The organism is Enterococcus sp. DIV1206, assembly GCF_051712485.1.
Lineage (GTDB): Bacteria > Bacillota > Bacilli > Lactobacillales > Enterococcaceae > Enterococcus > Enterococcus faecalis.
The window spans coordinates 2,845,001-2,894,801 of the sequence record NZ_JBIOOZ010000001.1; the positions used below are offsets into that span (position 1 = coordinate 2,845,001).

Consider the following 49,801-nt stretch of genomic DNA (forward strand, 5'->3'; position numbering starts at 1 on the left):
GTTTCAGTTCTCTGCGTCTACCTCTAATCAGCTATGTATTCACTGAAAAGTAATATCCTATAAAAGATATTGGGTTCCCCCATTCGGAAATCTCTGGATCATAGCTTACTTACAGCTCCCCAAAGCATATCGGTGTTAGTCCCGTCCTTCATCGGCTCCTAGTGCCAAGGCATCCACCGTGCGCCCTTATTCACTTAACCTTATCAACCTTACGGTTGGGTCTTGATCACTTCTTCTAGCGATAGAAGGTTAATCAATAAATAAGCAATTGAACTTATTAAAAAACTCATTCAACGCGGTGTTCTCGGTTTGTTTTGATTCTTTTTACTTCAATATCCAGTTTTCAATGAACGAATGTTTTGAGAGTAGACCTCTCAAAACTGAACAAAGTAAAGACGAAATGTGTATTTCCGTAATATTCCTTAGAAAGGAGGTGATCCAGCCGCACCTTCCGATACGGCTACCTTGTTACGACTTCACCCCAATCATCTATCCCACCTTAGGCGGCTGGCTCCAAAAAGGTTACCTCACCGACTTCGGGTGTTACAAACTCTCGTGGTGTGACGGGCGGTGTGTACAAGGCCCGGGAACGTATTCACCGCGGCGTGCTGATCCGCGATTACTAGCGATTCCGGCTTCATGCAGGCGAGTTGCAGCCTGCAATCCGAACTGAGAGAAGCTTTAAGAGATTTGCATAACCTCGCGGTCTAGCGACTCGTTGTACTTCCCATTGTAGCACGTGTGTAGCCCAGGTCATAAGGGGCATGATGATTTGACGTCATCCCCACCTTCCTCCGGTTTGTCACCGGCAGTCTCGCTAGAGTGCCCAACTAAATGATGGCAACTAACAATAAGGGTTGCGCTCGTTGCGGGACTTAACCCAACATCTCACGACACGAGCTGACGACAACCATGCACCACCTGTCACTTTGTCCCCGAAGGGAAAGCTCTATCTCTAGAGTGGTCAAAGGATGTCAAGACCTGGTAAGGTTCTTCGCGTTGCTTCGAATTAAACCACATGCTCCACCGCTTGTGCGGGCCCCCGTCAATTCCTTTGAGTTTCAACCTTGCGGTCGTACTCCCCAGGCGGAGTGCTTAATGCGTTTGCTGCAGCACTGAAGGGCGGAAACCCTCCAACACTTAGCACTCATCGTTTACGGCGTGGACTACCAGGGTATCTAATCCTGTTTGCTCCCCACGCTTTCGAGCCTCAGCGTCAGTTACAGACCAGAGAGCCGCCTTCGCCACTGGTGTTCCTCCATATATCTACGCATTTCACCGCTACACATGGAATTCCACTCTCCTCTTCTGCACTCAAGTCTCCCAGTTTCCAATGACCCTCCCCGGTTGAGCCGGGGGCTTTCACATCAGACTTAAGAAACCGCCTGCGCTCGCTTTACGCCCAATAAATCCGGACAACGCTTGCCACCTACGTATTACCGCGGCTGCTGGCACGTAGTTAGCCGTGGCTTTCTGGTTAGATACCGTCAGGGGACGTTCAGTTACTAACGTCCTTGTTCTTCTCTAACAACAGAGTTTTACGATCCGAAAACCTTCTTCACTCACGCGGCGTTGCTCGGTCAGACTTTCGTCCATTGCCGAAGATTCCCTACTGCTGCCTCCCGTAGGAGTCTGGGCCGTGTCTCAGTCCCAGTGTGGCCGATCACCCTCTCAGGTCGGCTATGCATCGTGGCCTTGGTGAGCCGTTACCTCACCAACTAGCTAATGCACCGCGGGTCCATCCATCAGCGACACCCGAAAGCGCCTTTCACTCTTATGCCATGCGGCATAAACTGTTATGCGGTATTAGCACCTGTTTCCAAGTGTTATCCCCCTCTGATGGGTAGGTTACCCACGTGTTACTCACCCGTCCGCCACTCCTCTTTCCAATTGAGTGCAAGCACTCGGGAGGAAAGAAGCGTTCGACTTGCATGTATTAGGCACGCCGCCAGCGTTCGTCCTGAGCCAGGATCAAACTCTCATAATAAAAGTTAGAACAATCTTGCGATTGTTAAGCTCAATTTGTTTGCTAGCATATTGCTTGCTTGTTAAAAATGTTTGTTGTCTTGAATTGAATCAAGACGCCCTACACATTTGGTTCGTCTATTCTTTGTTCAGTTTTCAAAGGTCTACGTCACCTCGCAGCAACTTTTATATCATAACAAACTTTCGTTTGAATGTCAAGAACTTTTTTAAAAAAGTTTTTTCAAGTTGTTTTGCTCGGTTGTTGTTGTCTGTTGTGACAACTTCTATATCTTATCATCTCGCTTGTTATTTGTCAACAACTTTTTTGTTGTTTTTTCAAACTTTTTTCGAGAGATTTGAAATCAAGAATTGTTATTTAATTATTGATTTCTGAATCGCTCAGCTGTGTGACTCGCCTTGCGACATGTAATAATATACCAAGATTTCAAGCATTGGTCAATCATTATTTTCACTTTTTTTAAACTTTTTTTCAATACCGATTATTATGATTGGTATAGGTATTTTCGTTCGTTTTTTACCCCCTTTCATCCTTTTTTGGCTATAGTTTATTAACTTTTAGCAAAATCTTCTAAATTTATCGTAATATATCAAGGATTTTGTCCTTTTTAGCAATTATTTGTTAAAATATGGAAAAGAGATTTTTTATATATGGAGGAAATGAACGCTTATGAAAATTTTAGTTGCAGATGATGATAAAGAAATTGTAGAACTATTGAGTATTTATATTCATAATGAAGGATACGAAGTCGTGAAAGCTTATGATGGAAAAGAAGCATTATCCAAATTGCACACAACACCAGATATCGATTTATTAATCTTGGACATTATGATGCCAATTATGGATGGAATGGAAGTAGTGAAAGAACTTCGAAAAGAATCGCAAATTCCAATTATTATGTTAACAGCAAAAACAACCGATATGGATAAAATCAAAGGCTTAGTTGCTGGTGCAGACGATTATGTCACCAAGCCTTTTAATCCTTTAGAAGTAATGGCTCGGGTGAAGTCTATTTTACGTAGAAGCCAAATGCAATTAACCAAAGAAGAACCCGATGAATTAGAAGTCGGCCCATTAATGATTAATAAGGACTCTCACGAAGTCAAAACAATAGAAGGAAAAGAAATTCAATTAACCGCTCTTGAGTTTGGTATCCTCTATCTATTAGCTAGTCATCCAAATCGTGTGTTTAGTGCGGATGAAATTTTTGAGCGTGTGTGGCAACAAGAAAGTATTGTTTCTGCTAAAACCGTGATGGTTCACGTCAGTCATTTAAGAGATAAGATTGAAGAAGCAACTGGTGGAGAAAAAGTCATTCAAACAGTGTGGGGAGTTGGATATAAGATCGATGCTCGTTAAACCTAAAAAGATTGAAAAACAAAAACGAATTACCTTAACTTCTAAAGAAATCAGCGAGTTATTAGCAGAAGCAATTGTGACAATTGTTTTATTACTACTATTAAATGTCTCAATTATGTTCCTTTTAGGACAACTACTTAGTGAAAACTCGCCCTTAGCTGGTGTCATCTGGGCCACTAAGGATGCGGTCGCTAAAGAATTAAATACTGATTTGTTTTGGAGCTGGAATAAATTTGTCTTACCCATTTTCTTTTTAGTAGATGCAGCTGTTCTCTATTGGCGCTTAATTCGTCGCTACCATCAAATGCAATTGCGTCATATTATCAGTGAGTTACATTACATCGCTGATGGTAATTACAATCACCGCATTCCGTTTGAATTAAGTGGTGATTTAGCAAAAGTCGTGACGAGTATTAACGGTCTAGTGGATAGTACTGTCGCAGCCATTGAAGATGAACGGCGAATTGAAAAATCAAAAGATGAATTAATTACGAATGTCAGTCATGATATTCGAACACCGTTAACTTCTATTATTGGTTATCTGGGATTGATTGAAGATCGTCAATTTCATAGCCAAGAAGATTTACTGAAATATACGCATACCGCTTACGTCAAAGCGAAACAAATGAAATTATTAGTTGATGATCTTTTTGAATATACAAAAGTCCGTCAACCAAGTGTACCGATTCATACGACGACTTTTGATATGGCACAATTAATTGAACAGCTTGCTGCCGATTTTGAATTGGAAGCGAAAAAGATTAATATGCAAATCCAAGTAAAAGCCAATCCAGCTTCTTTAATGATGGAAGGCGATACGGAAAAACTAGTCCGAGTCTTTAACAACCTTCTTTCAAACGCTTTGAAATATGGCAAAGGTGGCCATCATATTGTGATGGAAGTAGACAAAGTCGGCACCGAAGCAATTATCGCTGTTCGCAATGATGGACCAGCTATTCCTAAACATTCTTTAGATCAGTTATTTGATCGCTTCTATCGTGTCGAAGAATCCCGATCACAAGAAACGGGTGGAACTGGTTTAGGTCTGGCTATTGCACAAAGTATTGTCGCTTTACATGGTGGATATATTTATGCGAAGTCTGATCAAAAGTGGACCTCCTTTATTATTCATCTACCCTTACAGCGTACCAACAAGAAATCAGAGAGTTAATTGACATCCCTGAACTTTTTCGGTATTCTATAGAAAAGAGAAAACTAAGAGAAAAAGTATTTATGGCACTGAATTCCAGAGAGTTTGCGGGGGTGCGAGCAAACATTCATCTATAAAGAAGTCCGTCTCTTCCTGGTGTCCAGCGAAATAAGTTGGAACGGTTTGCAGCCGTTATCTGCAAATCAAGGGCAGTAACATTACTGAACTTGGGTGGTACCGCGAGATTTCCAGTCATTTCGTCCCAAGAATATTTATTTTTGGGGTGAGATGGCTTTTTTGTTGTTTTCTACAACAGTTATTATTGATTATGTACTAATTTTGAGGAGGAAAAAATATGTTAGATGTAAAAATGATGCGTCAAAATTTTGACGAAGTAAAAGCAAAGCTACAAACCCGTGGTGTGAAAGAAGAAATCTTAGTGGAATTTCTGCGTTTAGATGAAAGTCGCCGTGATTTATTAGTCAAAGTCGAAGAAATGAAAAAATATCGGAACGATGTGTCTGCTGAAATTGCTCAATTAAAACGGAACAAAGAAGATGCAACGGCTAAAATCGCGGAAATGAAAGAAGTCGGCGGCAATATTAAAGCATTAGATGCAGAAATTAACGCTATTGACGAAGAGCTACGTGGGATCACAACTACTTTACCGAACTTGCCAGATGATTCTGTGCCTGTTGGTGCTGGTGAAGAAGAAAATGTAGAAGTACGTCGTTGGAGTGAACCAAGAACTTTTGCTTTTGAACCAAAACCACACTGGGAAGTCGCTGAAAACTTAGGCATTCTAGATTTTGAACGTGGTGCCAAAGTAGCTGGTAGCCGTTTTGTTTATTACAAAGGCCTAGGTGCTCGCTTAGAACGTGCGTTATACAACTTCATGTTAGATTTACATGTTTATGAACATGGCTATACAGAAATGATTACGCCTTATATCGTTAATGACACCGCCATGTTCGGGACTGGCCAATTTCCTAAGTTTAAAGAAGATGTCTTCCAATTACAAGATACGGATTTAACGTTAATTCCAACTGCGGAAGTCCCTTTAACCAATTACTACAACAATGAAATTTTAGATGGCAAGGATTTACCGATTTACTTTACGGCCTTGAGCCCTTCTTTCCGTTCTGAAGCTGGTAGCGCTGGTCGTGACACACGTGGGTTAATTCGTTTACACCAATTTAATAAAGTCGAAATGGTTAAATTTAGTGATGCAGAGCATTCTTATGAGGAATTAGAAAAAATGACGAATAATGCCGAAGAAATTCTGCAAAAACTGGGATTACCTTACCGTGTCATGGCTCTTTCAACAGGTGACATGGGCTTCTCAGCTGCGAAAACTTATGACTTGGAAGTTTGGATTCCTGCTCAAGAAACGTACCGTGAAATCAGTTCATGCTCAAACTGTGAAGATTTCCAAGCGCGCCGTGCGATGATTCGTTACCGTGATGAAAATGATAAAGTCCAATATGCGCATACACTCAACGGTTCTGGTTTAGCCGTAGGACGGACAGTCGCTGCTATTTTAGAAAACTACCAAAACGAAGATGGCTCTGTGACTGTACCAGAAGTCCTAGTTCCTTACATGGGTAACCTAACAGTTATTAAATAAAGGGAAGATGAAGGTCGTTGTCTGATATCAGATAACGGCTTTTATTCTACAGGCTTAAAAATTGATAAACGGCGGAAACAGAAGCAACTCCTTCATTCTACAGAAAAAGAGGCAGACGTCGAAATGACGTCTGCCTCTTTTAAATTTCAAAAAAATCAGCTTTTATTTTATTGAACAGAATAGTTTGGTGCTTCTTTTGTGATTTGAACGTCATGTGGATGTGATTCTTTCAATCCGTTACCGCTCATTTGAACAAATTGTGCTTCTTCACGCAACGCTTTCAGGTCTGCTGCACCGACGTAACCCATCCCTGATTTCAAGCCACCGATTAATTGGAAGACAATATCAGAAACGCTTCCTTTGTAGGCGACACGTCCTTCGATTCCTTCTGGCACTAATTTGTTTGCTTCATTGACACTTCCTTGGAAGTAACGATCACTTGATCCTTTTTCCATTGCACCCAATGAGCCCATGCCACGGTAAGTTTTGAAACGACGGCCTTGATAAATTTCAAATTCGCCTGGAGATTCATCTGTACCTGCTAACATACTTCCTAGCATTACAGCATGTCCACCAGCAGCTAAGGCTTTCACGATATCACCAGAATATTTAATACCGCCATCAGCGATAATTGCTTTACCATATTCTCTAGCTACAGAAGCAGCATCATAAATCGCTGTTAATTGAGGAACACCAACACCAGCAACGACACGTGTTGTACAAATTGAACCAGGTCCAATACCAACTTTGACAACGTCAACGCCGACATCATACAATGCTTTGGTTGCTTCAGCAGTGGCAACATTACCAGCAATTAATGTTGCTTCAGGGAACGTTTCACGAATTTCTTTAATTTTGCGAATAACGCCGGCACTATGGCCATGTGCAGTATCGATAACAATCGCATCGGCACCTGCTTCTAATAATGCTTCCGCACGTTCGAACGTATCACTAGTGACACCGACTGCTGCCGCCACAAGTAAACGACCGTGTTCGTCTTTGGCAGCATTTGGGAATTCAATCACTTTTTCAATGTCTTTAATTGTAATTAAGCCACTTAAGCGACCTGCTTCATCAACGATTGGTAATTTTTCGATTTTATGTTTTTGTAAGATTTTTTCTGCATCTTTTAAAGATGTGCCAACTGGCGCAGTGACTAAATGATCTTTTGTCATGACTTCTTCGATTTTGATTTGGTAGTCCGTTACAAAACGCATATCACGGTTTGTAATAATTCCGACTAATTTACGGTTTTCCATTGTTTCTACAATTGGCACACCGCTAATACGGTAACGACTCATTAATTCTTCTGCATCCGCTACTAAGTTTGTTGGTGTTAGAAAGAATGGATCAATGATAACGCCGCTTTCAGAACGTTTGACTTTACGTACTTCGTCTGCTTGTTGGGCGACAGTCATATTTTTATGTACGACACCTAGTCCACCTTGACGAGCCATCGCAATTGCCATATTACTATCTGTAACAGTATCCATACTGGCACTCATCAATGGAATATTTAACTTGATATTTTTAGCTAATTGTACACTCATGTCTACATCATTTGGTAAGACATGGCTTTCTGCAGGGATTAATAGCACATCATCAAATGTAAGACCTTTTTTCGCAAATTTTGTTTCCCAATTTGACATTTTTTTGTCCACTCCTCAACTTAATTTTATATATGAAAATAACAGATAATACTAAGGAAGTCAACTAGATTTGTTTAAATAATCAATGAGGAATAAAGGACAAAACGCCAAAATCGGTTTGTCCTTTATTCAACTCTTCCTAATTAAAGTCCTATTTTCATCGTTGTTCTTTTATCTTGTGTTTCTTTTTTTGTTGTAAAAATCGGCTAAATCCAAAACCACCAACAGAAAGCAAGGTAATCATTGTCCCTATTTTTTGCACTTTTGTTCTTTGGTAACGGATGTCGACATGTCCTGTACCAGATAAAGAAAGAGCGGCTAAGCCTCCTTGATTGGTTAGGCTCATTTTTTTAGCGCCCGTTTGGTTTTTCATTTGAATCGTGGCTTGATAGCCTAAGTAATAAATAAAAGGAACGGTCACCTTCGCTGATTGATTCACCACTTGGTAGTCAAATGAAATTTTCCCATAAGGCATTCTAACGTTTGTAATGGTTACTTGTTCTTCCGAATAATCAAGTTGTCGTTTTTTCTGTTTCAATAATTCCTGATAATTGATTTCATCTGGCAAATATTCATGGCCCGCACCGATATAAAAAGGCGCTGGCTGCTCATACTCAGCTTTTGTTAACAGGCGGCCTTGTTGTGACTGAATACTTTGATATTGATAAATGCCTAAATTGCTGATGGCAAGGAAAACCAACAAAGCCACTGTCCAAGATTTACGGAAAACGCCCCATTCGTCTTGTGCAATGAAAAAAGCGAGCATTACGGAAAGAATCCCTAAAAACCGCCAAGGAAACTGAATCGTATTTAAAGGCGTGTGGTTCAGCCAGTGCCAAGGAAAAAGCGTAGTAACCATCAATAAGAGTACTAGCGTCAAACCAATAAACCGTTTGTTCTGAATTTTTTTGCTGGCAAGCGAAACCACTGCTACAACAAGCCCTACAAACAAAAGGGTTCCTAGATTCGCTGTTTTCGCGTGAAAAACACTGCTCTTTAAACTATTAAAGAAAAGAGAATCAATGGGATAACTTCTTTCGGAAATATAAGTGAGTGGATTGGACGTAACTTTAAACACTTGATTTTTCATTTGTTCAGCAACTGGTAAAAGATAAAAGGCCAGCCAAAGCAATGTCAGACCTGCAGCCTTCGCTAATGCCCACAGGACCTCCTTTTTAAAAAACTGCTGCCAATAAAACAGAATGTATAACCCAATCCAAATAGAAACCATTTCAATAGAAATAAAGTGAGCCAACCCAATCCCAGTCATCGCCAGCGTTAACAATGGCCAATATTTCGTGGTTCCCTTTCGTAATAAAAACAGGCTCGCTAAGACCAACGGAAAAAAACTTAGCGCCAAAAATTCTCCTAACGCTTGGCGATTAAACAAGTCTTGCATGCGGTAAATAGATAAGCCATACAAAATGGCAAAGAGATAGCTTCTTTTTTTAGAGAGCGCCATTAATCGGCCTGCATAATAAGTAAGGCTAAATGTTGCCAAGTTTACCGCAAACACAAAAATCGCCATACTAGCGACAAAGGAAAGCCCCAGAACACGCAAAAGCGCAGGTAAATAAAGATACGCATCTGGATAAAACAAACTAGAGGCATAGCCATAGCCTCCCAAGAAAAAATAATTGATTTTAGGAAACCAGTCGTTGTTTTTAATTGCTAATGCGAGACCTTCCACCCGATTTTGATGAAAGCGGAAATCACTTGCTCGTAAAAAATTCTCTTGAAAATAGACAAAATAGAGAGAAAGTCCACTTAATAAGAGAAAACTAATAAAAATGAGTAGCCGCTCGTGTTGACGGCACCAAGACTTCACTTGTTGTCCCATAAGAGGCTCCTTTCTTTAGCAAACTTCTGAAAACAGAAGCCTGGGACACTAGTTTTTTCGACTAATCCCCCAGGCTTTAACTGTTAAAACGCTCTATTGAGAGAGCGACTTTGCTTGTTGCAGTTTCTGCGTCAGCCGAGCGCATTCACAATTGAGCGCGCGCCGTTTATTGACGTGTCATGAAACTACCTTGAATATTGTATTTTTTCTTGAAGAAATAGCGTGCTACAAAGGCTAACGCACCGATTACTAAAGCAATCATCGGATCTAAAATGGGATTGATTACTGGTGGCAGCATCGCTGAACCAGCGAAAACTGCAATCCACAAGAACATTCCGCCAAATAGAATGGCGGTCGTTTTTAACCAACCAGGACGTTTGCTTTTGTCGCCACCTTGACGATCAAAACGGTAAACATATTTGTGCATTAGATAGAAAACATAACCCCCAGCCATCGCACCTAAGATATATGTGGTTAATCCGAGAGGCTGTGCGGTTCCTTTTGAAAATAGAGACATCGCCGCTAACATGATTGTTAATAAACCAAGTAATAGTAAGGTATTGTCGAGCCAAATCATCCAGCCCGCTGGTTCTTTGACTTCTGCTGGTTTATTTAAAATCGCTTCCGTCCGTTCTGAAACAGTGCCAAATAACTGACGGGCTGTTTTGCCTGTTTTTTGACCGGCTACTAATTCTGGTAAAATACCGTGTAGAGCCAATGCTAGTTCTTCTTCAGATAAATTAGCCGCTTTTAATGATTTTTTTAAGTCAAAAATGTATTGTTCATTTCTTTTAGTCAAATTCTGTTCTAATTGACGATTCTCAGCCACGATTGCTCGTAATGCTTCTGCTTCCATAGTTGTATCCTCCTCACCCTCATGTAGAGGGAACCTCTTTCTAAACGGCTGAATGGCCTTAAATATGTGGGCTTAGCCCAAAACAAATTGCTTGTTGGCACATTTTTTTAAACGTTAAAACGGAACAACATAACATCGCCATCTTGAACGACGTAGTCTTTTCCTTCTAAACGAACACGGCCCGCTTCTTTGGCAGCTTGCATATTGCCATATTTATCTAGGTCTTCATAAGAAACTGTTTCCGCACGAATGAAGCCTCGTTCAAAGTCACTGTGGATAATCCCAGCTGCTTGAGGTGCCTTGATTCCCTTACGGAACGTCCACGCACGAACTTCTTGTTCACCAGCTGTAAAGTAGGTAGCTAAGCCTAACAAATCGTACGCCGCACGAATCAATTGATCTAAGCCAGATTGTTCAATGCCCATTGCTTCTAAAAATTCAGCCTTGTCTTCTTCAGAATCTAATTCAGTAATTTCTTCTTCTGCTCGCGCACTAACCACGATTACTTCCGCATTTTCGCTGGTTGCAAAATTACGAACTTGTTGTACATACTCATTGTTGTCTGGGTCTGCCACTTCATCTTCTGAAACATTTGCTACATAAAGGACCGGCTTTGTGGTTAATAAGAAAAGAGATTTAACAATTTTCTCTTCTTCTGGCGTAAATTCAATCGTACGAGCAGATAAACCTTCTTCTAAAACTGGTTTAATTTTGTCTAAAACAGCTAATTCTTCCACCGCTTCTTTATCTTTTGCTTTCGCCATTTTAGCCACGCGAGTATAGCGCTTATTGATTGAATCTAAATCTGCTAAAATTAGCTCTAAATTAATTGTATCAATGTCTGCTAAAGGATCAACGAAATCCGCATCTCGATTTTGTTCACGCATGATATTTTCGTCATCAAAACAACGAACCACGTGACAGATTGCATCTACTTGACGAATGTGACTTAAAAACTGATTTCCCAGCCCTTCTCCTTTGCTGGCACCTTTAACAATTCCAGCGATGTCTGTAAATTCAAACGTTGTGGGAACTGTTTTTTTCGGTTTTACTAGTTCTGTCAAGCGTTGTAAACGGGCATCTGGTACTTCAACCATGCCGACGTTCGGATCAATCGTTGCAAAGGGATAATTTGCAGCTTCTGCTCCTGCTTTTGTAATTGCGTTAAATAGGGTCGATTTACCAACGTTTGGTAAGCCGACAATTCCAGCTGTTAGTGCCATTTGTTTTCCACTCTTTCTCTCAGTCTATTCTCTTTTCTATTAGAGGCATTAAAGCATTAGTCTGCTTTTTTCTCGATTACTTTTTTTAATTTTTTAGTAAAATCACGACGCGGCATCATGACAATATGCCCGCAATTCGTGCACTTGATTTTGATATCAGCGCCCATGCGAATGATTTGCCAACGATTTGCTTGGCAAGCATGCGGCTTTTTCATTTCGACAATATCGCCTAAATCATACATGTTCCAAGCCTTCTTTCTTCTCTTACTTATATAAAAATACCATGATTACAATACCATTTTTTAACGAAACTAGCAAAAGGATTTGTGACTTTCTGTCTTACTTTCTCACTTTGCTTTTTATTCCTCGTCAAAATGAATATCTAAAATATCTAAAATTCTAGCCAAATCCGAAGAGGACAAGTACTCAATTTCAATTTTTCCTTTGCCTTCTTTTTCTTGAATTGCTACGGTTGTCCCAAATTTATCCATTAAGCGGTCTTCACTTTCACGAATATAAATGGGTTTTTCTTTGATGGCTTTTTTCGCTTTTTTGCCCTTTTTGCCTTGTGTTTCGTTTAATTCAGCGACAAGTTGTTCTAATTGTCGAACCGTTAAATTGTCTTTAATACAACGATTAGCTAATGGTAATAGCTGTTCTTTGTTCTTCAAGCCTAATAACGTCCGTGCTTGACCCATTGACATGCTTTGTTTTTGAACCATTGCTTTGACCGCATCTGGTAAGGTTAGCAACCGTAAATAATTGGCAATATACGGACGACTTTTGCCCAAACGTTCTGCGACTTCCGCTTGTGTTAATTTCAAATTTTTCATTAGCATTTCATAGGCTTCTGCTTCTTCTAGCGGATTTAAATCTTCCCTTTGTAAGTTTTCCAAAACAGCAACTTGCATCATGGATTCTTCATCAAATTCGCGAATAATTGCGGGAATTTTTTCTTTGCCGGCTAATTTAGAAGCCCGGAACCGACGCTCACCTGCAATAATTTCATAGCCTTTAACTGCCGATTTACGAACAATAATCGGTTGAAACACACCGGAATGTAGAATCGAGTTTGCAAGTTCTTGTAAAGAGGTTTCATCAAATGTTTTCCGCGGTTGGTAAGGATTGGGACGAAGTTCGTTTAATAGAATTTCTGTCACTTGTTCGTTCTTAACGTCGACATCTTCTAGCTTTGCGATATCTTGAAACAAGGCATCGATGCCTCTGCCTAAACCTTTGCCTTTATTCATTCTCCAACACTTCCTTTGCTAGTGCTTGATACACTTCGGCACCTTTTGAGCGAATATCATAGTCAATGATTGGTAAACCATGACTTGGTGCTTCGGATAAACGGACATTTCTTGGAATAATCGTATCATAGACTTTTTCACGGAAATATTTACGGACTTCTTCCACGACTTCGGCACCTAAATTGGTCCGAGCATCGTACATGGTTAACAAGACCCCTTCAATTTTCAATTCAGGGTTAAAATGTTTTTGAACCAAGCGAATCGTATTTAGCAATTGACTCAAGCCTTCTAATGCGTAATATTCACATTGAACAGGAATTAGAATCGAATCACTTGCTGTAAAAGCATTGATTGTTAAATGCCCTAGAGAAGGCGGGCAATCAATTAAAACGAAATCATACATGTCTCTTACTTCATCAATTGCTAATTTCAAGCGCGATTCTCGAGCCATCATTGAAGTTAATTCAATTTCAGCGCCTGCTAATTGAATAGTTGCAGGGACAATATCTAAATTTTCACGGCTGGTATGTTGAACCACGCTAGTGATTGGTTCTTCATTTACAAGGACATCATACACATCGTGTGCGACATCTGGTTTAGGGACACCCATGCCACTGGTAGCATTTCCTTGTGCATCAATGTCGATCAGTAAGACTTTTTTGCCTAAGTTTGCTAAACATGCGCCTAAATTTACAGTGGTCGTTGTTTTACCAACGCCGCCTTTTTGGTTCGCTACAGAAATAATTCGTGTCATGTGTGTGCCTCCATCTTATTTAATCGGTTGTTTATTTGGTAATCCAGGTTTTCTGGGATATTTTTTAGGGGTTTCTTTTTTCTTTTGAATCACGACAATGTGGCGTTCGTCTGCAGTAATCGGCAAAGTAAAACCAATTTCTTTTTGAAATTGACCGCCTAATGTAGCGATTGCAGGTTTTGCTTCATTAATTTCTTCTTCACTTTTCGATGCTTTTAAGGCTAAAAAATAGCCTTCTTTTTTAACTAAGGGTAAACACAGTTCACTTAAAACATTTAATCGTGCAACTGCTCGCGCTGTAACGTAATCAAACGCGCCACGAAATTCTGCTTTTTGACCAAATGTTTCTGCACGATCATGATACAAAGAAACATTAGCCAAACCTAGTTGATTCACCAACTCTGTTAGGAAAGTAATTCGTTTATTTAAAGAGTCAACAATTGTGACATTTAATGAAGGAAAAACAATTTTCAAAGGAATACTTGGAAATCCTGCGCCTGCGCCAACATCACAAATGGCTTTATCGCTGGCAAAGTCTTCAAAGAATGCCAACGAAACAGAATCATAGAAATGTTTCAAATAAACTTCTTTTTCTTCTGTAATGGCTGTTAAATTCATTTTTTCATTCCATTCTACTAGTAAATGGAAATATTGGTCAAATTGTGTCATCTGTTGGTCTGTCAATTCAATGCCTTTTGCGGCTAATAGTTGTCTAAATTCTTCGGGTAGCATAAAGACTCCTTCCTTTTTTGTGAAACAGAAAAATGTTTCACAATCATCTTTTCCTACTTTAACGCAAATAGCAATTTCTTGCAATGCTTTTCGGAAGATTTTTGCCTGAATGATAAAAGAAAAAACCGCCTTTTTATGTGGTAAAAAGTCTCTAGCCATGGGCCAAAATGTTCAATTGGCGGCAACGAAAACCGCCTTTCTCTAAGAGTAAAACAAGCCAATGTTTCATGTGAAACATTGGCTTGTTTTACTTACTATAATCATCGCACTTTATTTGTCGTTCTCTGCGGTAGTCGTATTCTTGGATACGGGGACTTAACCAACCTTTTTTGGCTATTTTTCGTAATTGATGATCAAATCTCCCTGGTGGTGAACTATCTAGTAATTCATGGGTACGATTATTCCGATTTGCATAATTAAACGATTCACCATTCAAGACTTTTTCCTGGTATTCATTGTTTTTGGCCGCTTGATAATAAGCTGGATTACTAATTAATCTGCCTCGCCAGTCTTCAACTAACACATCCCACTGGGTCACAAAGGTCCCTTCTTCATTCAAAATAAACTCACTGTGAAAATTAGGCGTCAATCGTTTCTTATTAATTAAAGAATAAGATGCCCCCTCAGGGTATTTGTTGTGCAAACGAGCAGAGCTTTTTTTCAGCTTCCGCCCACCCATCCCTTGCGGCTTGGCCGCAAAAACATAACGTTTTAATGCCTGTTCATCGGTGTCCCCTTCTTGTTTAAAAAAATCGCGGATATACGTGATATTTTGACGATCAATATACATTCTTAATTGATGTATCTTTTTCGCTTTCTCTTGGTTAAAGCTCCCAAGAAGACCTAACGGATAGGCTTTTTGAACTGTTTTTGCCAACAAATGCCAAAACGTCGCATGCGGTGCAATCGTCTTCGAGAAACGATAAGGCCCTACTAATTGCAACATGCCATGCTGATCCAACACTGCACCTAATTGCCATAACAGTAACGAGAGCTTTTCTTGCGGACGATAAGCCGAAAAGCGAAATAATCGCTCATACGCTGAAGAGCCCACTTCTTCCACTTCAGAAAACAGTTCCGCGACTGCTGTTTTCGCTTGCTCAAGTGGCAAGAAACGCGTGTCTTTTATGGCGCTTTCCACTAATCCATAAACAGCTTGGCGGTCCCAGCCAGCGTCAATCGCCGCCTCTACACCAGCACTCATTGCTTGTTGTAATTCTTGCCAACGTCCCATCTTCTCGCCGCCTTTTTCTATATACTTCTTCTATAATGATAATCCTTTCCCCGCAAAATGCCAACTGCTTTAACGCAAAAAAACAACCCGCCCTTTGGGGAAGGGCGGGCGGAGGAGTTAAAAAATGAAAAAGTGTTTTGTTAGGGTTTTGTTTATCGGGTATGTTTAAATAATAGCCGTTAAATGTGAAGAAACTATGGTAAAAATGCGCCTTCTTTTCAACAAAATTTTGAAAAAGTCTCTTCAGAAATTAAGATTTTTTTGCGAAGTTGCCCACTGGCTACTCCTATTCAATATATTATATATTTAATATTCATAAAATCATAAAAGAAATATGCATAATAATGAATATTTATTCAACGGTTAATAAAACAACCAAAAAAGCGAGTGATTTACACTCGCTTTTTCAACTAAATTAAATGATTTTCTCTTAAAATATCACCAATATACGTATCCTCAAATTTCTTCACAAAGTGTTCAACCATTTTGCGTTCCACGAACGGCATATCCATTTCTGTTAATTTTTTCTTGTCAGATAAATAATAAACAGAGTTTGCTAAGACGCGCAAGTCGTATGCAGAAGCAAACACTTCTGGTACTCCGCGTTCAACCTCTAGCAATTGATAAACAGCTTCCATCGCTGTCCGTACAGAATACTCTGTTGTAAACACCGTATCTCGTTCAGTATCTGCGAAGTTCCCAATGAAAGCAAGATTTTTAGAGCCGTTTGGTACAACTAATGGCCGATCGCCTGGTTCTCTTAACATAAAGTAAGAAGTGATAAACGGCATATACACCGGAATAGTGGTAGCCGATTCTTCTGAAATACGTTCAATTTCCCCTTCTGGGACCCCTAAATGATAAAGTAACTCTTGCGTAATTTCTTGGCCGGTACATTGTTCGATTGGTTTTTTGATATAATTTCCTGGTTTATTAGAAAGTAATCCATATACCCAAGTTATAGATTGTTGATCATTTTGTTCTTTAAAATGCGGTTGTCTATGCATAGCGAAACTCATCATCCAATTAGAGTCTTTGATAGTAATAATACCACCTGTGACAATTTTTCCTGTGCGTAATTTACGATGTGTTAACCGAGAAAGATACGGTTCAATATCGAAATTTTCCCACGTAATCGTTGCTGAGACAAACCAACTTTCATCTGGTAAATTTTCACAGAAAACTTCTGGGTGCCCAAATTCTGGGGATTGTTTTGCTAAGTTTTTCCAGAGATTCCAACTTCCCCCTAGTTCATGAGTAATTGGTGCTGGTGTATGATGATCTCCTTGCGTCGAACTTTCAGTAATTGAGCCATTCGTTACGAAGACTAAATCATTTTCAGTTAAAGGAAGTTCTTTGGTTTTGCCCGCTTGTGTCAACAATAATCGCCGAGCAACTTTAGTAGCTCCTTTGATGTCGACTTGGATATCATTGATCGTTGTTTCATATTGAAAGTCTACCCCTTGATTGGTTAAAAAGCTTAATAATGGTTTCACTAACGATTCGTATTGATTGTATTTGGTAAACTTCAAGGCTGTAAAGTCAGGCAAACCTTTGATGTGGTGGATAAAGCGCATGATGTAACGGCGCATTTCAATGGCAGAGTGCCATTTTTCAAAAGCAAACATTGAACACCAATAGATCCAAAAGTTGGATTCAAAAAATTCTTCGCCGAAAACATCTTCAATTTTTTTGCCAATTAATTGATCTTCAGAAGTCATAAATAAATCAACGATTTCTTTTTGTGCTTTTTTGGATAAAGTAAATTGTCCATCATCTGGGACACGTTCGCCACGGTTATGAATAATGCGGCAATTTGAAGAATTCGGATCATCTAAATCTAAACGGTAAAACTCATCTAGGACAGAGGCATCTTCTACTTCTAATGATGGTACCGAACGAAATAGATCCCACAAACACTCGAAATGATTTTCCATTTCGCGTCCGCCGCGAGTGACAAAGCCATCATGGGGAATAAATTTACCATCTAAAGAACCGCCAGACAGCGTGAGTTCTTCAAAAATGTGAATATTTTCGCCCTTCATTTGACCGTCACGAATTAAGAAAACAGCCGTTGCTAAACCTGCTAGGCCACCACCAACGATATAGGCACTCTTGTCATCTACACCTTTTGGTTTTCTTGGTCGAGCAAATGCTTCATAATTTCCATTTGTGTATCTCATTCTCGTTTCCTCCTATCATTTGATACCCTCATCATACTGCTACCAAAAAAAATACCCAAAAGATAACCCTTTTTTTTAAGAAATTCTTTGACAAATAAAGAAAATTGTCTAATTTTTAAGCAAGTGAATAATCGTAGATGTTTCATGTGAAACAAAAAAAGAACGAGAAGAAAAATGGCCGCTTTTTCTTCTCATTCTTTTTATGCTAATTCGTTTACCGTTTCTACTCCAAAAACAGTAACCCAATCTTCCTGAAAATCAGTTACTGCTTTTTGAATGGCGGGCATTGCCAAGCCTTGTGTCACGAGTTCTGGTGCGATAGTGACCGCTTGCGCCCCCATTTGACAGGCTTGATTAATTTGTGCCACGTTTTTAAAACTAGCAGCTAAGATCTTACTCTTTGCGTTCGTCCGTTTAATTTCTGCAGCTAAATGCTCAATAACCTTTTGAGAATCAATTGTTAAATTCTCCATCCTATTATAATACGGCGCTAAATAATCTGCACCTGCCGCAATCGCTAGATAACCTTGAAATTCTGTATAAATAGCGGTTGCTGTTATCCGATAATTTGCCTGCTTTAGTTGTTTGATGGCTGCCAAGCCTGCTTCATTGACTGGGATTTTAATGAATGTTTCTTGGCCTAATTGTTGTACAATGGTTTGGGCATCTTCTAGCATCTCTTCTGTCGTTTGACCGACCACTTGGACGTGCAAACTCGCTTGTCCAATCGTTTTTTTGATTTCTTTCATCTGCGCAAAGAAGTCAATTTTTCCTGCTTGTTTAACAATACTGGGATTAGACGTCACGCCTGCCAGTGGTAAAATTTTCTGATACTTTCGAATAGCCTCAAGATTAATTGTATCTAGCATAAATTCCATCTTTTACGTTCCTCCCTTAAACGATAATTATAGAATAGTGATTGTTGTACCAACAGTTATTTCAGGAATAGCTTTTTCTTCAACATATAATGTACCTGGTAATTCAGGTGTTGTTGCGCCATCAAATTTAATAGTAATGTGACCCAATGTGTCTAAATTAGTTAATACTACCTCGCCTACAGCGGTAATCTGGTAAGTTTGTTCATCAATCACTAACGTTTGCTTGTCCGTAATCGCTTCTGTGACTGGCTGAACCTCAATGTTATAACAATAATCTGCTAAAGCATCTGGTGCATCTTTTCCAAATAAGATGACCATTTTTTCTTCTTTAAATAATTCGGCTTCTGGTCCAATAGACTGAACCTTTGTTGTAAATACTGACATTTCCCATCCTCCAAAAAAAATTTTTAACTATACAATCCAAAACTTGCTAACCAAGCAACTAGTACTCGAGGGGCACCATTTAAGAAACGAGAATATAAAACAGAAGGGACCCCGACTTCAACGGTTTCGGCTTCAGCTTCTTCCAAGCCTAAGCCCACGGGAATAAAGTCGCACGCGTTTTGTGTATTAATAGCAAACAATGCTGGTAGAGCTAGTTGTGGCGGAATGTTGCCTTTCCCAATTTCCACACCAATTAACGTACCAATTACTTGGCTGATTACTGCTCCAGGACCTAATAAAGGAGAAAGAAACGGCAGAGAACAAATAAAACCAATAATTGTTAACCCCACAATGTTTCCTGCCAACGGCGCCATGATATTGGCAAAAAATTCACCAATTCCTGAACCTTGAATCACACCAATTAATAAAGAAACAAATGCCATAAACGGAATCACTGTGTTGATCATCGTTTGTACGCCTTCACGGGCTGATTGGTTGAATGTCGCTACAACTTTTCCTGCACCCATACCAATTTTCGCAACAAAACTTTGTTGTTCCGCTTTTTGTTCAGTAATTTTTTTACTTGTATCATATTTAAATTCTGTTTTTTTCGAGGTGGGCTTTTCTGTATCAGCAGCAGCTTCTTCTGATGTCAATGTAATCTGTTTCGGGCCTACAGCGGAAACATAAATTGTCTCATTAATGTATTGTGCTAAGGGACCACTTTTGCCAGTTGGAACAACGTTAATAGTAGGAATTCCTTTTTTAGGATAAATCCCGCAACGAAGAGTGCCTCCACAATCAATAATGGCTAATGCGATTTCATCATCTGGAATCGATGTCTTAAAACCATTGACCGCTTCCATTCCTGTCAATTCTACGATTTTATCAACGATTGCGGGTTTCTCGCCGCCACCTGTAATGTAAATAAATTTATGTTTTTCTTCTGTCGGTGTAATTACTAAGGGCCCACCATAACCGCCATTTCCTTTAACTACCTTAATACTATTGTACGTCATCGCACCTTGCTCCTTTCTAATCCACAGCAATCTCTACTGTTTTACTAAGGGTAATTCCTTGTTGTTTGCAAACATAGGCGGTAGTGAAATCGGTAACCCAACCGCCAATAAAATTCATTAATATCCCTACAAACATATAGCGAATCGCTAGGTCCATCGAATTTAGTCCTAACGTATCAATCCCTTGCGCAATCCCTAACCAAACGAACAATTCACCAGGATTAATATGAGGGAAAACTCCATTACTGGTATGACAAAATTGCGCTTGTGCAGCATAATAGCTAGGTTTATAGTATTCTGGTAAAAATCGAGCCATCGTAAAGGACATTGGATTGCCTAACATAAAAGCGGATAAAAAAGGCAACACTAAATACCGCGTAACAGGATTTTTGGCAGAAAGTTTGGCTACCTTGGTTACTCTTTCTTCTCCTAGAAAAGCAATTAAAGTATTCATAGCTACCATTAACATCAAAACAACAGGTACGATGCCTGTCATCCAAGAAATAAATGTTTCTGCTCCTGTTTGGAAAAGGTGCATAAATCCTTCCGCAAATTTTGTAATATAAGACATTACTCGACACTTCCTTTCAATTTTGTTTGTACTTTATTTTTCCATAATTGCCATTGAATTTTGGCTCCATTAAGCGGCGTTAATGGTTGTGTTTCTTGATAATTGCCAAGCTCAACACGTAAGTAAATTTCTCGTGCATTTTCCATCGCTTGTTGGGTTAATTTATTTTCCTTTTGTACGAGTGGATGGTAATGATCCATATAATGAATATCCTCGTTCACGTACTGAGGTAAGGGATGAAATTTAGCTAGAACAGTGACACCTTGCATCTTTCTAGCGGCTAAGATTTTCCCTTGCGAATCCACAGCAAACAAGATAATCGTGCCTGCTTTTAACTTCCCTGCACGTCGACCAATCGCGACTTTCCCTAATTGTCGCAATTCTTGGTAGTTTTGATTAAAGTGTTTAATCTGTTTCATTCCCATAGCTATCTGAACGAAGTAAGCTGTTAAAAAAAGCGCCCCGAATACGTAGATAAAACTCATATGATAATCCCCTTCCTTTGCATCCACTCTTTAACCGCTAAAACATCTCGTTGCTTCCGTAACTCATTACGTAAACGTTCGTCTCCTGCGATTGTAAACAAGCGGTCATATAGTTGTAGTAACTCTGCTTCAACAGTGGCAGTCAGCTCTTCTGGAATACCCAACAGTAAAATAACATCAACTTTACCTTCTGGTGTAACCAGTGATTCTTCAAAAACCCCAATCGATAAAATAATCGTTGGTAAGGCTTGATTAATTGTATGGGGAAAGGCAATCCCCGATTCAAAAATAGTTGTTTGTTGATCTTCTCTAGTAAAAATTCGTTCGATAAATTGAGGATCTACTAATTTTTCTGCTTCTAAATCAGCAATCATTTTCTGGATATTCGCTCGGTAACCTTGAGTATTCTCTAATAATTGATAGGTCATATGAATATTTTGAGATTCCACGGAACGAATTTCTTTTGCTCTCTGCCACTCATTTCTGAGCCAAGTATCGTTAAATAAATTAGTTAAATGGATCATCGGTGTTTGTGGTCTAATATTTTTTAAGGGAATGGTTGTAAAAATAGCAAAATATTGATTCAATTCTCTTCTCTCTGCCTCTTCTTCAGAAAAATGGGCAATCTGGATGTCTGGACCCAAAACTTTTTCCAATTGCCGCTGAATGATCAAGGCCGTTCCATGACCTGTACTGCAGATTACAGCAATTTCTTTTTTGGCTCCCGCTTCATAGTTCCCTCTCAATGCTAGTTCAAAATACAAAGCGAGATATCCAAATTCAACCGTCGGCACACAACGATTTAACAAACGGCCCAATTCTTGCAAGCCAATCTTGGCTAATTCATAGGCCAAAGGATATTGTCGTTCAATTTCTCCATAAAATAAATCGTGACATTCCACATGAAAAACGAGTCGATTCATCACGTTTCTTAAATGATCTTTCATTTCTGAAAACAAGAAGTCCTCATCAAATTCAACAACAACTGAATGATGAATTTTTTTCATCATTTTTTGAAAATAGTCAGCTAAGAGTCCTTCATCAGCCAATAAAGAATTACGAATATGGTTTGTGTTGATGTTAAAAGGAAAGCTGATAAAGGAACGTTCCCATTGGCTTAACGTTACATTATAGGTTATTTCCAAGTGATACATCAGTTCTTCAATCTGCTCGTTATGACGAACATAATCAACATATTCTGGTGGTAGTTCCGTAATGAGTTTTCCAGCTAAAACACGCTGCAAAACAATTGAAACCACTCTTCGTAAAAGAAAACTATCTTGTTTTGCTAGTCTTGTTTCTTTGATTATTTTTTGTATCATTTGTTTGGTAGTTTCATGAAGAAACTGTTCTTCAAAATATTCTTGGACGTAATTCACATGAAGTAAGCGTAAATCAAACTCTTTTCCTTCTAAATGAATGCCACGGTTTGGCGTACCTACAACCGCAACCTGCCAAGGAGCAATCAGCTCTTTCATGCGCTTAATGTCTTTATTAACTGTGCCGCGACTAACGGCGATTTCTTCGGATAAATCATAAGTTGAAATAAATTGATCTTCTTCTATTAATCGTTTGATAATGTAGGAAACACGCTTGCTTGAAGAATTAAAATCAGATTCCCTTTTTAGCCGTCCAGACAAAACCTCTTCAAAACCTTCAAAGTTATTGATTTCTAACTGAAAGAGATTTTCCTTCTGAATAATTTGGGCGATACCGATTAATTCATCATTCAATGTATCAATGTTTTTACGAACTGTTTGAGGACTTGCGGCTAATTTTTCTTGCAATTCCTGTAAGCTCATTCCTTTGTGATCAACTAGTAATTTTATTACTTGGTACCATCTATTTACTAGCGTCATTTAGTTTTCCCACCTCTATCCTCTTGTTTTACCTCCAGCTACGTTTGTGGTGATGCCTGTAATATAGCTTGAACGGTCTGATAAATAATAGCATACTAAGTCAGCGACTTCATGGAGTTTTCCGCTACGACCTAATGGAATCGTACTTGTTTTTGAATAACCTGCTCGCAATTGCTCCACAGAAATGTTTCGTGTATAAGCCAATGCTTCTTCGTATGCTAAAGTGCGCAAGCCCGTTTCTTCCATAATGCCTGGCGCAATCCCCACGACACGGACGTTTGATTTTCCTAACTCTTTAGCCCATGAACGTGTATAACTGCTGACCGCTGCTTTCGTTGCAGCGTAGGCGCTTTGCCCTTCGGAGCCTTCTAATCCAGCTTCTGAAGACATATTAATAATGACACCTGCTTGTTTTTGTACAAGAATCCGGCCCACTGCTTGGCTCATTAGGTAGAGCCCTTTTTGATTGATGGCTACAATTTTGTCGAATACCTCATCCGATAATTCATAAGGCCCATGAGGATGATTTTTATCCACCAACAAACGAGGAATATTGATTCCGGCGTTATTTACTAGGCCATCTACGGTTCCAAATTTTTCCACCACTTGAGCGACACCCGCTTCTACTTCTGCTCGAGAAGTTACATCGACTTTCACAAAGAGTAAATGCTCATGTTGCGTTTCTGATGCTGAAATATCAAAATTAGCGACATAGACCTCTTGCGCTAACAAGCTTTCAACAATGCTGCGACCAATACCAGATGAGCCTCCTGTAACAATCACTACTTTTCCTTTAATTCCTAACCAATCTGTCATTTGTTCCACTCCTATCATTTGTTTGCGCTTTCAGTATAGGTCAGTTTGTGAAATTATTTAAGACAGTCTTTTTTTGCAGTTTAGAAAAAAAAGTAGACTAATTCAAAACAAAAAAGCAGTTGCTTCTTCACAATCAATCATCCGTGAAGAAGCAACTGCTTCAAATTTTTATTATCCTTGCACTTTCGCGATTTTTCCTTGTTCGATGTAGACCATCAAAATGCTAATGTCAGCGGGGTTCACACCGCTGATACGGCTTGCTTGGGCAATCGTTTCTGGTTGGATTTTTTGTAGTTTTTGTTTTGCTTCTGTAGCCAAGCCGTTAATCGCTTGGTAATCAATGTTTTCTGGAATGCGTTTTGCTTCCATGCGTTTTAGTTTCTCAACTTTTTCCATGGCTTTTTTAATGTAGCCTTCGTACTTGATTTGAATTTCTACTTGTTCAATCACTTTCGGATCGAGTGCCTCTTCAGGTGCGGGGATAAATTGAGCGACTTCTTGATAACTGATTTCTGGGCGTTTCAGAAAATCTCTAGCTAAAATACCATCTTTTAAGCCAGCAGCGCCTTTGGTTTCCAAAAATGCTTGCACTTCTTTGGTTGGTTTAATCCGATGTTTGCCTAAGCGGGCAATTTCCGCTTCAACAGCCGCTTTTTTGACTAGATAGGCGGCATATTGTTCTTCTTTGACTAAGCCAATTTCATGACCCATTTCTGTTAAACGTAAGTCCGCATTGTCATGTCTTAAAATCAAACGATACTCCGCACGTGACGTTAATAAGCGATAAGGTTCGTTAGTGCCTTTTGTAACTAAATCGTCAATCATGACGCCAATATAGCCGTCACTACGTTTTAAAACAAGAGGCTCTTTGCCTTGAATTTTCAATGCAGCATTAATTCCTGCCATCAAGCCTTGACCAGCAGCTTCTTCGTAGCCACTAGTTCCGTTCGTTTGACCTGCTGTATAAAGATTTTCAATGACCTTTGTTTCTAATGTTGGGCGTAATTGGTGAGGGACTACCACATCGTATTCAATGGCGTAACCTGTACGCATCATTTCTACTTTTTCTAATCCTTCAATAGAATGAAGCATTTCTGTTTGGACATCTTCTGGTAAAGAAGTAGATAAGCCTTGGACGTAAACTTCTTCGGTATTCAACCCTTCTGGTTCCAAGAACAATTGGTGTCTTGGTTTGTCTGCAAAACGAACAATTTTGTCCTCGATGGATGGGCAATACCGAGCGCCCACACCTTCCACAATCCCAGTAAACATTGGGGCGCGGTGTAGATTTTTTTGAATAATTTCATGCGTTGTTTCATTCGTATAAGTTAACCAACAAGGTTCTTGGTTTTGATTATAGGCACTATCTGGCGTGCTGTAACTAAAATGGTTGGGTTCTTTATCGCCTGGTTGTTCCTCTGTCACAGAATAATCAATCGTACTTGATTTTACTCGCGGCGGCGTTCCTGTTTTAAAGCGATCGATTTCTAAACCTAATTCTTTTAAATGATTGGCTAAACCAACGGAAGGTTGCGAATTGTTTGGTCCTGAAGAATATTTTAATTCACCAATAATAATTTCGCCACGCAAGGCAGTACCGGCAGTAATCACCACTGCTTGACTACGGTATGCGGCACCTGTTGAAGTTACAACACCACGACAAACGCCATCTTCCACGATTAATTCTTCAACAATCCCTTGACGAAGGGTTAAATTTTCTTCTTTTTCAATGGTATGTTTCATTTCTGTCGCATAGGCATGTTTGTCGGCTTGCGCGCGCAACGCACGCACTGCTGGACCTTTACCAGTATTTAGCATCCGCATTTGGATGTAGGTTTTATCAATGTTTTTACCCATTTCGCCGCCTAATGCATCGATTTCTCGGACAACGACTCCTTTGGCAGGTCCACCAACAGAAGGGTTACATGGCATAAAAGCAACCATATCTAAATTAATTGTTAAAAGTAACGTTTTAACGCCCATTCGTGCGGCTGCTAAGGCTGCTTCAGAGCCAGCATGTCCAGCACCGACGACAATAACATCATATGATTCTGCTTGATATTGATTCATAAAAAATTCCTCTCTTGTCTTATTTTCCTAAACAAAATTGACTAAATAACTGTGTAATTAATTCATCTTGGACACTATCGCCGACGATTTCCCCTAAATAATCCCAACAACGGGTCATATCAATTTGAACTAAATCGACTGGCATACCTGCTTCGATGCCGTTAATCACTTCTTGTAACGAAAGCGCTGCTTGATCTAGCAAAGCAATATGACGTGTATTAGAAATATAGGTAGCATCTTTTTCGCCTGTTTGGCCGCCAAAGAAAAGATCAGCAATTTTCGCTTCTAACTGGTCTAAGCCTGTGTTTGACAACACCGAAACGGATAAAATTTCTTCTGCAGGGACTAATTCTTGTAATTCGTTAGGATCCAGTTTTGTCGGTAAGTCCATTTTATTTAAAAGAATAACGCGTTTTAAGCCTTTCGTTGCTTCCAACAGTTGACGATCTTCCTCTGTCAATTCTTCGCTTTGATTTAAGACTAACAAAATTAAATCCGAATCTGCTAACGCTTTGCGGCTACGTTCGACACCAATTCGTTCCACAATGTCTTCTGTTTCGCGAATCCCCGCTGTATCAATTAATTTTAAAGGAACGCCGCGAACGTTAACGTATTCTTCAATGACATCACGTGTCGTTCCAGCAATATCTGTAACGATGGCTTTTTCTTCTCGTAACAGATGGTTTAACAAACTGGATTTCCCGACATTTGGTCGGCCAATAATTGCTGTACTTAGACCTTCTCGCAAAATTTTTCCTTGTTTAGCGGTCGTTAATAATTGTTGAATCTGCGCTTTCACAAATTCGGCTTTTTCTAAAAGTAATTTCGTGGTTAATTCTTCGACATCATCATACTCTGGATAATCGATATTAACTTCTACTTGTGCTAAAGTATTTAAAATTTCTTGTCTTAATGAACGAATTAACGCCGACAAGTTACCATCCAATTGGTTCAATGCAACATTCATCGCTTTATCCGTTTTAGCACGGATTAAGTCCATCACTGCTTCTGCTTGTGAAAGATCCATTCGGCCATTTAGAAAAGCACGTTTTGTAAATTCCCCAGGTTCGGCCATTCGTGCGCCTTCACGTAACAGTAATTGCAATAATTGGTTCACCACGACAATGCCGCCATGACAGTTAATTTCTACCACGTCTTCTCGTGTAAATGTTTTCGGTGCCCGCATCACAGAAAGCATGACTTCATCAATCAATTGATCGTTTTGCGGATCAACAATATGACCATAATGAATCGTGTGCGTGGGGACTTTAGCTAAATCTTTAGTGCCTGACCGATAAACTTTGTTTGCAATAGCAACTGCTTGCTCGCCACTTAAACGAACAATACTAATCGCACCTTCACCTGGCGGCGTAGAAATCGCCGCAATTGTATCAAATTCCATTGTAGCTGATTGCATAATTAGCTTCCTTTCTTCATAACAACAAAAAAAGCGCCCACTCCTCCTGCATTAAAAAATTCAGGTTGGATTTAGCACTTTCACTGCTTGTTCCTTCGATTTTCTGAAAATAGAATAGCACATTTTATTCTATTTGGCAATTTTTCTTCATTAAATGGAACGAGAAAACGTATCATTGAGTGGGGAATTCTCAACAATACGTTTTCTCATCTATAGGAATTAAAGGAGAGAGCTAGTTTTTACGTTTGCGTTTGATGATTCCCATGCTCGCAAGGAGTGCGACAAAGGCGCCAAACAAACTTGTTGTCACGGCTGAAGACTCTTTTTCTCCTGTGCTAGGTAAGAAGCCTGTTTTCCCGTGATTTCCAGTGCCATAACTGATGGTGCTTAGTTTAGGGTGGTAGCCACTACCATTTGTACCGAGGCCATTGCCTAGTGAACCTAAGCCAGAACCTGTTGTGCCTAAACCAGAACCTCCATTTGGATTTGAACCTGTGTTTGAACCATTCCCATTATTCCCGCCAGTTGCGCCATTGTTTCCTGTATTGCCGCCTGTATTGCCGTTATTTCCGCCAGTGTTACCATTGCCTCCTCCAGGATTCGTTGGGTCGGCTGGTGTCATGAAGGTTGTAGCCGTACTGTAATGTCCTGCGCCATCGGTAGCTGTCGCAAGTAAACTTTGTTGAGCAGTCGCTTGTCCCGCTGTTAATTGGATAGCGAAGTTGCCTTCAGCATCGGTGGCACCTACAGCAATCACACTTCTTAATAGTCGGTTACTAATTTGAATGATTCGGTTTGGTTCAGCTGTTCCTTTGATGAGGTAGCCGGCTTTAGACGTTCCTAAAACTGAAGAAACAGTTGGTGCCGCAATTTTAATCTCTGGTTCTCCCGTAATATCGGCCGGCGTCATAAATGTGGTTTTAGGACTCACATTTCCTTGTGTATCTGTGGTTAGTGCGGTTAATGTTTCTTTTTCTGTTGCTAACCCTGCTGCAATATGAACGGAGAAGGTGCCTCCAGTAGTTGTACTGCCACTTGCCAATAATTGTTCACTGCTATTGTAAAATTGAACCGTGACATTTGGATCAGCAGTTCCAGTGACTGTATAGCCATTGGCTTTGTTTCCTTCAACCTTCGTAATAGTTGGCGCCGCTAAAACAACATCCGCTGGAATAACGGCTGTAGCTGGTTGACTTTCATTACCTGCGCCATCTTTGCTAATAATCGTAATCGTTTCTCCTGGTGTCACTACGCCAGCTGGTAGAGTCACCGTATATTGGCCGGTTTCGTTAGCAGTTGTAGCAGCAATGATGGTTCCGTCTGCGTCACGGACATCAATAGTGGTTTTTGGCTCCGCCGTTCCAGTGATTTCGTAACCTTTACTAGAATTTCCGGTAATAGAATCAATGGTTGGTGTGGCTAAGTCGGCTGGTGTAGTTGCTGTAGCCGGCTGACTTTCTTTCCCTGTTGCATTTTTCGCTACGACAGTTATTGTTTCGTTAGCTGAGGCCTTCCCTGGCTCTAAAGTCACTGTGTATTTGCCATCAGTTCCAGTAGTTTCCATGCCAAGGACTGTGCCATCGGCGTCACGCACCTCGACTGTTGTACCAACTTCTGCTGCTCCTACTACTTGATAGCCTTTTGTCGTGCTACCAGTGATTTTGTCAACAGTAGGTGTCGCGACTGGTGCATCTGGATCAGCAGGTGTTTTGAAAGCAGTCGGATTACTTTCTTTCCCAGCAGCATCTTTTGCAATGGCAGTTAAGGCTTCGTTGGCTGTTGCTGTGCCCGTCGGAAGAGTGATTGTAAAGGCGCCAGCACCATCAGTCATTCCCGTAGCAATAACTAAACCTGCTTCATTGTGAATCTCAATGGTGACATTTGGCTCTGCCGTGCCGGTTACTTGATACCCAGTGGCAGTTGTTCCTGTAACAGTCGTCACAGTTGGTGCTGCTACGGTTGCATCTTCAGGGACCGTCACTTCCGTTGGTTGACTTTCATTGCCGTCACCGTCTTTTCCAACAACTGTTAATGTATCACCAGGATTAGCGGCTCCCGCTGGAAGGTCCACAGTAAAGTTTCCTTGATCATCCGTTGTCGTTGTACCAATAATTGTTCCATCTGGGTTCCGTACTTCAATGGTGGTATTAGGGTCCGCCGTCCCAGTGATTTCATAACCAGTTGTTGAATCTCCAGTAATGTCACCAATTGTTGGTGTGGTAACATCAGCGGGTGTCATAGCTGTAGTTGGTTGACTCTCAAGTCCAGTATCATTTTTAGCAACTACATTCACTGTTTGTTTAGCTGTTGCTTTTCCTGAAGCTAACGTCACAGTATATTGGCCAGTCGGTCCAGTTGTTGCGGTGCCTAAAACTGTTCCGTCTGTTGCACGAACTTCAATGGTGGTGCCAAATTCAGCGGTACCTGTCACTTGATATCCTTGTGTTGTATTCCCAGTAACTTTGTCGACACTTGGCGGTGCCACTACTTCATCTGCTGGTGTTTGGAAGGTTGTCGGTGTACTTGTATTGCCATCAGGATCTTTGGCTAACGCTGTCAATGTTTCATTCGCATTTGCCGTCCCAGCTGGAAGGTTCACAGCAAAGGAACCAGTCCCATCGGCAGTCCCTGTTGCAATCACGTTCCCATCTGCATCACGAATTTCAATGGTAGCATTCGGATCAGCGGTGCCTGTCACCTGATAACCAGCAACTGAATTACCTGTTACTCCTGTTACAGTTGGTGCTGTAACCGTGGCATCAGCAGGAACAAGGACTTCAGTCGGTTGACTTTCATTTCCTGCGTTATCCTTTCCAATCACTGTTAACGTATCCCCAGGATTTGTCGTTCCCGTTGGTAGCGTTACAGTAAAATCACCATTCGCATCAGAGGTACCTGTACCAATGACTGCCCCAGCTGGATCACGAACTTCGATTGTTGTGTTAGGGTCTGCTGTTCCTGTAATTTCATAACCCGAACCAGAGTTGCCTGTGATGTTATCAACTGTTGGTGCAGTGACATCAGCTGGTGTTGTCGCCGTTGCTGGTTGACTTTCCGTGCCACTAGCGTTTTTCGCTACAACGCTCAGCGTTTGATTTGCTGTTGCTTTTCCTGGATCTAAAGTCACTGTATATTTTCCGTCAGTTCCAGTTGTTGCAGTACCAAGGACCGTGCCAGCTGCATCGCGAACCTCAATGGTGGTGCCAACTTCAGCAGTCCCTTTGACCTCATAGCCTTTTGTTGTACTACCTGTTACAGTCTCAACAATTGGCGTCGCTACGGGTGTATTAGGATCCGCTGGTGTTTGGAACGTTGTTGGCGTACTTTCTGTGCCGCTGGCGTTTTTCGCTACGGCGGTTAACGTTTCATTGGCACCTGCTTCACCTGCGGGAATGGTAACTGTAAACGCTCCTGTCCCATCAGCGGTACCTGTACCTATTACGGTGCCTCCTGCATTTCGGATCTCAACCGTGGCATTGGCGTCGGCGGTGCCTTTGATCTCGTAACCTGCTGTTGAATTGCCTGTTACTCCTGTGATTGTTGGTGCGGTTACGGTTGCTTCATCCGCTGGTGTTTGGAACGTTGTTGGCGTGCTTTCTGTGCCGCTGGCGTTTTTCGCTACGGCGGTTAACGTTTCATTAGCACCTGCTTCACCTGCGGGAATGGTAACTGTAAATGCCCCTGTCCCATCGGCGGTACCTGTACCTATTACGGTGCCTCCTGCATTTCGGATTTCAACCGTGGCATTGGCGTCGGCAGTTCCTTTAACTTCGTAACCTGCCGTTGAATTACCTGTCACTCCTGTGATTGTTGGTGCGGTTACGGTTGCTTCATCCGCTGGTGTTTGGAACGTTGTTGGCGTACTTTCTGTGCCGCTGGCGTTTTTCGCTACGGCGGTTAACGTTTCATTCGCACCTGCTTCACCTGCGGGAATGGTAACTGTAAATGCCCCTGTCCCATCAGCAGTACCTGTACCTATCACGGCACCTCCTGCATTTCGGATTTCAACCGTGGCATTGGCGTCGGCAGTTCCTTTAACTTCGTAACCTGCTGTTGAATTGCCTGTTACTCCTGTTACGGTAGGTGCGGTTACTTCACTAGTAGTACCTGCAGCAAAATAAATGTTGGATACACCGTCTGCTGTTGCTAATAAATTAACGTCTAAAAGATCTGTTTGAACGACTGTTCCTACAAAACGAGCATCTAAATTATTGGATAAATTTTGAGGTGTTGAAACGGTAGTTGGTAAAGTAACCGTAGTTGCGCCTAGTAAAGAAGCATCCACTAACTCATTCACACCTGAACCACCAACTGCTAATAAAGGCAAAGCACCTGAAACAGCCACGTTTACCGTGCCTTTGACAGGAAGCAAGGCTGCATTTATGGCTGTAGCGACAAGATTACTTGGGATACTGGTTCCTTTTGCCTCCAAAGCTTGAACGGCCGCATTCAAATCTTGTAAGATGTTTGAAACATTTTGGGCTAAAACTAACCCTAAACCATCACTAATCGGTGCACTAATGTATGAGCCGTCAGCTGCTAACGTTTCTGGAGCTGTAAATGAAGCAGCACCTAAGTTTTCAATGTTATTCACTAATTCCAACTGACGATTCACTTCCGTCAAATCAATATCAACACCAGTTAAATTCCCTAAAGCCCCACTGGTAATTTGAGTAATGACATTGGTTAAATCATTGGCTGCATTCAAAACGGCAGTCAAAAAAGTAACTTTTGAAAGATCAATCGTAACGTTGGTATTGATTGCTGCGCTGCCTGCTGCAGCTACATTTCCTCTTAACTCAGGAGGAACCACTAACACCGCTTGTTTTTGTCCACTAAACACAGCGGAAGCATCTGCTAAAGCGCCACCAGAAACCGTGAAATTAACTGGTTGATTTTGGTTTGCGGCTGTCCAACGATTACTCGTTGAAGTGCCACTGTCATTATTTGACGTAACATTTGATAATAGTTCGATATCCAAGACCGCTGCTGATGCACTGATTGTGCCAGAGGTAACAGCTATACTTACAGGGATTGCTAATGACGTAAATAATAAACCACTTGATATTGCTAAATTAAGCATCTTGCGTTTTGTCCATTTTTTATGCTGACTTTTCCGATTAAAATCCTCAACAATTTTCTTTTTCATCTGATCGTCCCTCTTTTCTTTAAAATAAACGATAAATACCAAGATCATTAGCTTCCCTTAGTTGTTCATCTCCCCCTTTAGCGATTTAAATGGATTTAACACCTGCAGTTTAGTACATTTCCTCAGCTTTTCAAAATATAATGCTGTGAATTTTTATATAAAAATTCATTTGATAACAAGCATCCTGGATATGTTAAAAAACTCACTAATTCATTAGTGAGTTATTATACAATGAGAGGAAAATGAGGAAGTTTATACGTTCCCCCCCAATCATTAAAGATAAATAAATTATTTTATTATAACTTATCGTTTGATAAATCGATAATTAAATAACGGAAAATTTTTTTATTTTTTTGAGAAATTCCACTATTATTTTTTTTGCTTCTTTGACTGTTTTTATCAATTTTATGGCTGTAAGTCATAAAAACTTTACATCAAAAAAATGACTCTAATCTATAACAATTTTTTCTGTTTTTAAGATTTTTTTATGAAATTTTTTATATTAAAAAAATTTCATAAAAAAAAGACGACAGCCGTTTTTGAACGAATGCCGCCTTTTAGATAAACAAAAACCTGATTCTAAAAGAATCAGGTTTAGGAAAAGCAAATCAAGATTCGCTTCAACTGTTTATCATCGTATTTGTATACTCTGATAAGAATGATTTCGTAATAAAATATACTGTGTTTCGTGGTATTTGTCAATCGCTTTCTTGAATTCTCTTGAGACCTTTCCATAGGCATATAAGGTCAAAATAACTGACCAAATCAGCGTTGTAACTATCTTTTTAATTAAGGGGTCAGCCAATTTAATTTCATTAGTTTATCTAAAAACACCACCAAAATTAAAGCATCTGCACTGCCACCAATACTCCAATTTTTTTCTTTGAATAAGTGATTCAATCTTTCTAAGCAAAGGGTTCCCCGTAACGTTTGTGTCCCCCCTAAAGCAAAATATTCCTGGATTAACGGTTGATATATTTCAAAAATTTGGACATTTTGACTTCGTTTAATCAAATTCGTATCCTCAACATAGAGCGATAAATAAAGGAGCGTATCAATGAGTTTTTGTTGTTGTGTGCCTTGATGTTTTTGATAATAAGGCACTCCCTGTTCAAAGACAGCGGGATAGCCTTGTTGCGCCTCACCACGGATTCCAGTCAAGCCATGCTGAACAAATAGTCGTTCACCCCAAGTTAGTTTTTCTAGCTCATTCGTAGCGAGGTTTTCAAAGTCGGCCAGTAAGTCTTGCGTCATTGTTTGAAGCGTTTGTTGAAACAATTGTAAGGTGCAAGGGGTCTCCCAAATCATTAAACGACCACAGATAGCTAAAAAAATACCTAGAGAAAAAATTGCTCCTTTATGTGTATTGATCCCTTCTGTTGCCTCAAACATCGCTCGTTCTGCTTCTAAACCAACTTGTCGAATCGCGCGAAATGTTGCCTCAATCGGCAAATGACGTAGCTCTGTCCCAGCTTGAACGAAGGTTTCAAAATAAGGAGTCAAAACCACACTACTTTCTAAAAAAGTGAAAACATCCATATCTTGATGGGCGCCTGCATCGACTGGATCCACCAAGCCTGGTTTATTTAAACAGGTCACTTCATAGAGTAGTGCCAATTGTGCTTGCTGCGCTAATTTACTCCTTGCTTGCTTTGTCATTGCCTTTTACGTCCCTTCTTCTGCCATGGTCTTTTCTTGTTTTATATAGTCTAGTACAGCATTAAAAACCGTGTCAACTACGCCGCCATCAAATACATTAGGTATGAATTTTTCTGCTGTGGGTTCTGAAATCATAGCGGCCAAGCTTCGTGCTACTGTCATTTGCAAACCGACATCAACTTTTCTGCCTTTCGCTGCCAATAACCCTTTAAAAAGACCTGGAAAAGCTAAAATGTTGTTCACCTGATTCGGATATTTGGAAGAACCAGTTGCTAATAAACGGACGCCATTGGCTTGGGCGAGGGCTGGTTCAATTTCTGGTTTAGGATTTGCTAAAGCAAAGATAATTGGGTCTTGGTTCATTGATTTAATCAGAGCTGGCGTTAGCACATCCGCTTCTGATAAGCCTAAAAAAACATCCTGATTGACGACAGCGGTGGCTAAATCTTTGTTTTCTACTGATGGTTTTATTACCTGTCGAAGCAAAGCACGTTGGTAAGGATTCAATGTCGGGTCTTCTTCTCTTAAAACACCTTGGCGATCTACTAAGGTGAGATGCGTAATCCCCGCTTGAATACATAACTTAGCGGTCGCTACACCAGAAGCACCAACTCCGTTAATCACCACACGTAATTCATTTAAAGGTTTTCCTTTAATTTTGGCTGCGTTGATTAGCCCAGCTAAAACGACAATGGCTGTGCCTTCTTGGTCATCATGATACACAGGAATATTCAAACGTTGTTGAAGTTTTTCTTCAATTTCAAAACATTTTGGTGCAGAAATATCTTCTAGATGGATTCCTGCAAAACTATTTTGTAAATTTTCAATTGTTTGAACCATCTCGTCCACTGATTTTTGTTCCAGTGCTAAAGGAATAGCATCGACCCCCGCCAAATTTTTATAAAGTAAAGCTTTGCCTTCAACAATTGGCAAGCCCGCTTGCGTGCCCATATTGCCGAGACCCAGAACAGCTGACCCATCTGTAATAACTGCAATTAACTTACCACTAATGGTCCACTCGCGCGCTAATTCATGATTTTGGGCAATCATTAAACTCAATTCTGCGACACCAGGTGTATACATTTTGGCTAAATCATGATGGTTTAATACCGCTTCTGTTGCTTCAAGACTTAGCACACCAATATTTTTTTGATGAATTGCTAGAACTTCTTCTAACACATTGTCACTTCCTTTCACGGGCTGCCTTTTTTCTATTTGATGAAGCAAGGGTTTGAACAACCGTTATCGTCGCTCAAACCCTTGCTTCTTTATACATTTGCGGAGCACTTGCTCGTTCTATTCTGGCAAGTCAAGTTTGACTGTCACTTTCTGTAACGGTACATCGTAAAAAGGATCTTCACGACGGCCTAAAAAGTCTTTTCCTTGTTGTGGGAACATCGCATATAATAGGACATCCTCTTCAGATTTTGCGTATTGTTGGATTTCCTTTTTTAAACTATGCAACTCTGGTTTCAATAAATCCGCCGGTCGACAAGTGATTACCTCTTCATCCCCGATGATTTTTTGTTTAATCTCTTCTGCGATAGGTGCTGGTGATTTGCCGTATTCTCCGCGCACATAATCTTTGATTTCATTCGGTATTAAGGAATATCTTTCCCCAGAAATCACATTCATTAAGGCTTGTGTTCCAACCATTTGTGAAAGCGGCGTAACTAGTGGTGGATACCCTAAATCTGCTCTTACTTTAGGTACTTCAGCTAAAACTTCTTCATATTTGTCTTGTAAGCCTTGCTCCGTTAATTGACTTAATAAGTTTGATAACATACCACCAGGTACTTGATAAATCAAGGTTTTCGGTTCCGTATCTTTAACTTTAGGGTTTAAAATGCCTTCACTTCTAAAGCGATCACGAATCGGATTGAAATAGTCAGCAATCTCTGTTACTTTTTCCATATTTAAACCTGTTTCAAAGCCTAAATCTTCTAACGCAATGGCTACAGATTCTGTGGCTGGTTGACTCGTACCGCCAGCGAAAGAAGAAATAGCTGTATCGATGATATCCGCACCTGCTTCAGCAACTTTTAAATAGGTCATCTCAGAAATACCACTAGTCGCATGCGTATGCACCTCTAAAGGTAAATCAATGGCATCTTTCATTTTGCTCACTAATTCAAAACCAGTTTGTGGCGTCAAAACGCCTGCCATGTCCTTAATACAAATGGAATCCGCTCCTGTTTGACTTAATTCTTTGGCTAATTTTACAAAGTAATCGATGGTATGAATTTCACTCGTGGTATAAGAGATCGCTGCTTGACAGTGTCCGCCAGCTTCTTTTGTTGTTTGAATTGCTGTTTGTAAATTACGGACATCATTCAAGGCATCGAAAATACGAATAATATCAATCCCATTTTCAACTGATTTTTCGACAAAGGCCCGCACCACATCATCAGCGTAATGACGATATCCTAGTAAATTTTGTCCTCGTAATAACATTTGAAGTTTGGTATTTTTAACTTCTTTGCGAATTTGGCGAAGACGTTCCCAAGGATCCTCGTTTAAATAGCGGACACAGGAATCAAACGTTGCCCCGCCCCACATTTCTAATGCATGAAATCCTGCCTCGTCCATTGTTTTAATAATCGGTAGCATATCTGAGGTTGGCATCCGTGTTGCAATTAAACTTTGTTGCCCATCCCGTAGCACCGTTTCTGTAAAACGAATTTTTTTACTCACTTGGCTGCTCCTTTCGTGTCAAAATTATTTCTGTTATTTTTTCTTGCATTGCTTCAAGACTGTGACGTCGATTTCGTCCACAGACTTTCGCCTCTTCTTGGCACATAAAACAGCGCCGTGGTGGCAAGCCTAAATCTCCTCGATGAAGGCTTTTTAGTTCCTCATTTCCCCATAAAACATCTAGGTCCACTAAACGACCATAAGGATGTGTTTCTTCAATTTTGACCATTCTTTGTTTTAACTCTTGCGGGGCTAACGAAACCGCCAAATAATATTCAGGCCCTGTCTTTTCATTCCGGTAAAAATTAACAATCGGTACTTGATCCAGCAATTGTTGCTCGACTTCGTCAATTACTTCTAAAAAAACATCCGTTAAGGTGGGCGAATTTTTTACTTCTCCAGGAATATTCATTGTGGCAGATAAGAGACTAGCTTCTGGTGCTGTTTCTAACAACTCCTTCTGTGTAGCAGCTCTTTGTTCGCGAGCATCCAACATCTCTAAAAGTGTTACTTTTTCCCCATTAAACATTGCGTACCACATCAATTAGACTACCATCTCGGTATTCAATTAACGCAACGACTTTGTCTCCATATTTAATTGGTTCCGGGGTGCCAACAATGTTGTAGGCTTTGTCTTTCAACTCTTCTAACGTAAACTGAGGAACATCTAAAGTTTTAAAACAATCAATTAAGTCTGTTCTTTTTGGATTGATTGCAATGCCGACTTCTGTTACTACGACATCGACACTCGTACCTGGTGTAACGACTGTATTTACTTGCTCAACAATTGTTGGAATCCGTCCACGAACAAGTGGTGCAATCACTAGACTCATTTTACAAGCCATACTTGTATCGGAATGTCCGCCAGAAGCACCACGGATAACACCATCTGAACCAGTAATGACATTTACATTAAAATCTGTGTCCACTTCTAAAGCAGATAAAATAGCTGTGTCTAATTGATTAATAACCGCCCCTTTGCTAAGCGGTGAAGCATACATATTGGCATCAATTTCATAATGATTGGCATTTTCCCCTAAAGAAATAGCTGATGGATGATCAAAGTCTTGGACGTCAATAATTTTTTCTACTAAGCCTTCTTCCAAAAGTTCCACCATTGCATTCGTAATTCCGCCTAAAGCGAAACTTGCTTTAATACCATCTTTAAGCATTTGTTCTCTCATGAACCGCGTAACTGCTAGTGAAGAGCCACCTGTTCCTGTTTGGAATGAGAAGCCTTCTTTGTAGTAAGGAGAATGTGTAATTATTTTTGCGGCATATTCAGCAATCAATAATTCTTTGGGATTCTTTGTAAAACGTGTCGCCCCTTTGGCAATTCCATCTGGATCACCAATTGCATCAATTTCTACTACATAATCAACATCTGTTTGTGGAATACTAATGGGGGTATTAGGATATGGTACTAATGTGTCAGTAATGATGACAACTTGATCCGCATATTTTGCATCGACCATCGCATATCCAAGAGAACCACAGGTAGCTTTTCCTTTGGTTCCATTCGCATTTCCATAAGCGTCTGAACTTGGTGCACCTAAGAAAGCTACATCAATATGGATATCGCCTGCTGCTACTGCCCGTGCCCGGCCACCATGTGAACGAATCACCACAGGATTTTCCATGATACCTGCTGAAATAGCGGCGCCTACTTTATCTCTCAAACCAGAAGAAGTAATGTTGGTGACTACTCCATTTTTAATGTGTTCGATCAGAGGTTCATGAACATTTGCAATTGAACTAGGTGCAATCGAAATGTTTTTCAGCCCCATGGCGGCAATCTCGGCTAAAACTAAATTCATCACATAGTCTCCTTCACGGAAATGGTGATGGAAAGAGATGGTCATGCCATCTTTCAACCCTGTTTTTTCAATTGCTTCACGAATACTTCCTAAAAGTTTTGTCTCCCGAGGTTTCACTGGTTTAATTGCTCGGCTCGCTTCTTGATAAGCATCAATGTGTGCTAATTCTCCTTCATAAATGCCGTATTGCTCTGCATAAGATTGAGGAATGTCTTTGCCTACTTTATTTACTACCATGTCTATATTTCCTCCTCGGTAATTAATTTAGCCGCCAATGCTAACGCAATGACCCGTTCAGCTCGTTCAACAATTGGTTTATCAACCATTTTTCCATTTACGGAGATAACACCGGAACCTTTTGCTTCGGCTTCCCGAATGCCCCAGATTACTTCCTTAGCATTCTGGATTTCTTTTTCTGTTGGCGCATAAATAGTATTAACTAATGGGATTTGACGAGGGTTAATCACCGATTTCCCATCGAAACCTAGCTGTTTAATCAAACGAACTTCGGCTTCAAAGCCTTCCGTATTGTCTACATCTGAATAGACCGTATCAATAGCTGCAATCCCAGCTGCTCGAGCGGCATGTAAAATCATGCTACGAGCAAAGAATAGTTCTTGGCCATCTGGATGGCGCCGTGTTTTCATATTGGTAACATAGTCTTCGGCGCCTAACGCGATGCCAATCAAGCGAGTTGAACTTTTGGCAATCGCGGGCGCATTTAGAACACCTTCAGCCGATTCGATGGCAGCCATCATTTTCGTTGTTCCTACGGGAATGTCATTTTGCTGTTCTACTTCTGTAATGACTGCCTCGACATCAATGATATCTTGGGCTGTTTCTGTTTTTGGTAAACGAATCACATCGACACCAGCTAAGACCATTGCTTCAATATCTTCTGCACCACCGGCATCTAAAGCATTGATCCGAACAACAATTTCAATATTGCCATAATCGAAAGTTTTCAAAGCAGAATGGACTAAAACACGGGCAGAGTCTTTTTCTTTTAATGAAACTGCATCTTCTAAATCAAACATGATTGAATCTGCCCCATACAAAGGTGCATCTCTTAGCATTGCTGCGTTCGCTCCAGGGACAAACATCATTGTTCTTCTTAAACGTTCCATGAGTCCAACTCCTTCCAATCATACGTTTCTTTTTCAGCGCCTCGATGTAAAACTGTAATCATCCGAGCTTTGATTGTACAATCTAATGCCCCTTTATCAATCGCCTTGACCACAACGCCTTGGACATCTAAATGTTCCAAAGTTGTCGTAATCACCTGGCGAATTTGATTGCCAAATTGTTTTTCGACACTACTTTCTAATTCAATGGTATTTTCTGTTGATTCAATGGGTTGGACGGTAATCATAATATCACTTGATTCTACTGTCCCTGCAGTAGCATTTTTGATAATCTTCACTTTCTTCACCTCATTAGTTTCTTGTGTTCTACTAAGTATTGATAACTTGTTGCTGGTAAAAACTTCTTGAGTGTCTCTTTGTCGCCTTCAGCCATCGCTTTGCGAACTTTCGTCGCACTAATCAGCTCTCCATCACTCGCTAATCGCGGGACAATGGTTAGCGTTATCGTTTGTCCGAAAACTTGTTGCATTGCTTGATTGTAGACATCGGTCACTTCTGAATAAGGCTCTTCTCCCACATAACGTTGCTGAATTTCAAGTATTGGCGCAATTCTTTCTTTAAATAACGTTGCATCAAGCGTTGCTTGAATTGCAGCTACCTCTAATGGCGCTTTTTCTTTCAAAAAATAGGTAGGAAAAGTCGCAGACGAAACTAAGTAATCTTCTGTAGATAGGACTGTCACATTGGGTAAATGGGCGACCCCTTTTTGCACCATTGCGAAACGTGCTTCTTTTGAAAACAGCGATTTATCTTCAGATAAAACAAACACATAAACGTGTGGACTTTCTTTGGCTGCTTTTTCGACTAAGTACTGATGGCCTTTCGTAAAAGGATTTGCATTCATGACAATGCTACTGGCTGGCCCTGCTTTTTTATGCTGTGTCAGGTAACCAAGATAATCGGCAAAATCTGGTTTGCCTTGCTCCATAAATAGCACCTCTTGATTCGCAACCACTTTTTGAAAGCCTAGCGACTGAAAAATTTGTTCATTTTTTGGTTTTGTATACAAAAAACTGTGTAATTGGTTTTCTTCTCTCAGTTTTTCAAGTAGATGAACCACCAATTGGGTTAACAAGTTTTCAGATTGATATTTTTTACAAACGGCCACGCACTTAATCGTTTTGCCTGAAAGCGAGCCAGAGGCGATTAATGCTGTGTCATCATATATGCCAACGGTGTAATCAAGTGCTTCTGTCGTTTGCAATGCGGCTTTTTCCATTAATTCGCGCCAAGCTTGATAAGCTTTTTTATCTTTTTGCAACCAGATTCTTTTCATTGTATATACGCTGCTCACAGCAATAACCTCCTTTATTTTTTAATTGGAAATAATTTTGTTAGTAATTTAGATGCTAGATAAATGATAAATAAAACAACGAAAACGCCGCCCCAACCAAAACCTAACAGTTCAAAAGCAATTTTTAAATCTTCCATGTTAACAGACATGTATTCGTTCTCCTTTCCGTCCTATGTTAAAAAGGCTAATAGTAAGCCGCCAGCAATTACAGAAGCGATTTGTCCTGAAACGTTGGCACCAGCAGCATGCATTAAAATAAAGTTTTGTGGGTCTTCATCCGTAGCCATTTTTTGAATAACCCGACTAGACATTGGGAAAGCGGAAATACCCGCAGCACCAATCATGGGATTGATTTTTTCTTTTCTAAATAAATTCAAGAATTTAGCAAAAAGCACGCCGCCGACTGAATCCATAATAAAGGCGACTAACCCTAAGCCAATAACCATCAATGTATCGACTTTTAAGAACTCTGCATAGTTCATGCTAACGGAAATAGATAGTCCTAGCAAGATACTAATAATATTGACCAATTCATTTTGAGCTGTAATGGATAAGCGGTCCAAAACGCCACATTCTCTTAATAAGTTCCCAAACATTAAGAAACCAACTAATGGTAATGACACCGGCGCAATTAACCCTGCGACAATCGTAATAACAACCGGGAAAAGAATTTTCGCTGTTTGAGAAACTTCACCGGCCCGATAAGTCATACGGATCCGACGTTCGGCTTTCGTCGTCACTGCTTTAATCGCTACTGGTTGAATAATCGGAACTAACGCCATGTAGGAGTAAGCGGCAACCATTATGGCCCCCATGTATTTTGAATGTAAGGTATTTGCTACGAAAATAGACGTTGGACCATCAGCGGCACCAATAATCCCAATCGAAGCAGCATCGTTTAAATCAAAACCTAATAAAACAGCCATAATAACTGTAAAGAAAATCCCAAACTGTGCAGCGGCACCAAACATCAACATAAACGGATTTTGTAACAATGGCCCGAAATCAATCATTGCCCCAATCCCAATAAATAATAATAACGGGAATAATTCTGTTTTTATTCCAAAATCAAAAAGAACATTAAACGGACCTGGCTCGCCGCCAGCGCTCAATACGCCGGAATTGGGAAAGTTCACTAAAATCGTTCCTAAACCCATCGGCACTAAAAGTGTTGGTTCATACTCTTTTTTTATTCCTAAATACATTAATAGTCCACCAATCAGCATCATCACAATGCGTCCTGGTTCTTGGCCCATTCCTATAACACCTTGAATCAGTGTCTCCACACAAATCACTTCCTCTTCTTAAATTAATTCTAGTTAATTGTTATTAATGGTTCCCCTGGATTCACAATTTGGCCTTGGGTAACATGAATTCCTGTTACCGTACCTGCTTTTCCTGCAACGATTTCATTTTCCATCTTCATTGCTTCTAAAATTAACAATGGTTGGTTCTCAGACACCGTATCACCAACATTGACTAATACTTTTAACACAGTTCCTGGCATTGGCGCAGGCATTGCATCTGCTCCTGCTGGGGCGGCTGGCTGTGCTGCTGGCGCTGGGGCTTCTTCAACAGCAGGGGCTGGTGTTTCTGTCGTAGCAACTGGCGCTGTTGGTTGTGGCGCAACAGGTGCTGGTTGTGGGACGCCACCGATTTCTTCCATCTCGACTAAATATTCTTTCCCATCAATTGAAATTTTAAATTTGCGTAACATAATGATCCTCCTCAAGGTTTTGTTTTGAAATTCTTTTGACAACTAGCTGAGACTCTTCTGAAAGCTCTGCAGCTATACTGGCTGCAATAATGGCAACTTCTTTTGCTTCTGGATTTCGTTTTGCGATTTTTTTGATAACAAAACGACTTTCTGGAAACTCTCCTGCTGCGATGGCAGTGGCCACAATACTTACCAATTGATATTCTTTTGGCTCAGCAGGAATATATGCTGGTATATCTATCCATCGCTTTTCCAAGTTATCCGCTTCACGTTGGATAACGCTTTCATTAATCTCGGTATCCTGCGTGTGTTGCTCTTTCTTGAATAAGGACTTAAATAGGCCCATATTGTCTCTCCTTTCACTAATTCTTGGTATACGTTCATTATAGAAAAAACCGTTAAAAAACCTAGTGAAAACACTAGCTCAGATTGTTCTTTTATTGTTTATTTTGTGAAAAAAACTCTGTAAACATTGGTATATAAGCATTTATCAGCCGTTAAGATTCTATTAATATTATATTAAGTTATTAATAAGAATTTGATTGTTGAATTGTTTTTTTGATGTTCTTTTTGTTTTAGGCTATTTATTCTCTGCGAAAGTTTGTATATTCTCACACTATAGACAAACACAAAAAATATTTTTTGTTGTAAACCAGAATACTGTGAAACATTTCTCATGGCTATTCTTTTTTATTAACACCGGTTGTTAACGCTTACAAAAAAGTTCTAAAAAAGAAAGGAAGAAAAACATGTTACTCACTATTTTAGCTTATGGTATGATTATCATCTTTATGTATGTAATCATGAAAAAGAAATTGTCACCGTTTACATCTTTAGTAATTATTCCTCTTATTTTTACTTTGATTGCAATTGCAACTGGAGTAGCGAGTCCGCCACCTGGTGCTGACGGTGTTGTCCCTGAAGTCAACATTGGGAATTTCGTCTTAGATGGGATTTCAACTACTTCAAAAACTGGTATTATGTTATTATTTGCCATTCTTTACTTCTCTATTATGTTGGATGCTGGTTTGTTTGACCCAATCACTAAAAAAATGATTTACTTTGCTAAAGGCGATCCAATGAAAGTCTTGATGGCTACTGCGGTAGTTGCTGCTGCTGTTTCCTTAAACGGAGATGGAACAACCACGACCTTGATTTGCTGTTCTGCGTTTATTCCCATCTACAAAAAACTTAATATGAAATTGATGAATTTAGGTGTGCTTGTTATCTTACAAAACACCATTATGAACTTATTACCTTGGGGCGGTCCAACAGCTCGTGCCATGGCCGTACTAGAAGTTGATGCCGATATTCTTTCTTATTTAGCACCTGGTATGATTTTATCTGTATTGTATGTTATCTTCTTTGTTGCTTATCGCATGGGGAAAAAAGAACGTGCTCGCTTAGGCGTGACAACGCTTACTGATAAAGAATTGGAAGAAATGACTATTGTTAACGATCCTGAGTTATTAGAAATTCGTCGTCCAAAGAATTTTGCATTCAATGGTATTTTAACGATTGTCTTAATCGGTTGGTTAGTCCTAAGTTCATTCGTTGGTCAATTAGGTTTGCCTTCGTGGATTGAAATGCCACCGTTATTATTATTCCTAGTTGGTACTTGTATCGCTTTAATGATCAACTATCCAAAATTAAAAGATCAAAGCAGCCGTATCAGTGCAAATGCTGGTGATGCTGTGCAAGTAGTTATCTTAGTTTTTGCTGCTGGCGTCTTCATGGGCTTATTCCAAGGTTCTGGTATGGCCAATGCCTTAGCAAATAGCTTTGTTAATATTATTCCAAAACAATTAGCCGGCGCTTGGGGCTTAGTGATTGCGTTCATTTCAGCACCAGGAACATTCTTTATTTCAAACGACGGTTTCTATTTCGGTGTCTTACCAGTCCTAGCAGAAGCTGGACGTTCTTATGGATTTGACAATATGTCTATGGCTTTAGCTTCCTTAATGGGGCAAGCGTTCCACTTATTAAGTCCATTAGTGGCATTTATTTACTTGCTATTACGTTTAACTGGTTTAGATATGGGCCAATGGCAAAAAGAATCGGCAAAATATGCCTTAGGAATTTTCGTTATTTTCGTTGTAACAATTGTTGCTTTAGGTCACATGCCTTTATTTATTCCACAAAATTAAACGTCGTCGCTGAAACCGTAGGAGTACCTTTTCTCCTCGGTTTTCTTTTCATTTTGTCTTTTCTTGCGTTATATTTTCATTTTTAATATTATATTTATTATCTATAAGAATAACCTATAGGGAGGTGCCTCATATGAATCCAACGGTTGAAGCAGTAAAACGGAACTTAGATTTAACCAGCAGTAAACCTCTAAAAATTTGTACCTACGAAGCCTTTAAAAAAACCATTATTTTAGGGGATATTCCTGCAGGTGAACGGATTAACGAAAAAGAATTTTCCGAGCAATTAAACATTAGTCGGACGCCCATTCGCTTTGCTTTACAAGAATTGGTCAAAGAACAATTGGTGGAACATATACCTATGGTGGGTATTGTGGTTAAAGGGATTAGTATGAAAGATGCTTATGAAATTTATGATATTCGTAAATCTTTGGACACTTTAGCAACCATTAAAGCCATGGAACTCATGACACCAGAAGATTTTGATGAATTGGAAGCCTTACTTCTCGAAGGAGAACAATACAATAAAAATAACCAAGTAGATGACTTACTACAGAACTTTTCAGATTTTAATTCCTTTATTTATACTAAGAGTCAGATGCTACGTTTAAAAAAAATTGTGACTGATCTCCATGCTTACTTAATCTATTTCAGAGATATTGCGATTCGTGCCTCAGAACGTCGTAGTATTGCCCTAGAAGAACACTGGTTAATTTTCCGCGGAATGAAAACAAAGAATATTGACCAGATCACACTTTTAACCCATGAACATCTAAATCGTTCGCTTCAATTTATTTTGAAAGAAATGGAACGTCGGCAAATTGAATAAGCAAAAAAGACCCGCAGTCGCTCGTGCAACTGCGGGCCTTTTTTCATTTTTTTTGTACGCAACCATCTGGCGTAAAGGTATAACCAATGCCCCAAACGGTCCGAAGGTAACAAGGTTCTTTCGGGTTTTCTTCTAATTTACTTCGTAAACGATTAATAAAAACCATAATCGTATTCGCATCGACATCCCCAGTACCCCAAACACTGCTGTAAATTTGTTCTTTAGAGAATACTTGCTCGGGATTCTCCAGAAAAAATTGAATTAATTGAACTTCTTTCGAAGACAATGAAATAGGTAAATCCTTTTTAAATAGTTGATAACGACCATAATCAAAACGGAAATCGCCTACCTGTAGCTCTTCTTTTTTATAAACATTCAATTGTTTTCGAATCATTCGAGCTCGATTCAACGAAGCAATCACCTGAGCCTTAAAAACATTCAAGGAAAAAGGTTTCGTTATATAACTATCCACGCCCATTTCCAAGGCTGCAATGATATCCTCTTCTTCTTTTTTGCTACTAAAAAAGATAATTGGCACTAGTGGATATTTCTCTCTAATCATTTGGACTAAGTAGTAACCATCGCTGTCATGTTCCAAGTTATCATCTAAAATGAACAAATCAAAGGTAACTCTGGACACGATATCTTTTGTTTTTTCAATTGATTCACTTTGGTAAATAAGAATACCTGTTGATTGTAATGCTTTCCAAATCAAGCGACGAACTGCTGCATCATCATCTACAACCAGTATTTTCTCCGTACGCATACCTGTTGCTCCCCCTACGTCTCTTTACAAAACTTTTTCATTTGAATTTACTACTGGAGTAATTACTGATTATCATAACATAAAAAAAGAAACGGAGACGGCTAAAAAATCATTTAACTGGGAAAGAGCCTGGAACAAAAATCACTTTGGATTTTTGTTCCAGGCTCAAAACCTGATAAACGGCGGGAACAGAACCAACACTACGCGTTGCTCCGATCTCAACAACTTCTAAGAGCTAAAGCTCTAAGAGTTGAAGGTCCTTCGGAAATAAGCCGAAATTGTTGAGAATCACGAAGAACGTAGTGATTCGATGATGAACAATACCTACTTGGTCTCCAAAAATTAAAAAGCAATTTTCGGAAATTCCTTCTTATTTCTCGGAGCTAAACGGTTCCGTCCCGACCTCTGTTTAAAAATACTTCTTAACTGGTTCAACCACTAAATACCGATAAGGTTCATCCCCTTCAGAATGGGTTTTGATTTGCTCATCTTTACTTAGCGTGTGATGAATTTGTTTTCTTTCAAAAGCCGGCATTGGTTCCAAGAAGACTGGCCGCCCAGTACGTTTGGCTTTTTCCGCGGTGCGTTTCGCTAAACGTTCCAAAATTTCATGACGTTTTTCACGATAATTTCCGACATTCACAACAATCGATAGCTTATTGCTTGCAATGCGGTGAATAAAGACTTGCGCTAAATACTGTAACGCATTTAACACTTTTCCGTGTTTTCCAATTAAGATACCTTGTTTTTCTGTTTCTAAATGGAAGATAATATTGCCATTCTCGCGCGCTATGCGAACCATGGCAGGGGCGTTCAGTTCATTTGAAATATTCGTTAAATACATCGCTAATTCAGTAATAGCAGCTTCGTCTTCCAGATTTTCTAAAGAATGTGTTGATTCCTCTGAGAGACTAGGAATTGCTTCGGTTAATTCCTCAACTGCTTCTTCCACTGCTGTTGCTTCATCGGCAACAACAATATCTTCCACTGTTTCTTCGACCGCTTCTGTGACTTGCTCACTAATCGTTGGTTCCATTGAAATTTGGGCAAGTTTTTTTCCTAGACCTAAAAATCCTTTTTTTCCTTCGTCTAACACATCAATTGTAACATCCTCTTTGGTTAAACCAAGTGCTTGTAAGCCTTTCTGCGTTGCTTCTTCGATTGTATTTCCTTCATAAATCGGCATCTGAACGACCTCCTTTATTTTTTCTTCCCTTTTTTCTTAGGACTTTTTGCTCGTTCAAGCGCTCGCTCCCGTGCTTTGGCTTGACGTGCTGCTTCCTCCCGCTCTTTACGGATTTTGAATGGATTGTTTAATAACAATGTTTGCCCTGTTTGGAAGGCATTTGACACCACCCAGTAAAGAGATAAACTGCTGGCCAATGAAATCCCCATAAAGAAGATCATCGCTGGCATAACGTAATTCATAATTTTCAGTGAGGCATTTGTTTCTAGTTGGCTCATACTTGAAAGATACGTACTAGCAAACGTAAAGACAGCTGCTAAAATCGGTAAAATTAAATACGGATCCGGCTTATCGAGGCTTAACCACAAGAACGTTCCTTCTTTTAACTCAGGCACGCGTGAAATGGCTTGATACAAAGCCATCATGATTGGTAGTTGAACCAACAGTGGTAAACAGCCAATGTAAGGATTCACATTATTCTCTGCATACAAACGTTGCTGTTCTTCTCGGAATAAGCGTTGTGTTTCAGGATCTTTTGAAGAATATTTTTGTTGCAAGGCCTTTAATTGCGGTTGCAACTCTTGTGTTTTACGCATACTCTTCGTTTGGAAATGCATCAACGGCAATAAAATAATCCGGATGACTAACGTAAATAGGATAATCCCAATTCCGACACTGCCGCCTAATGATAGGAACTTAATCGCTTGGGCAAAATAATAAACAATGTATCGATCCCAAATTCCTGTACTACTTTCACTTACGGGCGCGGTTCCGCAGGCGGATAAAACAAAGACTAAGGTCACTAACCCAGCCATTAATAATAAGCGCTTATACTTCTTCACTACTCAATTCCCTCTCTTACATCTAATATTTTAGCTAAATTTAACACATGTGTTAAATTAGCTTTCACTTCTTCAGACGATAACTTTTCCAATCCTGGACGTGCAATCACGATAAAATCAATTTCTGGAGAGATACGGTCTTTTAATTGAAATAAACTCGCGCGGATTTTCCGCTTCACAGCATTTCTTGTGACCGCGTTTCCAATTTTCTTCCCAACAGAAATCCCCACTCGAAAATGGGCTTGTTGTGGTTTCTCTAAAACGTACACCACGAAACGACGATTTGCACAAGATTGTTTTTTATTAAACACCTGTTGAAATTCTTTTTCTTTCTTGACACGGTAGGACTTTTTCATCGGCATCCCTTTGTTTCTATATTTTTTTACTTCTTAATAATAATAGCATATTTCCGCTCTTTTTTAGTAGCCTTTTCTATAGAATCCTGCTTTCTTTTATTGAAAACAGAAAAAGAACCCTTAGTTATCTTCACATCTTCCAAAAAATTATGGAGATAACTAAGGGTTCTTAGAAATTGACTGTTTAAAAGACCAGACCATCATTAAGCAGAAATAACTTTTCTACCTTTACGACGACGGCTTGCTAATACGCGACGGCCATTTTTAGTGCTCATACGTTTACGGAATCCGTGAACTTTTTGGCGTTTACGTTTGTTTGGTTGATACGTTCTTTTCATGCAATTACACCTCCTGAAATTGTAACTATCCATCAATATATAGACATACTTTGATAGTATAACGAGTAATAGGGTCTTTTGTCAATAAAATTTAAGAAATATTTCCTGAGAAAGATTCGTTTCAATTATCCACAAATTAAATTTTCCTGTGAGTAGCTTGTGGATAGTTTTCCACATTTTTTTCTGTTCACAGCCATTTTTCCACTAGTTTTACACAAAAAAACAGCCTGTTAAAAAGTTTTACACAGGTGTTTTTTTATCTGTTGATAAGTTATTGAAACATGATTGTGTCAAGCTTAATTATTCTCAACTTTTTGTGGATAACTCATTCAACAACCACTTTCTTCCGCAAGTGTCGACACCCTGTGGAAAACTTTTTTCACCCTTGTGTACTTTTTTTCCACATTGAACAATTGCTTGTGGAAAAAGTTTAAAAAAAATGCTAAAATCGACTATGCTCATTCTTTTAAGTTATCCACATTTTTTAGATAACCAAAATTTAAACATATAGGAGGTCACTGT

The 49,801-nt window shown here is 39.8% G+C and carries 42 protein-coding genes, 2 rRNA genes and 1 other annotated feature (1 of these 45 only partly in view); of the genes, 5 read left to right on the forward strand and 39 right to left on the reverse strand.

From position 1 onward, the window contains the following. Together IGK86_RS14065 and IGK86_RS14070 are read right to left on the reverse strand one after the other, a co-directional pair. Nucleotides 1-200 (reverse strand): 23S ribosomal RNA (locus IGK86_RS14065); it reaches 2,713 nt to the left of the window's first position. 226 nt (nt 201-426) lie between these two features. Next, nucleotides 427-1,987, reverse strand: a 16S ribosomal RNA gene (locus IGK86_RS14070). Together the 16S and 23S rRNA genes form the textbook arrangement of a ribosomal RNA operon. Nucleotides 1,988-2,653: 666 nt before the next feature. Here IGK86_RS14070 and IGK86_RS14075 point away from each other — a divergent pair. The 3 genes from IGK86_RS14075 to serS all read left to right on the forward strand — a co-directional run bounded on the left by IGK86_RS14075 (nt 2,654) and on the right by serS (nt 6,120). Beyond that, nucleotides 2,654-3,343: a response regulator transcription factor gene (locus IGK86_RS14075; protein WP_002355963.1), complete on the forward strand. Its 690-nt coding sequence runs from the start codon at nt 2,654-2,656 to the stop codon at nt 3,341-3,343. After that, nucleotides 3,333-4,514, forward strand: a complete 1,182-nt coding sequence (locus tag IGK86_RS14080) for a sensor histidine kinase (protein WP_002363566.1) — start codon at nt 3,333-3,335, stop codon at nt 4,512-4,514. Before IGK86_RS14075 ends, IGK86_RS14080 begins: the two co-directional genes overlap by 11 nt. Nucleotides 4,515-4,554: 40 nt before the next feature. Next, nucleotides 4,555-4,761 (forward strand) — a binding site (T-box leader). Between the two features lie 87 nt (nt 4,762-4,848). After that, nucleotides 4,849-6,120 (forward strand): serine--tRNA ligase, encoded by a 1,272-nt coding sequence (gene serS, locus IGK86_RS14085; RefSeq protein ID WP_002355965.1) that lies wholly within the window; start codon nt 4,849-4,851, stop codon nt 6,118-6,120. A gap of 167 nt (nt 6,121-6,287) precedes the next feature. Here serS and guaB read toward each other — a convergent pair whose 3' ends face one another. From guaB to IGK86_RS14245, 32 genes are all read right to left on the reverse strand, one after another. After that, a complete protein-coding gene (gene guaB, locus IGK86_RS14090; RefSeq protein WP_002355966.1) occupies nt 6,288-7,769 on the reverse strand; it encodes an IMP dehydrogenase in 1,482 nt (493 codons plus the stop codon). A 157-nt stretch (nt 7,770-7,926) separates the two neighbouring features. Next, nucleotides 7,927-9,609 carry a 6-pyruvoyl-tetrahydropterin synthase-related protein gene (locus IGK86_RS14095; RefSeq protein WP_104877122.1) on the reverse strand — a complete coding sequence of 561 codons (1,683 nt, stop codon included), beginning with the start codon at nt 9,607-9,609 and terminating at the stop codon, nt 7,927-7,929. Nucleotides 9,610-9,775: 166 nt separating this feature from the next. Next, entirely contained in the window at nt 9,776-10,465 is a 690-nt protein-coding gene (locus tag IGK86_RS14100) for a DUF1129 domain-containing protein (RefSeq protein WP_002363563.1), read from the reverse strand. A 107-nt stretch (nt 10,466-10,572) separates the two neighbouring features. Beyond that, complete coding sequence (gene ychF, locus IGK86_RS14105) at nt 10,573-11,688, reverse strand: redox-regulated ATPase YchF (protein WP_016617442.1); 1,116 nt, start codon at nt 11,686-11,688, stop codon at nt 10,573-10,575. A gap of 56 nt (nt 11,689-11,744) precedes the next feature. Further along, a complete protein-coding gene (locus tag IGK86_RS14110) occupies nt 11,745-11,930 on the reverse strand; it encodes a DUF951 domain-containing protein (RefSeq protein WP_002355974.1) in 186 nt (61 codons plus the stop codon). A 117-nt stretch (nt 11,931-12,047) separates the two neighbouring features. Next, the gene (locus IGK86_RS14115) at nt 12,048-12,938 is read right to left on the reverse strand and encodes a ParB/RepB/Spo0J family partition protein (protein ID WP_002355975.1); all 891 of its coding nucleotides are present in this window, start codon (nt 12,936-12,938) and stop codon (nt 12,048-12,050) included. Then, entirely contained in the window at nt 12,931-13,692 is a 762-nt protein-coding gene (locus IGK86_RS14120) for a ParA family protein (RefSeq protein ID WP_002355976.1), read from the reverse strand. The genes IGK86_RS14115 and IGK86_RS14120 overlap by 8 nt, the downstream gene beginning before the upstream one ends. Before the next feature lie 15 nt (nt 13,693-13,707). Next, entirely contained in the window at nt 13,708-14,424 is a 717-nt protein-coding gene (rsmG, locus tag IGK86_RS14125) for a 16S rRNA (guanine(527)-N(7))-methyltransferase RsmG (RefSeq protein ID WP_010707903.1), read from the reverse strand. A 247-nt stretch (nt 14,425-14,671) separates the two neighbouring features. After that, a complete protein-coding gene (locus IGK86_RS14130; protein ID WP_010707904.1) occupies nt 14,672-15,658 on the reverse strand; it encodes a DUF3114 domain-containing protein in 987 nt (328 codons plus the stop codon). A 410-nt stretch (nt 15,659-16,068) separates the two neighbouring features. Beyond that, complete coding sequence (locus tag IGK86_RS14135; protein ID WP_016617444.1) at nt 16,069-17,841, reverse strand: oleate hydratase; 1,773 nt, start codon at nt 17,839-17,841, stop codon at nt 16,069-16,071. Nucleotides 17,842-18,041: 200 nt separating this feature from the next. Then, nucleotides 18,042-18,719, reverse strand: a complete 678-nt coding sequence (locus IGK86_RS14140; RefSeq protein ID WP_016617445.1) for a fructose-6-phosphate aldolase — start codon at nt 18,717-18,719, stop codon at nt 18,042-18,044. 27 nt (nt 18,720-18,746) lie between these two features. After that, nucleotides 18,747-19,103 carry a PTS glucitol/sorbitol transporter subunit IIA gene (locus IGK86_RS14145; RefSeq protein ID WP_002355981.1) on the reverse strand — a complete coding sequence of 119 codons (357 nt, stop codon included), beginning with the start codon at nt 19,101-19,103 and terminating at the stop codon, nt 18,747-18,749. Between the two features lie 23 nt (nt 19,104-19,126). Then, entirely contained in the window at nt 19,127-20,122 is a 996-nt protein-coding gene (gene srlE, locus IGK86_RS14150; RefSeq protein ID WP_002355982.1) for a PTS glucitol/sorbitol transporter subunit IIB, read from the reverse strand. A 16-nt stretch (nt 20,123-20,138) separates the two neighbouring features. Continuing rightward, nucleotides 20,139-20,693 carry a PTS glucitol/sorbitol transporter subunit IIC gene (gene srlA, locus IGK86_RS14155; protein WP_002355983.1) on the reverse strand — a complete coding sequence of 185 codons (555 nt, stop codon included), beginning with the start codon at nt 20,691-20,693 and terminating at the stop codon, nt 20,139-20,141. Further along, complete coding sequence (locus tag IGK86_RS14160) at nt 20,693-21,178, reverse strand: transcriptional regulator GutM (protein WP_002355985.1); 486 nt, start codon at nt 21,176-21,178, stop codon at nt 20,693-20,695. The genes srlA and IGK86_RS14160 overlap by 1 nt, the downstream gene beginning before the upstream one ends. Beyond that, nucleotides 21,175-23,037 carry a BglG family transcription antiterminator gene (locus IGK86_RS14165; RefSeq protein ID WP_016617447.1) on the reverse strand — a complete coding sequence of 621 codons (1,863 nt, stop codon included), beginning with the start codon at nt 23,035-23,037 and terminating at the stop codon, nt 21,175-21,177. Before IGK86_RS14165 ends, IGK86_RS14160 begins: the two co-directional genes overlap by 4 nt. Nucleotides 23,038-23,052: 15 nt before the next feature. Next, a complete protein-coding gene (locus IGK86_RS14170) occupies nt 23,053-23,853 on the reverse strand; it encodes an SDR family oxidoreductase (protein ID WP_002355987.1) in 801 nt (266 codons plus the stop codon). Nucleotides 23,854-24,024: 171 nt separating this feature from the next. Further along, the gene (gene mnmG, locus IGK86_RS14175; protein ID WP_002355988.1) at nt 24,025-25,923 is read right to left on the reverse strand and encodes a tRNA uridine-5-carboxymethylaminomethyl(34) synthesis enzyme MnmG; all 1,899 of its coding nucleotides are present in this window, start codon (nt 25,921-25,923) and stop codon (nt 24,025-24,027) included. A gap of 19 nt (nt 25,924-25,942) precedes the next feature. Further along, nucleotides 25,943-27,340: a tRNA uridine-5-carboxymethylaminomethyl(34) synthesis GTPase MnmE gene (gene mnmE / locus IGK86_RS14180; protein WP_002355989.1), complete on the reverse strand. Its 1,398-nt coding sequence runs from the start codon at nt 27,338-27,340 to the stop codon at nt 25,943-25,945. Between the two features lie 232 nt (nt 27,341-27,572). Further along, nucleotides 27,573-32,537: an Ig-like domain-containing protein gene (locus IGK86_RS14185; RefSeq protein ID WP_438742596.1), complete on the reverse strand. Its 4,965-nt coding sequence runs from the start codon at nt 32,535-32,537 to the stop codon at nt 27,573-27,575. A gap of 741 nt (nt 32,538-33,278) precedes the next feature. Next, complete coding sequence (citG, locus tag IGK86_RS14190) at nt 33,279-34,148, reverse strand: triphosphoribosyl-dephospho-CoA synthase CitG (protein ID WP_002355991.1); 870 nt, start codon at nt 34,146-34,148, stop codon at nt 33,279-33,281. Between the two features lie 6 nt (nt 34,149-34,154). Beyond that, complete coding sequence (locus IGK86_RS14195; RefSeq protein ID WP_010714967.1) at nt 34,155-35,327, reverse strand: NAD(P)-dependent malic enzyme; 1,173 nt, start codon at nt 35,325-35,327, stop codon at nt 34,155-34,157. A 117-nt stretch (nt 35,328-35,444) separates the two neighbouring features. Then, nucleotides 35,445-36,842, reverse strand: coding sequence for an oxaloacetate decarboxylase subunit alpha (locus IGK86_RS14200; protein WP_016616668.1), 1,398 nt, complete (start codon nt 36,840-36,842; stop codon nt 35,445-35,447). Further along, a complete protein-coding gene (gene citX, locus IGK86_RS14205; protein ID WP_016616669.1) occupies nt 36,835-37,371 on the reverse strand; it encodes a citrate lyase holo-[acyl-carrier protein] synthase in 537 nt (178 codons plus the stop codon). Before citX ends, IGK86_RS14200 begins: the two co-directional genes overlap by 8 nt. Next, entirely contained in the window at nt 37,364-38,896 is a 1,533-nt protein-coding gene (gene citF / locus IGK86_RS14210) for a citrate lyase subunit alpha (RefSeq protein WP_002355996.1), read from the reverse strand. Before citF ends, citX begins: the two co-directional genes overlap by 8 nt. Before the next feature lie 2 nt (nt 38,897-38,898). Then, entirely contained in the window at nt 38,899-39,786 is an 888-nt protein-coding gene (gene citE, locus IGK86_RS14215) for a citrate (pro-3S)-lyase subunit beta (protein WP_002355998.1), read from the reverse strand. Further along, nucleotides 39,774-40,082 (reverse strand): citrate lyase acyl carrier protein, encoded by a 309-nt coding sequence (citD, locus tag IGK86_RS14220; protein ID WP_438742599.1) that lies wholly within the window; start codon nt 40,080-40,082, stop codon nt 39,774-39,776. Before citD ends, citE begins: the two co-directional genes overlap by 13 nt. A 5-nt stretch (nt 40,083-40,087) precedes the next feature. Then, entirely contained in the window at nt 40,088-41,080 is a 993-nt protein-coding gene (gene citC / locus IGK86_RS14225; RefSeq protein ID WP_016615890.1) for a [citrate (pro-3S)-lyase] ligase, read from the reverse strand. Between the two features lie 32 nt (nt 41,081-41,112). Further along, a complete protein-coding gene (locus tag IGK86_RS14230) occupies nt 41,113-41,247 on the reverse strand; it encodes an OadG-related small transporter subunit (protein WP_002356001.1) in 135 nt (44 codons plus the stop codon). Nucleotides 41,248-41,268: 21 nt separating this feature from the next. Beyond that, the gene (locus IGK86_RS14235; protein ID WP_002383526.1) at nt 41,269-42,384 is read right to left on the reverse strand and encodes a sodium ion-translocating decarboxylase subunit beta; all 1,116 of its coding nucleotides are present in this window, start codon (nt 42,382-42,384) and stop codon (nt 41,269-41,271) included. Between the two features lie 29 nt (nt 42,385-42,413). Further along, nucleotides 42,414-42,815 carry an acetyl-CoA carboxylase biotin carboxyl carrier protein subunit gene (locus tag IGK86_RS14240; protein WP_002363547.1) on the reverse strand — a complete coding sequence of 134 codons (402 nt, stop codon included), beginning with the start codon at nt 42,813-42,815 and terminating at the stop codon, nt 42,414-42,416. Continuing rightward, the gene (locus IGK86_RS14245; protein WP_002356004.1) at nt 42,799-43,161 is read right to left on the reverse strand and encodes a hypothetical protein; all 363 of its coding nucleotides are present in this window, start codon (nt 43,159-43,161) and stop codon (nt 42,799-42,801) included. The genes IGK86_RS14240 and IGK86_RS14245 overlap by 17 nt, the downstream gene beginning before the upstream one ends. 403 nt (nt 43,162-43,564) lie before the next feature. Between IGK86_RS14245 and IGK86_RS14250 the strand changes: the two genes are divergently transcribed. Then, on the forward strand, nt 43,565-44,962 hold the full coding sequence (locus IGK86_RS14250) for a CitMHS family transporter (protein ID WP_002356005.1): 1,398 nt from the start codon (nt 43,565-43,567) through the stop codon (nt 44,960-44,962). Nucleotides 44,963-45,095: 133 nt separating this feature from the next. After that, the gene (locus tag IGK86_RS14255; RefSeq protein WP_002356006.1) at nt 45,096-45,791 is read left to right on the forward strand and encodes a GntR family transcriptional regulator; all 696 of its coding nucleotides are present in this window, start codon (nt 45,096-45,098) and stop codon (nt 45,789-45,791) included. A gap of 43 nt (nt 45,792-45,834) precedes the next feature. On the opposite strand, the gene IGK86_RS14260 is transcribed toward IGK86_RS14255, so the two are convergent. The 5 genes from IGK86_RS14260 to rpmH all read right to left on the reverse strand — a co-directional run bounded on the left by IGK86_RS14260 (nt 45,835) and on the right by rpmH (nt 49,279). Continuing rightward, the gene (locus IGK86_RS14260; protein ID WP_002363545.1) at nt 45,835-46,557 is read right to left on the reverse strand and encodes a response regulator transcription factor; all 723 of its coding nucleotides are present in this window, start codon (nt 46,555-46,557) and stop codon (nt 45,835-45,837) included. Between the two features lie 409 nt (nt 46,558-46,966). After that, a complete protein-coding gene (gene jag, locus IGK86_RS14265) occupies nt 46,967-47,743 on the reverse strand; it encodes an RNA-binding cell elongation regulator Jag/EloR (protein ID WP_002361456.1) in 777 nt (258 codons plus the stop codon). 14 nt (nt 47,744-47,757) lie between these two features. Then, nucleotides 47,758-48,585: a YidC/Oxa1 family membrane protein insertase gene (locus tag IGK86_RS14270; RefSeq protein ID WP_002356010.1), complete on the reverse strand. Its 828-nt coding sequence runs from the start codon at nt 48,583-48,585 to the stop codon at nt 47,758-47,760. Further along, the gene (gene rnpA, locus IGK86_RS14275) at nt 48,585-48,941 is read right to left on the reverse strand and encodes a ribonuclease P protein component (RefSeq protein ID WP_002356011.1); all 357 of its coding nucleotides are present in this window, start codon (nt 48,939-48,941) and stop codon (nt 48,585-48,587) included. Before rnpA ends, IGK86_RS14270 begins: the two co-directional genes overlap by 1 nt. 203 nt (nt 48,942-49,144) lie before the next feature. After that, nucleotides 49,145-49,279 (reverse strand): 50S ribosomal protein L34, encoded by a 135-nt coding sequence (gene rpmH / locus IGK86_RS14280; RefSeq protein WP_002356012.1) that lies wholly within the window; start codon nt 49,277-49,279, stop codon nt 49,145-49,147. Between the last annotated feature and the right edge of the window lie 522 nt (nt 49,280-49,801).

Bases quoted from the DNA above. Each gene is read 5' to 3' on its own strand.
- IGK86_RS14075 (WP_002355963.1), top strand. From the start codon at position 2,654: ATGAAAATTTTAGTTGCAGATGATGATAAAGAAATTGTAGAACTATTG.
- IGK86_RS14080 (WP_002363566.1), top strand. From the start codon at position 3,333: ATGCTCGTTAAACCTAAAAAGATTGAAAAACAAAAACGAATTACCTTA.
- serS (WP_002355965.1), top strand. From the start codon at position 4,849: ATGTTAGATGTAAAAATGATGCGTCAAAATTTTGACGAAGTAAAAGCA.
- guaB (WP_002355966.1), bottom strand. From the start codon at position 7,769: ATGTCAAATTGGGAAACAAAATTTGCGAAAAAAGGTCTTACATTTGAT.
- IGK86_RS14095 (WP_104877122.1), bottom strand. From the start codon at position 9,609: ATGGGACAACAAGTGAAGTCTTGGTGCCGTCAACACGAGCGGCTACTC.
- IGK86_RS14100 (WP_002363563.1), bottom strand. From the start codon at position 10,465: ATGGAAGCAGAAGCATTACGAGCAATCGTGGCTGAGAATCGTCAATTA.
- ychF (WP_016617442.1), bottom strand. From the start codon at position 11,688: ATGGCACTAACAGCTGGAATTGTCGGCTTACCAAACGTTGGTAAATCG.
- IGK86_RS14110 (WP_002355974.1), bottom strand. From the start codon at position 11,930: ATGTATGATTTAGGCGATATTGTCGAAATGAAAAAGCCGCATGCTTGC.
- IGK86_RS14115 (WP_002355975.1), bottom strand. From the start codon at position 12,938: ATGAATAAAGGCAAAGGTTTAGGCAGAGGCATCGATGCCTTGTTTCAA.
- IGK86_RS14120 (WP_002355976.1), bottom strand. From the start codon at position 13,692: ATGACACGAATTATTTCTGTAGCGAACCAAAAAGGCGGCGTTGGTAAA.
- rsmG (WP_010707903.1), bottom strand. From the start codon at position 14,424: ATGCTACCCGAAGAATTTAGACAACTATTAGCCGCAAAAGGCATTGAA.
- IGK86_RS14130 (WP_010707904.1), bottom strand. From the start codon at position 15,658: ATGGGACGTTGGCAAGAATTACAACAAGCAATGAGTGCTGGTGTAGAG.
- IGK86_RS14135 (WP_016617444.1), bottom strand. From the start codon at position 17,841: ATGAGATACACAAATGGAAATTATGAAGCATTTGCTCGACCAAGAAAA.
- IGK86_RS14140 (WP_016617445.1), bottom strand. From the start codon at position 18,719: ATGGAATTTATGCTAGATACAATTAATCTTGAGGCTATTCGAAAGTAT.
- IGK86_RS14145 (WP_002355981.1), bottom strand. From the start codon at position 19,103: ATGTCAGTATTTACAACAAAGGTTCAGTCTATTGGACCAGAAGCCGAA.
- srlE (WP_002355982.1), bottom strand. From the start codon at position 20,122: ATGACGTACAATAGTATTAAGGTAGTTAAAGGAAATGGCGGTTATGGT.
- srlA (WP_002355983.1), bottom strand. From the start codon at position 20,693: ATGTCTTATATTACAAAATTTGCGGAAGGATTTATGCACCTTTTCCAA.
- IGK86_RS14160 (WP_002355985.1), bottom strand. From the start codon at position 21,178: ATGAGTTTTATCTACGTATTCGGGGCGCTTTTTTTAACAGCTTACTTC.
- IGK86_RS14165 (WP_016617447.1), bottom strand. From the start codon at position 23,037: ATGACGCTAGTAAATAGATGGTACCAAGTAATAAAATTACTAGTTGAT.
- IGK86_RS14170 (WP_002355987.1), bottom strand. From the start codon at position 23,853: ATGACAGATTGGTTAGGAATTAAAGGAAAAGTAGTGATTGTTACAGGA.
- mnmG (WP_002355988.1), bottom strand. From the start codon at position 25,923: ATGAATCAATATCAAGCAGAATCATATGATGTTATTGTCGTCGGTGCT.
- mnmE (WP_002355989.1), bottom strand. From the start codon at position 27,340: ATGCAATCAGCTACAATGGAATTTGATACAATTGCGGCGATTTCTACG.
- IGK86_RS14185 (WP_438742596.1), bottom strand. From the start codon at position 32,537: ATGATCTTGGTATTTATCGTTTATTTTAAAGAAAAGAGGGACGATCAG.
- citG (WP_002355991.1), bottom strand. From the start codon at position 34,148: ATGACAAAGCAAGCAAGGAGTAAATTAGCGCAGCAAGCACAATTGGCA.
- citX (WP_016616669.1), bottom strand. From the start codon at position 37,371: ATGTTTAATGGGGAAAAAGTAACACTTTTAGAGATGTTGGATGCTCGC.
- citF (WP_002355996.1), bottom strand. From the start codon at position 38,896: ATGGTAGTAAATAAAGTAGGCAAAGACATTCCTCAATCTTATGCAGAG.
- citE (WP_002355998.1), bottom strand. From the start codon at position 39,786: ATGGAACGTTTAAGAAGAACAATGATGTTTGTCCCTGGAGCGAACGCA.
- citC (WP_016615890.1), bottom strand. From the start codon at position 41,080: ATGAAAAGAATCTGGTTGCAAAAAGATAAAAAAGCTTATCAAGCTTGG.
- IGK86_RS14230 (WP_002356001.1), bottom strand. From the start codon at position 41,247: ATGTCTGTTAACATGGAAGATTTAAAAATTGCTTTTGAACTGTTAGGT.
- IGK86_RS14240 (WP_002363547.1), bottom strand. From the start codon at position 42,815: ATGTTACGCAAATTTAAAATTTCAATTGATGGGAAAGAATATTTAGTC.
- IGK86_RS14245 (WP_002356004.1), bottom strand. From the start codon at position 43,161: ATGGGCCTATTTAAGTCCTTATTCAAGAAAGAGCAACACACGCAGGAT.
- IGK86_RS14250 (WP_002356005.1), top strand. From the start codon at position 43,565: ATGTTACTCACTATTTTAGCTTATGGTATGATTATCATCTTTATGTAT.
- IGK86_RS14255 (WP_002356006.1), top strand. From the start codon at position 45,096: ATGAATCCAACGGTTGAAGCAGTAAAACGGAACTTAGATTTAACCAGC.
- IGK86_RS14260 (WP_002363545.1), bottom strand. From the start codon at position 46,557: ATGCGTACGGAGAAAATACTGGTTGTAGATGATGATGCAGCAGTTCGT.
- jag (WP_002361456.1), bottom strand. From the start codon at position 47,743: ATGCCGATTTATGAAGGAAATACAATCGAAGAAGCAACGCAGAAAGGC.
- rnpA (WP_002356011.1), bottom strand. From the start codon at position 48,941: ATGAAAAAGTCCTACCGTGTCAAGAAAGAAAAAGAATTTCAACAGGTG.
- rpmH (WP_002356012.1), bottom strand. From the start codon at position 49,279: ATGAAAAGAACGTATCAACCAAACAAACGTAAACGCCAAAAAGTTCAC.